Origin of the sequence: Stenotrophomonas sp. ZAC14A_NAIMI4_1 (assembly GCF_003086915.1) — a bacterium.
Taxonomy (GTDB): domain Bacteria; phylum Pseudomonadota; class Gammaproteobacteria; order Xanthomonadales; family Xanthomonadaceae; genus Stenotrophomonas.
The window spans coordinates 3,030,454-3,084,899 of the sequence record NZ_CP026002.1 but is presented as its reverse complement, the minus strand read 5'-3'; the positions used below and the strand labels follow the sequence as shown (position 1 = coordinate 3,084,899).

63 protein-coding genes and 5 tRNA genes (2 of these 68 only partly in view) are annotated in these 54,446 nt (G+C 64.3%); 48 read left to right on the top strand and 20 right to left on the bottom strand.

Annotated features, from left to right (window positions below; all coding sequences use genetic code 11):
* From msbA to C1926_RS14055, 8 genes are all read left to right on the top strand, one after another.
* Positions 1-1,476: the 3' portion of a lipid A export permease/ATP-binding protein MsbA gene (gene msbA, locus C1926_RS14090; protein WP_108759597.1), read on the top strand. 273 nt of this gene lie to the left of the window's left edge; only the last 1,476 of its 1,749 coding nucleotides appear in the window; the start codon falls outside the window, past its left edge; its stop codon occupies positions 1,474-1,476.
* Complete coding sequence (gene lpxK, locus C1926_RS14085) at positions 1,476-2,495, top strand: tetraacyldisaccharide 4'-kinase (RefSeq protein ID WP_108746356.1); 1,020 nt, start codon at positions 1,476-1,478, stop codon at positions 2,493-2,495. Before msbA ends, lpxK begins: the two co-directional genes overlap by 1 nt.
* Positions 2,496-2,570: 75 nt before the next feature.
* Positions 2,571-3,344: a 3-deoxy-manno-octulosonate cytidylyltransferase gene (kdsB, locus tag C1926_RS14080; protein WP_079221383.1), complete on the top strand. Its 774-nt coding sequence runs from the start codon at positions 2,571-2,573 to the stop codon at positions 3,342-3,344.
* Positions 3,341-3,829 carry a low molecular weight protein-tyrosine-phosphatase gene (locus C1926_RS14075; protein WP_108746357.1) on the top strand — a complete coding sequence of 163 codons (489 nt, stop codon included), beginning with the start codon at positions 3,341-3,343 and terminating at the stop codon, positions 3,827-3,829. The genes kdsB and C1926_RS14075 overlap by 4 nt, the downstream gene beginning before the upstream one ends.
* Complete coding sequence (locus C1926_RS14070) at positions 3,826-5,238, top strand: hypothetical protein (RefSeq protein ID WP_108759596.1); 1,413 nt, start codon at positions 3,826-3,828, stop codon at positions 5,236-5,238. Before C1926_RS14075 ends, C1926_RS14070 begins: the two co-directional genes overlap by 4 nt.
* A complete protein-coding gene (gene uvrC / locus C1926_RS14065; RefSeq protein ID WP_108759595.1) occupies positions 5,235-7,079 on the top strand; it encodes an excinuclease ABC subunit UvrC in 1,845 nt (614 codons plus the stop codon). Before C1926_RS14070 ends, uvrC begins: the two co-directional genes overlap by 4 nt.
* Before the next feature lie 17 nt (positions 7,080-7,096).
* Positions 7,097-7,723 (top strand): CDP-diacylglycerol--glycerol-3-phosphate 3-phosphatidyltransferase, encoded by a 627-nt coding sequence (gene pgsA / locus C1926_RS14060; protein WP_079221387.1) that lies wholly within the window; start codon positions 7,097-7,099, stop codon positions 7,721-7,723.
* Positions 7,724-7,938: 215 nt separating this feature from the next.
* Positions 7,939-8,014 (top strand) — tRNA-Gly (locus C1926_RS14055).
* 61 nt (positions 8,015-8,075) lie between these two features.
* Here the strand turns inward: C1926_RS14055 and C1926_RS14050 are convergent.
* A complete protein-coding gene (locus tag C1926_RS14050; protein WP_108759594.1) occupies positions 8,076-8,636 on the bottom strand; it encodes an Rrf2 family transcriptional regulator in 561 nt (186 codons plus the stop codon).
* A gap of 284 nt (positions 8,637-8,920) precedes the next feature.
* Here C1926_RS14050 and C1926_RS14045 point away from each other — a divergent pair, with 284 nt between their 5' ends.
* Entirely contained in the window at positions 8,921-10,132 is a 1,212-nt protein-coding gene (locus C1926_RS14045) for an NAD(P)/FAD-dependent oxidoreductase (RefSeq protein WP_108759593.1), read from the top strand.
* 144 nt (positions 10,133-10,276) lie between these two features.
* On the opposite strand, the gene C1926_RS14040 is transcribed toward C1926_RS14045, so the two are convergent.
* Complete coding sequence (locus C1926_RS14040) at positions 10,277-10,852, bottom strand: hypothetical protein (RefSeq protein WP_159095112.1); 576 nt, start codon at positions 10,850-10,852, stop codon at positions 10,277-10,279.
* A gap of 197 nt (positions 10,853-11,049) precedes the next feature.
* On the opposite strand from C1926_RS14040, the gene C1926_RS14035 reads away from it, so the two are divergent.
* Positions 11,050-12,159, top strand: a complete 1,110-nt coding sequence (locus C1926_RS14035; protein WP_108759591.1) for an NAD(P)/FAD-dependent oxidoreductase — start codon at positions 11,050-11,052, stop codon at positions 12,157-12,159.
* 15 nt (positions 12,160-12,174) lie between these two features.
* Here C1926_RS14035 and C1926_RS14030 read toward each other — a convergent pair whose 3' ends face one another.
* Complete coding sequence (locus C1926_RS14030; RefSeq protein ID WP_159095111.1) at positions 12,175-12,501, bottom strand: hypothetical protein; 327 nt, start codon at positions 12,499-12,501, stop codon at positions 12,175-12,177.
* A 20-nt stretch (positions 12,502-12,521) separates the two neighbouring features.
* Entirely contained in the window at positions 12,522-12,983 is a 462-nt protein-coding gene (locus tag C1926_RS14025; protein WP_108759589.1) for a tetratricopeptide repeat protein, read from the bottom strand.
* 201 nt (positions 12,984-13,184) lie between these two features.
* Here C1926_RS14025 and C1926_RS14020 point away from each other — a divergent pair.
* Positions 13,185-13,260: transfer RNA gene (locus C1926_RS14020), tRNA-Gly, on the top strand.
* A 140-nt stretch (positions 13,261-13,400) separates the two neighbouring features.
* Here C1926_RS14020 and C1926_RS14015 read toward each other — a convergent pair.
* From C1926_RS14015 to C1926_RS14000, 4 genes are all read right to left on the bottom strand, one after another.
* Positions 13,401-13,832 carry a hypothetical protein gene (locus C1926_RS14015; protein ID WP_108759588.1) on the bottom strand — a complete coding sequence of 144 codons (432 nt, stop codon included), beginning with the start codon at positions 13,830-13,832 and terminating at the stop codon, positions 13,401-13,403.
* Positions 13,833-15,533 carry a hypothetical protein gene (locus tag C1926_RS14010; RefSeq protein WP_108759587.1) on the bottom strand — a complete coding sequence of 567 codons (1,701 nt, stop codon included), beginning with the start codon at positions 15,531-15,533 and terminating at the stop codon, positions 13,833-13,835.
* A 182-nt stretch (positions 15,534-15,715) separates the two neighbouring features.
* The gene (locus C1926_RS14005; RefSeq protein ID WP_108759586.1) at positions 15,716-16,159 is read right to left on the bottom strand and encodes a hypothetical protein; all 444 of its coding nucleotides are present in this window, start codon (positions 16,157-16,159) and stop codon (positions 15,716-15,718) included.
* The gene (locus C1926_RS14000) at positions 16,152-16,556 is read right to left on the bottom strand and encodes a hypothetical protein (protein ID WP_108759585.1); all 405 of its coding nucleotides are present in this window, start codon (positions 16,554-16,556) and stop codon (positions 16,152-16,154) included. The genes C1926_RS14005 and C1926_RS14000 overlap by 8 nt, the downstream gene beginning before the upstream one ends.
* A gap of 130 nt (positions 16,557-16,686) precedes the next feature.
* Here C1926_RS14000 and C1926_RS13995 point away from each other — a divergent pair.
* The 7 genes from C1926_RS13995 to C1926_RS21530 all read left to right on the top strand — a co-directional run bounded on the left by C1926_RS13995 (position 16,687) and on the right by C1926_RS21530 (position 20,723).
* Positions 16,687-16,762, top strand: a tRNA-Gly gene (locus tag C1926_RS13995).
* A 142-nt stretch (positions 16,763-16,904) separates the two neighbouring features.
* Positions 16,905-16,980, top strand: a tRNA-Gly gene (locus C1926_RS13990).
* A 66-nt stretch (positions 16,981-17,046) separates the two neighbouring features.
* Positions 17,047-17,120: transfer RNA gene (locus tag C1926_RS13985), tRNA-Cys, on the top strand.
* Positions 17,121-17,281: 161 nt separating this feature from the next.
* A complete protein-coding gene (locus C1926_RS13980; RefSeq protein WP_108759584.1) occupies positions 17,282-18,397 on the top strand; it encodes a site-specific integrase in 1,116 nt (371 codons plus the stop codon).
* Positions 18,398-18,479: 82 nt separating this feature from the next.
* The gene (locus C1926_RS21535; protein ID WP_159095110.1) at positions 18,480-19,538 is read left to right on the top strand and encodes a hypothetical protein; all 1,059 of its coding nucleotides are present in this window, start codon (positions 18,480-18,482) and stop codon (positions 19,536-19,538) included.
* Positions 19,535-19,945, top strand: a complete 411-nt coding sequence (locus C1926_RS13975) for a hypothetical protein (protein WP_108759583.1) — start codon at positions 19,535-19,537, stop codon at positions 19,943-19,945. Before C1926_RS21535 ends, C1926_RS13975 begins: the two co-directional genes overlap by 4 nt.
* Entirely contained in the window at positions 19,938-20,723 is a 786-nt protein-coding gene (locus tag C1926_RS21530; protein WP_159095109.1) for a hypothetical protein, read from the top strand. Before C1926_RS13975 ends, C1926_RS21530 begins: the two co-directional genes overlap by 8 nt.
* Before the next feature lie 443 nt (positions 20,724-21,166).
* On the opposite strand, the gene C1926_RS13970 is transcribed toward C1926_RS21530, so the two are convergent.
* Positions 21,167-21,505 (bottom strand): hypothetical protein, encoded by a 339-nt coding sequence (locus C1926_RS13970; RefSeq protein ID WP_108759582.1) that lies wholly within the window; start codon positions 21,503-21,505, stop codon positions 21,167-21,169.
* Between the two features lie 65 nt (positions 21,506-21,570).
* Here C1926_RS13970 and C1926_RS21525 point away from each other — a divergent pair, with 65 nt between their 5' ends.
* Entirely contained in the window at positions 21,571-22,107 is a 537-nt protein-coding gene (locus C1926_RS21525) for a hypothetical protein (RefSeq protein ID WP_159095108.1), read from the top strand.
* Positions 22,108-22,148: 41 nt separating this feature from the next.
* Here the strand turns inward: C1926_RS21525 and C1926_RS13965 are convergent, their stop codons facing one another.
* From C1926_RS13965 to C1926_RS21675, 9 genes are read right to left on the bottom strand one after another with little or no spacing between them, the layout of a single operon-like run.
* Positions 22,149-22,445, bottom strand: a complete 297-nt coding sequence (locus C1926_RS13965) for a hypothetical protein (RefSeq protein ID WP_108759581.1) — start codon at positions 22,443-22,445, stop codon at positions 22,149-22,151.
* Entirely contained in the window at positions 22,442-23,149 is a 708-nt protein-coding gene (locus C1926_RS13960) for a hypothetical protein (RefSeq protein ID WP_108759580.1), read from the bottom strand. Before C1926_RS13960 ends, C1926_RS13965 begins: the two co-directional genes overlap by 4 nt.
* Before the next feature lie 11 nt (positions 23,150-23,160).
* Positions 23,161-23,538 (bottom strand): hypothetical protein, encoded by a 378-nt coding sequence (locus C1926_RS13955; protein WP_108759579.1) that lies wholly within the window; start codon positions 23,536-23,538, stop codon positions 23,161-23,163.
* A gap of 5 nt (positions 23,539-23,543) precedes the next feature.
* A complete protein-coding gene (locus C1926_RS13950; protein WP_108759578.1) occupies positions 23,544-24,047 on the bottom strand; it encodes a hypothetical protein in 504 nt (167 codons plus the stop codon).
* On the bottom strand, positions 24,044-24,283 hold the full coding sequence (locus C1926_RS13945) for a hypothetical protein (RefSeq protein WP_108759577.1): 240 nt from the start codon (positions 24,281-24,283) through the stop codon (positions 24,044-24,046). The genes C1926_RS13950 and C1926_RS13945 overlap by 4 nt, the downstream gene beginning before the upstream one ends.
* Positions 24,280-24,606: a hypothetical protein gene (locus C1926_RS13940; RefSeq protein ID WP_108759576.1), complete on the bottom strand. Its 327-nt coding sequence runs from the start codon at positions 24,604-24,606 to the stop codon at positions 24,280-24,282. Before C1926_RS13940 ends, C1926_RS13945 begins: the two co-directional genes overlap by 4 nt.
* A complete protein-coding gene (locus tag C1926_RS13935) occupies positions 24,603-24,875 on the bottom strand; it encodes a hypothetical protein (RefSeq protein ID WP_108760707.1) in 273 nt (90 codons plus the stop codon). Before C1926_RS13935 ends, C1926_RS13940 begins: the two co-directional genes overlap by 4 nt.
* 14 nt (positions 24,876-24,889) lie before the next feature.
* Entirely contained in the window at positions 24,890-25,210 is a 321-nt protein-coding gene (locus tag C1926_RS21520) for a hypothetical protein (RefSeq protein ID WP_159095107.1), read from the bottom strand.
* Positions 25,211-25,212: 2 nt separating this feature from the next.
* On the bottom strand, positions 25,213-25,362 hold the full coding sequence (locus C1926_RS21675; protein ID WP_174214098.1) for a hypothetical protein: 150 nt from the start codon (positions 25,360-25,362) through the stop codon (positions 25,213-25,215).
* Positions 25,363-25,468: 106 nt separating this feature from the next.
* Here C1926_RS21675 and C1926_RS13930 point away from each other — a divergent pair, with 106 nt between their 5' ends.
* The gene (locus C1926_RS13930; RefSeq protein WP_254057268.1) at positions 25,469-25,762 is read left to right on the top strand and encodes a hypothetical protein; all 294 of its coding nucleotides are present in this window, start codon (positions 25,469-25,471) and stop codon (positions 25,760-25,762) included.
* A gap of 96 nt (positions 25,763-25,858) precedes the next feature.
* Here the strand turns inward: C1926_RS13930 and C1926_RS13925 are convergent, their stop codons facing one another.
* Complete coding sequence (locus C1926_RS13925) at positions 25,859-26,083, bottom strand: hypothetical protein (RefSeq protein WP_108759575.1); 225 nt, start codon at positions 26,081-26,083, stop codon at positions 25,859-25,861.
* Between the two features lie 577 nt (positions 26,084-26,660).
* The gene (locus C1926_RS21830) at positions 26,661-27,359 is read right to left on the bottom strand and encodes a S24 family peptidase (RefSeq protein WP_254057267.1); all 699 of its coding nucleotides are present in this window, start codon (positions 27,357-27,359) and stop codon (positions 26,661-26,663) included.
* A 563-nt stretch (positions 27,360-27,922) separates the two neighbouring features.
* Between C1926_RS21830 and C1926_RS13910 the strand changes: the two genes are divergently transcribed.
* The 28 genes from C1926_RS13910 to C1926_RS13770 all read left to right on the top strand — a co-directional run.
* Positions 27,923-28,453 carry a hypothetical protein gene (locus C1926_RS13910; protein ID WP_108759573.1) on the top strand — a complete coding sequence of 177 codons (531 nt, stop codon included), beginning with the start codon at positions 27,923-27,925 and terminating at the stop codon, positions 28,451-28,453.
* 73 nt (positions 28,454-28,526) lie between these two features.
* Positions 28,527-28,685 carry a hypothetical protein gene (locus C1926_RS13905; protein WP_216821550.1) on the top strand — a complete coding sequence of 53 codons (159 nt, stop codon included), beginning with the start codon at positions 28,527-28,529 and terminating at the stop codon, positions 28,683-28,685.
* A gap of 175 nt (positions 28,686-28,860) precedes the next feature.
* A complete protein-coding gene (locus C1926_RS13900; protein WP_108759571.1) occupies positions 28,861-31,275 on the top strand; it encodes a DUF5906 domain-containing protein in 2,415 nt (804 codons plus the stop codon).
* 342 nt (positions 31,276-31,617) lie between these two features.
* Positions 31,618-32,262, top strand: a complete 645-nt coding sequence (locus C1926_RS13890; protein ID WP_108759570.1) for a hypothetical protein — start codon at positions 31,618-31,620, stop codon at positions 32,260-32,262.
* A complete protein-coding gene (locus C1926_RS13885) occupies positions 32,259-34,178 on the top strand; it encodes a phage terminase large subunit family protein (RefSeq protein WP_108759569.1) in 1,920 nt (639 codons plus the stop codon). Before C1926_RS13890 ends, C1926_RS13885 begins: the two co-directional genes overlap by 4 nt.
* Positions 34,178-34,510 (top strand): hypothetical protein, encoded by a 333-nt coding sequence (locus C1926_RS21720; RefSeq protein ID WP_108759568.1) that lies wholly within the window; start codon positions 34,178-34,180, stop codon positions 34,508-34,510. The genes C1926_RS13885 and C1926_RS21720 overlap by 1 nt, the downstream gene beginning before the upstream one ends.
* Before the next feature lie 92 nt (positions 34,511-34,602).
* Positions 34,603-34,821: a DUF6148 family protein gene (locus C1926_RS13875; protein WP_108759567.1), complete on the top strand. Its 219-nt coding sequence runs from the start codon at positions 34,603-34,605 to the stop codon at positions 34,819-34,821.
* The gene (locus C1926_RS13870) at positions 34,821-36,353 is read left to right on the top strand and encodes a phage portal protein (protein WP_108759566.1); all 1,533 of its coding nucleotides are present in this window, start codon (positions 34,821-34,823) and stop codon (positions 36,351-36,353) included. Before C1926_RS13875 ends, C1926_RS13870 begins: the two co-directional genes overlap by 1 nt.
* A gap of 1 nt (position 36,354) precedes the next feature.
* Complete coding sequence (locus tag C1926_RS13865; protein ID WP_108759565.1) at positions 36,355-38,595, top strand: ClpP-like prohead protease/major capsid protein fusion protein; 2,241 nt, start codon at positions 36,355-36,357, stop codon at positions 38,593-38,595.
* A gap of 69 nt (positions 38,596-38,664) precedes the next feature.
* On the top strand, positions 38,665-39,018 hold the full coding sequence (locus C1926_RS13860) for a capsid cement protein (RefSeq protein WP_108759564.1): 354 nt from the start codon (positions 38,665-38,667) through the stop codon (positions 39,016-39,018).
* A gap of 80 nt (positions 39,019-39,098) precedes the next feature.
* Complete coding sequence (locus C1926_RS13855; RefSeq protein WP_108759563.1) at positions 39,099-39,530, top strand: structural protein P5; 432 nt, start codon at positions 39,099-39,101, stop codon at positions 39,528-39,530.
* The gene (locus C1926_RS13850; RefSeq protein ID WP_108759562.1) at positions 39,530-39,871 is read left to right on the top strand and encodes a hypothetical protein; all 342 of its coding nucleotides are present in this window, start codon (positions 39,530-39,532) and stop codon (positions 39,869-39,871) included. Before C1926_RS13855 ends, C1926_RS13850 begins: the two co-directional genes overlap by 1 nt.
* Entirely contained in the window at positions 39,868-40,359 is a 492-nt protein-coding gene (locus C1926_RS13845) for an endopeptidase (RefSeq protein ID WP_108759561.1), read from the top strand. Before C1926_RS13850 ends, C1926_RS13845 begins: the two co-directional genes overlap by 4 nt.
* Positions 40,359-41,126, top strand: coding sequence for a hypothetical protein (locus C1926_RS13840; RefSeq protein WP_108760704.1), 768 nt, complete (start codon positions 40,359-40,361; stop codon positions 41,124-41,126). Before C1926_RS13845 ends, C1926_RS13840 begins: the two co-directional genes overlap by 1 nt.
* Positions 41,123-41,449 (top strand): hypothetical protein, encoded by a 327-nt coding sequence (locus tag C1926_RS21515; RefSeq protein WP_159095106.1) that lies wholly within the window; start codon positions 41,123-41,125, stop codon positions 41,447-41,449. Before C1926_RS13840 ends, C1926_RS21515 begins: the two co-directional genes overlap by 4 nt.
* Positions 41,450-41,504: 55 nt before the next feature.
* Positions 41,505-41,882 carry a hypothetical protein gene (locus tag C1926_RS13830; protein ID WP_108759559.1) on the top strand — a complete coding sequence of 126 codons (378 nt, stop codon included), beginning with the start codon at positions 41,505-41,507 and terminating at the stop codon, positions 41,880-41,882.
* A gap of 40 nt (positions 41,883-41,922) precedes the next feature.
* Complete coding sequence (locus tag C1926_RS13825) at positions 41,923-42,672, top strand: hypothetical protein (RefSeq protein WP_254057266.1); 750 nt, start codon at positions 41,923-41,925, stop codon at positions 42,670-42,672.
* Positions 42,669-43,100: a hypothetical protein gene (locus C1926_RS13820; protein WP_108759557.1), complete on the top strand. Its 432-nt coding sequence runs from the start codon at positions 42,669-42,671 to the stop codon at positions 43,098-43,100. The genes C1926_RS13825 and C1926_RS13820 overlap by 4 nt, the downstream gene beginning before the upstream one ends.
* 180 nt (positions 43,101-43,280) lie before the next feature.
* Positions 43,281-46,262: a phage tail length tape measure family protein gene (locus tag C1926_RS13815; RefSeq protein WP_108759556.1), complete on the top strand. Its 2,982-nt coding sequence runs from the start codon at positions 43,281-43,283 to the stop codon at positions 46,260-46,262.
* 7 nt (positions 46,263-46,269) lie between these two features.
* Positions 46,270-46,671, top strand: coding sequence for a hypothetical protein (locus C1926_RS13810; RefSeq protein WP_108759555.1), 402 nt, complete (start codon positions 46,270-46,272; stop codon positions 46,669-46,671).
* A complete protein-coding gene (locus tag C1926_RS13805) occupies positions 46,671-47,150 on the top strand; it encodes a DUF1833 family protein (protein ID WP_108759554.1) in 480 nt (159 codons plus the stop codon). Before C1926_RS13810 ends, C1926_RS13805 begins: the two co-directional genes overlap by 1 nt.
* Positions 47,147-47,476 (top strand): NlpC/P60 family protein, encoded by a 330-nt coding sequence (locus tag C1926_RS13800; RefSeq protein ID WP_108759553.1) that lies wholly within the window; start codon positions 47,147-47,149, stop codon positions 47,474-47,476. The genes C1926_RS13805 and C1926_RS13800 overlap by 4 nt, the downstream gene beginning before the upstream one ends.
* Entirely contained in the window at positions 47,469-49,991 is a 2,523-nt protein-coding gene (locus C1926_RS13795) for a phage tail protein (protein WP_108759552.1), read from the top strand. Before C1926_RS13800 ends, C1926_RS13795 begins: the two co-directional genes overlap by 8 nt.
* A complete protein-coding gene (locus C1926_RS13790) occupies positions 49,991-50,641 on the top strand; it encodes a hypothetical protein (RefSeq protein WP_108759551.1) in 651 nt (216 codons plus the stop codon). The genes C1926_RS13795 and C1926_RS13790 overlap by 1 nt, the downstream gene beginning before the upstream one ends.
* Complete coding sequence (locus tag C1926_RS13785) at positions 50,638-51,024, top strand: hypothetical protein (RefSeq protein WP_108759550.1); 387 nt, start codon at positions 50,638-50,640, stop codon at positions 51,022-51,024. Before C1926_RS13790 ends, C1926_RS13785 begins: the two co-directional genes overlap by 4 nt.
* Positions 51,025-51,033: 9 nt before the next feature.
* Entirely contained in the window at positions 51,034-53,196 is a 2,163-nt protein-coding gene (locus tag C1926_RS13780) for a hypothetical protein (RefSeq protein ID WP_159095105.1), read from the top strand.
* A gap of 3 nt (positions 53,197-53,199) precedes the next feature.
* The gene (locus tag C1926_RS13775) at positions 53,200-53,973 is read left to right on the top strand and encodes a hypothetical protein (protein WP_108759548.1); all 774 of its coding nucleotides are present in this window, start codon (positions 53,200-53,202) and stop codon (positions 53,971-53,973) included.
* A gap of 202 nt (positions 53,974-54,175) precedes the next feature.
* Positions 54,176-54,446: the 5' end (the start) of a DNA adenine methylase gene (locus C1926_RS13770; protein ID WP_108759547.1), read on the top strand. 521 nt of this gene lie beyond the right edge of the window; 271 of the gene's 792 nt are visible here — the first part of the coding sequence; its start codon is at positions 54,176-54,178; its stop codon lies beyond the right edge, outside the window.

The window sequence follows — 54,446 nt, the reverse complement described above, 5'->3', positions numbered from 1 at the left end:
GGCCGCAGCGTGGTGCGTGACCTGCGCGAGCAGGTCCTGGACAAGTACCTGCACCTGCCGTCCTCGCACTTCGACAGCGAAGCGACGCCGGTGATGGTCAGCCGCCTGAACTTCGATACCGAGCAGGTCACCCAGGCCAGTGCGGATGCACTGAAGACCATGGTGGCCGACACCCTGACCATCATCGCCATGCTGGTGGTGATGCTGCAGATGAGCGTCAAGGTGACCCTGGCCATGCTGCTGGTGGTGCCGCTGATCGGCGCCATCGTGTCCTACGTGGGCAAGCGCTACCGGCGCATCAGCCGCGGCATCCAGGATGGCATGGGCACCATGGCGCAGACCGCCGAGCAGTCGCTGGCCGCGCAGCAGGAAGTGAAGGTGCACGGCACCCAGCAGCACGAGATCAGCCGCTATTCGCGCCTGGCCAACCGCATGCTGGCGCTGAACATGAAGGTCGAAGTGACGCGCGCGGCCGCCTCCAGCGTGGTCCAGTTCCTGGCTGCGCTGGCGCTGGCGGTCATCGTCTGGGTGTCCACCCGCGAAGCGCTGGCCGGCAAGCTCAACGCCGGCCAGTTCATGGGCCTGATGACCTCGATGATGGCCATCATTCCCTCGCTGCGCCGCCTGACCAGCGTGCAGACCTCGATCTCGCGTGGCGTGGCCGCCGCCGAGCGCCTGTTCGGCATCATCGACATGCCGGTCGAGCGCGACGCCGGCCGCACGCCGCTGCAGCGCGCCCGCGGTGAGCTGGCCTTCGAGCACGTCATGCTGCGCTACCGCGCCGACAGTGGCATTGCCCTGGATGACATCAGCTTCGTCGCGAAACCCGGCACCGTCACCGCCATCGTCGGTCGTTCCGGCAGCGGCAAGACCAGCCTGATCCGCCTGGTGCCGCGCTTCTACGAGCCCAGCGGCGGCCTCATCACCCTGGATGGCGTGGCCCTGGACGACTACGCCCTGGCTGACCTGCGCCGCCAGGTGGCCATGGTCGGGCAGAAGGTCATGCTGTTCGACGACACCATCGCCGCCAACATCGCCTATGGCATGGAAGCGACCGAGGAGCAGATCCGTGCGGCGGCCGAGGCGGCCAATGCCTGGGAGTTCATCGCACGCATGCCGCAGCAGCTGCAGACCCCGGTGGGCGAGAACGGTGCGCTGCTGTCCGGTGGCCAGCGCCAGCGCCTGGCGATCGCCCGCGCGATCCTGCGCGATGCGCCGATCCTGATCCTGGATGAGGCCACCGCGGCGCTGGACAACGAATCCGAACGCCTGGTGCAGGACGCCCTGCAGCGCCTGATGCCCGAGCGAACCACGCTGGTGATCGCGCACCGCCTGTCCACCATCGAACACGCCGACCAGGTGCTGGTGATGGACCATGGCCGCATCGTCGAGCGTGGCACCCACAAGGAGCTGCTGGAGATGGGTGGCCTGTACCAGCACCTGCACAGCATGCAGTTCCGCGAAAGGCAGGACTGATGGCAGGCAAGGGTACCCAGACCCCGCCGTACTGGTATGACGGCAGCCCGGTTCCATTGCCGATGCGGCTGCTGGCGCCGGTCTACGCCGGCGTGGCCGCCCTGCGCCGGCGCCTGTACCGCCGGGGCTGGTTCAAGCGCCATGCGCTGCCGGTGCCGGTCATCGTGGTCGGCAACATCACTGCCGGTGGCACCGGCAAGACGCCGCTGACCATCGCCCTGGTCGAGCGCCTGCGCGCGGCCGGCTGGAAGCCGGGCGTGGCCAGCCGCGGCTACGGCCGCGAAGAGGCGGACAAGGCGCGCTGGGTCGAGGCCGATACGCCGACCGCGCTGGGCGGCGACGAGCCGGTGCTGATCGCGTGGAAGACCGGCGTGCCGGTGCGCGTGGACAGCGACCGCGTGGCTGCCGGCAAGGCACTGATCGCGGCTGGCTGCGATGTCATCGTCTGCGATGATGGCCTGCAGCACTACCGCCTGCAGCGCGACATCGAGATCGAAGTCATCGATGCGCAGCGTCGCTACGGCAATGGCCGGATGATCCCCGCAGGGCCGCTGCGCGAGCCGGTCAGCCGCGCCGACGAATGTGATTTCCGCGTGGTCAACCTCGGCCAGGCCGATGAAGCCACCGCCGCCCAGGCCTGCGGCTTCGGCCAGTGGCCGATGGCCCTGCACATCGACAGCGCGCAGCCGCTGCCCGGTGGCCGGCCGCGACCGCTGGCGTACTTCGCCGGCCAGCGCGTGCATGCCGTGGCCGGCATCGCCAACCCGCAGCGCTTCTTCGACATGCTGCGCGCGCGCGGCATCGGGGTGGTGCCGCATGCCTTCGCCGACCACCAGGTCTACCAGCCGCAGGACCTGTCCTTCGGCAGCCAGTTGCCGGTACTGATGACCGAAAAGGATGCGGTGAAGTGCCGCGCCTTCGGCAATGACTGGCACTACGCGGTGCCGCTGCGCGCCGAGTTGCCGGCTGCCTTCTGGGTGGCGCTGACCGACCGCCTGGACAAGCTGCGCCCGAACTGAGCGGCCGCGCGGCGCTTGCAATCGCCTGCCGCCGGCCGCATTCCTGCTGTATCGCGCCTGCCGAGTACCGCCCGCATGACTGAATTCGTCGTTGCCATCCCGGCCCGCTACGCTGCCTCGCGGCTGCCGGGCAAACCGCTCCGCCTGCTGGGCGGCGAGCCGCTGGTGCTGCACGTGGCGCGCCGCGCGCTGCTGGCCGGTGCTCGCGAAGTCTGGGTGGCCACCGATGACACGCGCATCGCCGATGCGCTGGATGGTCTGGCCGAGGTGAACGTGGCGATGACCGCGGTCAGCCACGCGTCCGGTACAGACCGCCTGGCCGAGTGCGCGCGCATCGCCGGCTGGTGCGACGAAACGGTGGTGGTCAACCTCCAGGGCGATGAGCCGTTCGCCCCGGCGGCTGGCATCCGGGCGGTGGCCGAGGCGCTGGTCGAAGGTGATGCGCCGATGTCGACCTTGGCCACGACCGTCGAGGATGCCCACACCCTGTTCGACCCGAACGTGGTCAAGCTGGTGCGCAACGTGCGCAACGAGGCGATGTATTTCAGCCGCGCGCCGATCGCCTGGCATCGCGATGGCTTCGCGCGCAGCCGCGAGGCGCTGCCGGAAGGGCATCGTTGGCTGCGCCACATCGGCATCTACGGCTATCGCGCCGGCTTCCTGCAGCAGTTCGCGGCGATGCCGCCGGGCCAGCTCGAGCAGGTCGAGGCGCTGGAACAGCTGCGCGTGCTGGAAGCCGGTTTCCCGATCAGCGTGGCGATCTCGCCCGAAGCCTTCCCGCCGGGCATCGACACGCCCGAAGACCTCGCTCGTGCCGAGGCCCTGCTGCAGTCCATGGCTGCGCGATGAACCTGCTGGTCGTCTGCCTGGGCAACATCTGCCGCTCGCCGATGGCCGAGGGCGCGCTGCGTGCCCGCCTGCAGGCCTCGCCGCTGGCCGGCCGGGTGCAGGTCGATTCGGCTGGCACCGGCGACTGGCATGTGGGTGAGCCGCCTGACCGGCGCGCCATCGCCTGCGCGGCCGGCCATGGCGTGGACATCGCCGGCCTGCGGGCCCGCCAGCTGCAGCCCGGGGATTTTGAGCGCTTCGACTGGATCCTGTGTGCGGACGAAACCAACCTGCGCGACGCCGCGCGGCTGGCCACGGCCGCCCAGCGCGGGCGCCTGTCGCTGTACCTGCCATGGTCGGGCGGGCAGGGCGCGCAGGCGATCCCTGATCCGTATACCGGTGGCAAGGACCATTTCGAGCAGGTCTGGGCGATGGTCGACCAGGCGGCGCAGCGTGCCGTGGCACGACTGTTGCATGACGCCGACTCCGGCATAATCAGGCCATGAACGCACAGCCTGTCCAGGACCTGCCCGAGTTTGCCACCTGGCTCAATGCCGCCCCCTGCACCCTGACCGAACTGCGCGGCCGGCCGGTCGCGCTGCTGTTCGTCAATGCCGCATCGGCCTGGAGCATGCAGCGGCTGGCCGAGTTCGGCCAATGGCTGTCACGCAACCCCGGGCGCCTGCAGCCACTGGTCCTGCACGTGCCGCGCTTTGATTTCGAGCGTGACGCCGGCGCGGCCTTGAAGCTGCTGCGCAGGCAGGGCCTGTCGATGCCGGCACTGCTGGATGCCGACTGGGATGGCTGGCGCCGTTTCGGCGTGACGTCCTGGCCGACCGTCATCCTGCTTGACGCGCAGGGCCGCGAGCAGCAGCGCCTGGTCGGCCTGGGCGCGCCGGGTGAGCTGGAGCGTGCCTTGAACGATCTCTGCGAAGGCGCACCGCCGGCGCCGTCGCGGGGCGGCAGCGAACTGCATCCCGAACTGCCTCATCCGTTGCGTTTTCCGGCGGGCCTGGCGGTCAACCGTGATCGCCTGTACATCGCCGACAGTGGCCGCCATCGCATCCTGGAATGCAGCCACGGCGGGCGCGTGCTGCGCCAGTTCGGGCTGGGCACCGCCGATTTCATGGACGGCAACCTGGCCGAAGCCGCGTTCCACCGCCCGCAGGGGCTGGTGCTCGAGCGCGAGTCGCTGTACGTGGCCGACACCGGCAACCACGCGGTCCGGCGCATCAACCTGGCGACCGGCCAGGTCGATACGCTGTGCGGCAATGGCCGCCCCGGCACGCCCGTCGAGGGCCCGGTGGCGCAGCCGCGGCAGGTGGCGCTGGACCATCCGGTGGGCCTGGCCATCGCCGACAACCAGCTGCATATCGCCATGGCCGGCGACAACCGGCTGTGGAGCTTCCACCTGGGCCTGCGCAGCCTCCAATGGCGTGCCGGCAGCGGCGCCATCGACGAGCGCGACGGCAGCGGGCACATGGCCGCCTTCGCCCAGCCGACCGGCCTGGCGGTGGTGCAGCAGGTGCTGTACGTGGCCGATGCGCTGGGATCCTCGATCCGCGCGGTGCAGCTGCGTGGCGATCTCGTGCAGACCCTGGTCGGGCAGGGCACCTGGCGCTACGGTGCCGAGGACGGCCCGCGCGGGCAGGCCAGCCTGCAGTACCCGCAGGCCATCGCGTTGAGCCCGGACGCACCCGTGCTGTGGATCGCCGACACCGGCAACGGCCGCCTGCGCACCCTGCGCCTCGGCGGCGGCGATCTGGTCACCCAGCCCCTGCCGCGCCGCCTGCATGGCCCGGCGGGCCTGGCGGTGGGCGCCGGTGCGGTGTGGATTGCCGAGACCGACGCGCACGCCGTGCTGCGTTTCGACCCGGACAGCGGCGTGCTCAGCGAAGTGCCGATCAGCGAATGACCGACGTCACCGCCCCGGCCTTCGACGGCAAGGCCTTCGCGGCCCAGTTGAGCACCGCACCCGGCGTCTACCGCATGTATGCGGCTGATGACACCCTGCTGTACGTGGGCAAGGCGCGCGCGCTGCGCAACCGCGTCGGCAGCTACTTCAACGGCAGCCCGAAGAACGCGCGCATCATGTCGATGCTCTCGCAGATCGCGCGCATGGACGTGACCGTCACGCGCTCGGAAGGCGAAGCGCTGCTGCTGGAAAACCAGCTGATCAAATCGCTGTCGCCGCGCTACAACGTGTCCCTGCGCGACGACAAGACCTACCCGCATGTGCTGCTGACCCGCGAGGATTGGCCGCGCATCGCCCTGCACCGCGGCCCGCGCGCCATTCCCGGCCGCTACTTCGGGCCGTACCCGGGTGTTACCGCGGTGCGCGAGACGCTGAACCTGATGCACAAGCTGTTCAAGCTGCGCAGCTGCGAGGACAGCGTTTTCCGCAACCGCTCGCGGCCCTGCCTGCAGTACCAGATCGGCCGCTGCAGCGCGCCCTGCGTGGACCTGGTGCCGGCGCAGGAGTACGCCGAATCGGTGCGCCGCGCCACGCTGTTCCTGGAAGGCAAGAGCGATGAGCTGACCCGCGAGCTGGGCGAGCAGATGCAGGGTGCCAGCGAGGCGCTGGAGTTCGAGAAGGCCGCGCGCCTGCGTGACCTCATCGCTTCGCTGCGCAGCATGCAGACCCGCCAGTACGTGGATGGCCGCGCCGCCGACCTGGACGTGCTGGCCGTGGCCATGCAGGGCACGCAGGCCTGCGTGCTGCTGCTGGCCTTCCGCGATGGACGCAACCTCGGCACCCGCCCGTTCTTCCCGCGCACCAATGGCGAGGACAGCCCGGAAGAGGTGCTGGCCGCGTTCGTGTCGCAGTACTACATCGAATTCGAGCCGCCGCGCGAGATCCTGCTGGACCGGCAGATTCCCGACGCCGACCTGCTGGTGGCCGCACTCTCTGCCTCGGCCGAGCGCAAGGTGCAGCTGAAGTGGAACGTGCGTGGCGAGCGCGCCGGCTACCTGGAGCTGGCCAGCCGCAACGCGCAGCTGACCCTGGCCACCGAACTGAACAGCCGCAACGCGCAGCACGCGCGCAGCGAGGCCCTGCGCGAGATGCTGGGCCTGGCCGAGCCGGTCAAGCGCGTGGAGTGCTTCGATATCAGCCACACCATGGGCGAAGCCACCGTGGCCTCGTGCGTGGTGTTCGATGCCGCCGGCCCGGTGCGTGCGCAGTACCGCCGCTTCAACATCAGCGGCATCGAGCCCGGCGATGATTACGCCGCCATGCACCAGGCCATCGACCGCCGTTTCCGCCGCGCGGTGGAAGAGCAGGGCGTGCTGCCCGACGTGCTGCTGATCGACGGTGGCGCCGGCCAGCTGGCCCAGGCGCAGGCCGCCTTGGCTGACCTGGGCGTGGAGGGGGTGCTGCTGGTGGGCGTGGCCAAGGGCGTGGAGCGCCGTGCCGGCCACGAAGCACTGGTGATGCCCGATGGCCGCGAGCTGCGGCCGGGCGCGGCCAACCCTGCGCTGCAGTTCATCCAGCAGGTGCGCGACGAAGCGCACCGCTTTGCCATCACCGGCCACCGCGGCCGCCGGCAGAAGGCCCGCATGACCAGCAAGCTGGAAGACATCCCCGGCATCGGCCCGCGCCGGCGTGCCAGCCTGCTCAAGCATTTCGGCGGTCTGGTCGGCCTGAAAGCCGCCGGTGAAGCGGAAATCGCCAAGGTCGAAGGCATCAATGATGCCCTCGCCGCACGCATCTACGCTAACCTGCACGGGTTGGCCACGCCTGACCCGGCCGAGTAGAGAGAGAAGCAAGCCGCATGAAGTTGACCCTGCCCACCTGGCTGACGTTGTTGCGGATCGTGATGATCCCGGTGCTGGTGCTGGTGTTCTACCTGCCCTACACCTGGACCAATTTCGCATCCGCGGCGATCTTCGGCCTGGCCGCCATCACCGACTGGCTCGATGGCTGGATCGCGCGGCGGTACAAGCTGGAATCGGCGTTCGGCGCCTTCCTCGACCCGGTGGCGGACAAGCTGATGGTGGCCGTGGCGCTGTTCCTGATCGTGCAGGGCCACCCGACGCCGTGGATGGCGTTCTGGGCGGCGGTGATCGTCGGCCGTGAGATCGCGGTGTCGGCGCTGCGCGAGTGGATGGCCGAGCTGGGCCAGCGCGCCAAGGTGCGCGTGGCGATGATCGGCAAGGTGAAGACCACCGCGCAGATGGTCGCGCTGCTGTGCCTGCTGTATTCGGTGGCACCGAACGTGCCGGTCAACGACATCTGGATGGGCCCGCCGGTGTTCCATATCGGCGACTGGACCCTGGCCATCGCCGCGGTGCTGACCCTGTGGTCGGGCCTGCAGTACCTGCATGCCGCCTGGCCGAGCCTGCGCGAAGACGAGCGTGCCGCGCGCGAGCGTTCGCGGCAGAAGAAGCTGGGCAACTGATGAGCCCGGGGTCAGATCCCTTTCCGCAGGAAAGGGCTCTGACCCGGCGGTCGCCCCATCCACGCATGGCGTGGATCTACCGGTGATGCACCGACACATCGCGCGCCGTAGTAGATCCACGCCATGCGTGGATACGCCATGCCGAAGCGCTGCGAAAGTCCCTGAAAAATAGTGCTTGACGCCCTTCCCAGAACAGGTAGAATTTCGCCTCCCAAGCGGGAATAGCTCAGTTGGTAGAGCGCAACCTTGCCAAGGTTGAGGTCGCGAGTTCGAGTCTCGTTTCCCGCTCCAGATTCAAGAAAAACGCTCCCGCAAGGGAGCGTTTTTCGTTGTGCGGTCATCCCACCGGCAATCAGTCTTCGTCCTGCGCCGATGCACGCGAACGCATGCCGGTGATACGCGCTTCCTCGCGTGCCACCTGGCGGTCGGCAAACCACTCCTGCACGTCGCCCGCAAAGCTCGCCGGGCGCCCTTTACCCTGCACGCCTTCGGCAATCGAGGCCAGGCTTGACCGTGCCAGTTCCTCGCGCATGGCCTTCTGCGCATTGATCATCACCGCATGGATGCCGCACACCCCGCGGTTGGCCCAGCGCGGCGGACTGCCATCAAACAGCGCGCAGCGCCCACGGATTTCCTGGCAGTCGAAGAGCGCTTTCTGGCCTTCCACGGCATCAACCACATCCAGCACGCTGATGTCCTCGGGCGCGCGGGCCAGCTGGTAGCCACCGCGGATACCTCCGGTGGATTCGACGATCCCCGCCTTTTCAAGCTTGGGAAAGATCTTGGCCATGAAGGCTGCCGGCACGCCCTGCAGTTCGGCGAGGTCGCGGCTGCTGGGCCGCTGCTCCAGCGGTGGAAGCAGCCAGAGCAGGCAGTGCAGGGCGTACTCGACGCCTGTTCCGATGTGGGCCATGGGACCGGTCCAGAAAAATATAACGCGGACTATAGGGGCCTGAGTTACCCGCGGCAAGCGCACGAAGCGCCGTCCAGTGCATTGATTTCATTGGCGTTATGCCTGCGGGAGAGGCGTGTGGCGTTGCCCGCTGTCCTGAACGGCGGCCGCCACCGCGCTTGCGTGGCATAACGCGGACTCATATGATCCGCGTTATGTGGTGCGCCGGCGCAGCACATCCCCGTGCCCCTGCCGCCTGCGCATCGGGCTGCATGACCCGTCGTTTCCCAGAAGGATTTCTTTCCGTGTCCCAACGCATTCTTGTCATCGGCGCTGGCTTTGCCGGCATGTGGAGCGCGCTCTCCGCCGCCCGTCTTCTCGACCAGGCCGCGCGCCGTGATGTTGAGATCGTGCTGGTTGCACCGTCCCCTGAACTGCATGTGCGCCCGCGCCTGTACGAGAAGGGGCCCGAGCGCATGAAGGCGCCGCTGCAGGCGATCTTCGATGCGGTGGGCGTGCGCTACCTTGCCGGCCGCGTCGAGCACATCGACGTGGCCCGCCAGCAGGTGCAGGTGGTGGGCGCGGCGGCCGATGCGGCAGCGCAGACGCTGCACTACGACCGCCTGGTGCTTGCCGCCGGCAGCCGCCTGAACTGCCCGCCGATTCCCGGCCTGCAGCAGCACGCGTTCAACGTCGACCAGATCGCCGATGCAGCGCGCCTGCAGGCGCACCTGCAGGGCCTCGGCGAGCGCGCGCAGAGCGCAGCGCGCAACACGGTGGTGATTGCAGGCGCAGGCTTCACCGGCATCGAGACCGCCGCAGAAATGCCGGCGCGCCTGCGTGACGTGCTGGGTGCCGATGCTGCAGTGGACGTCATCATGGTCGAGCGTGCCGATGCGCTGGGTCCTGACCTGGGTGAAGGCCCGCGGCCGGTCATCACCCAGGCCCTGACTGAACTGGGCGTGTCCTGGCGGCTGGGTTCGGGCGTGGCCAGCGTGGATGCGGATGGCGTGACGCTGGAAGACGGTGAGCGCATCGACGCCGCGACCGTCATCTGGACCGCCGGTGCACGTGCCAGCGCGCTGACCGCGCAGATCCCCGGCCAGCACGACGCTGTGGGTCGCCTGCACGTGGACCGCACCCTGAAGGCGAAGGGCGTCGACGCGGTGTTCGCCACCGGCGACTGCGCGCATGCTGCCACCGACGACGACGGCAACGTCGCGATGATGTCCTGCCAGCACGCGATGAACCTGGGTCGCTCCGCCGGCCACAACGCCGCCGCTGACCTGCTCGGAGAGGCGATGATTGACTATGCGCAGCCCAAGTACGTGACCTGCCTGGACCTGGGCCCGTGGGGTGCCGTCTACACCGAAGGTTGGGACCGCCAAGTGGTGCTGTCCGGTGCTGAAGCCAAGGCGCTCAAGACGCGCATCAACACCGAATGGATCTATCCGCCCGTGGGCGAGCGTGCGGAGATCCTGGCGTCGGCCGACCCGCTGCGGATCGTGGTTGCCTGACGGTTGGTAATTTCGAGAATGGTGTCCGCGAAACGGGCGCCATTCTTCTGGATCACTCTGAGCAGCGGCGGCTAATTCATGGGCAAGCAGCATCCACTGCTGGTCGGAATCCCTGGCTTGCGGACAATGTTTTGCCGGCTCACTTCACGGAGTCCGACTGATCTCGTCGGTCGATCCTACCTTCGATGACTCGATGGCTGCACGATTGAGAGGAATGCTTTGGGCCTTCTCTTGGTCGGTTTCCAGTTGCTTGCGGAAATTCACGCTGACTGGAAGCGAGTGCGCCTTATCGGCCAATTCTTTCGTGATCAGAATTGTGCTCTTGCCTGATCCACTTGCCGCCTCATCAATTGCCAATCCATCAATATGAGTGGCTTCAACGCCACTCCAGATGTACTCGAGATAGTGCTGCTCTCGCTTCTTGAGGAAGGAAAGCAGAAGGTGAAGTGAGAGGATGAACTGCTGTCCAAGATGATCCGCATCGATGCATTCGGCTTCACTCGGAACCCTGTCTGAATTGAGATAGCTTCTGAGCGACTTCTTCACAGCGAAAGGTGGGGGTGAGCCGGTTTCGACGGTGACCCAGAGCGCATCGAGAAATGCGCGTGACGGATCTTCAGAATAGTAGGTGGTGCGTCTGAAGAGATGGGCGAGACGTTCTGTGGAGTAGAGGGCCTTCAGCAGCTCCCTTCGATGTTCTTCCAACAACTTCGGTTTCATTTTTCCTCGGCATCCCGGTGACGTGAATGGATTGCTTGGCACTATCGGTACGTATATCCAAGCCGTCCATGCAACTTGTATGAAACTCGCTTGACGCCAGGGACGATAGTGCGCTTCATCCCCACTTCACCGCCGCTCCATAGCCCCGCCACGCGCGCAGGCCACGCTGCATCTTCTTCCCCTATGTCGATGCTGCGATGCCCCACATGTCCTCCGCCTACGACCATGATGTGGGCATCGTCGGCGCAAGCTTTGCCGGTGCGGCCTGTGCATTGGCCGCAGCGCAGTACGGTCTTCGCGTCTGCGTGCTTGAACGCAAGGCAGACCCCGGCGAGCGCCTGCACACCACCGGCATCGTGGTGAAGGAGGCGATGGAACAGACCTGGCTGGGCCACATTCCCGAGCACCTGGTGCAGCGCGTCGCGCGCGTGCGCCTGTATGCGCCCAACCTGCGCAGCGTGCAGCTGCAGGCACCGGGCTACTACTTCCTCACCACTGACACCCCGAACCTGATGCGCTGGCTCGCCGCCGAGCTGCGTGCCAGTGGTGTCGATCTGCGCCTGCAGCAGTCCTTCCGCCATGCCGAAATCGATGGCGATGGCTGGCAGGTGGAGGGGGCAGGGCGGTGTGCCTATCTGGTCGGTGCCGATGGCGCCCGTTCGCGCGTGGCCCGGCGCACCGGCCTGGGCCAGGTGCGCGACCACCTCCATGGCGTCGAGCGTGAATTCGACGGGCTGCAGCTGGCGCAGGGCGATGCGCTGCATTGTTTCGTCAGCAGGCGCTATGCACCGGGCTACATCGGTTGGGTCGCACAGAACCCTGCCGGCGTACAGGTCGGTCTCGCCCTGCGCCATCAGCCGATGCAGGCGCGGGTGCCGGAGATCGATGGCTTCATCGAACACGTGCGCGACGCCGTCGGCATCGCGCCTTCATTGAAGCCATCGTCCACCCGTGCCGGACTGGTGCCCTGTGGCCTGCCTGACGGCCCGATCACCGGCCATCGGCTGATCCTCACCGGCGATGCGGCCGGTATCGTCTCGCCGCTGTCGGCCGGCGGCATCCACTCATCGTGGCGGCACGGCTGGGCGGTCGGTGATGCCATCGGCCGGCACCTGCGTGGCAAAGGACCGCCCGCCGAACAGGTGGCACGCCGGGTGGCACCCACCTTCCGCCGCAAGCGCCTGCTGCGCTGGGCGATGGACCACCTGCAGCAGGACTGGCCGGTCAACGCGCTGCTGCGCACGGCGACGATGCGGCGCGTCGCCGAGCAGATCTACTTCCACCAGCGCGGGGTACGGGCTGACTGACGTGCAGGGCGACGCTCAGGCGCTGGGCGGTGTTGCCCTGATCTTTGCCAGGCCCTTGACCAGCGACTTGATATTCTCGGGGTCACCGCCGCGATCAAGGCGGTCGGACCAGCGATCGAAGTACTCGCGGAACAGCCGGTTGCCATCATCGGTGAGGTTGTCTTTCGTGACCTGGAAGGTCTCGTTCAACGATCCATCGGCGTTGTAGGGGGATTCCAGCAGGAGCTCGTTGTCCACCAGGAAGCGCATCAGGACTTCGGTGATGTGGGTGATTTGGCGGCGGTAGCTCACGCGCTTGCTGGACTCAAGCATGGCGGGGTAGGAATATCTGATGATGGTCATGATCGATATCGTCCGGACGCTCAGCCTGCAGGCCTGCTGCGCCGCGCTTTTTCTTCCTTGTAGAAGGTCACATATCGGCGTTCCATCTCCTTGAACGTCCGGTTCCCGCCCTGTGCTTCCGCGCGCGCGAACCATTCGAAGGCCTGTTCAAGGTCGCCTATCTCATAGTGCGCCTCGCCAACATCGCTGAGCATCGTGTGTGACTTCGGCGAGCCGACCTTGAGCACCTGCTCGCTCCAGGCCAGCGCCAGTGGGTAGTCGCCCTGCTGGAACGTGATGGCGCGCAGGCGATCGGTGACGAACAGCCCAGGCATCTGCCATTGCTGCCAGTTCTCAGGAAACTGTTCCCACACCGCCAGGAATCCAGTGCGCGCCTCGTCGAGGCGGTCACGGAAAAAGTGGGCTTCGGCGGCTTCCATCAGAGCCTTCAATGCGGCACCGCCGTCGGGCAGTGTCTGGTACATCTCGAAATCGGGTTGCATGACCGAGGCCTTCTTGGCAGGGGTCAATAAAACAGGGGGCGGGCATCACCGCGCCCCGCTCTCCGGGGCGATACCGTAACACCTGGCAGGGGCTGGCCCGCCCGTGATGGACCCATGTTCAGGTTTGGCGAAGAAAGAGGTTGACGGTCCCGTCCAATCTCGGCAGAATGGCGCTCCTTCGACGCAGGTCGAACGGAATCTGCGGGAATAGCTCAGTTGGTAGAGCGCAACCTTGCCAAGGTTGAGGTCGCGAGTTCGAGTCTCGTTTCCCGCTCCAGATCAGGAAAAACGCTCCCGCAAGGGGGCGTTTTTCGTTTGCGTCGCACTCAGGCGTCGCCCCGCCACCATGTCCCGCGCGCCGGCCCTTCCGACTGTGCGTGGTGAACTGCGGAAGCAGGGGGGGGCGGGGCCGGTAGGTCATCGGCGACAGGCGCGACGGATTGAGGCTGGAATGACGACCAGCAGCGTCAGTACCTGGAGGATCGCAGCGACAACCAGCCAGTTCAGATGCACATCGCGTATGGGTGACTGGTGCATGGCTACTGCACCCCACAGGCCTGTCCATGCCAGCCATGGAACGACGCAGATCAGCAGCCGCAACCACAGGCGTCTCATGCGCCATGGTTGAGTGATCAGGCCAAATGCAATGAGTTCCGCAAGGACGATCAGGGAGAAGATGACGACTGAGCCAGCCGGGTAGGGGCTTGTCTCAGACTCGTTGTGGAGCATCTGCCAATGATCTGGCTGGAAGCCGGCCCGTATGAGGGCGAAGACCAGCAGGACCCAGACTGACGATGCGGTCAGCCAGAAGCCCTGCAGTTTTGTCGGTTTATGAAAGGAGTTTGGCATCTACTTGGACAGGTAGCCCTGCTGCTTCCAGAAATCCACTGCGAACACGTGATCTTTCGCGAAGTAGGGTCTTCTTCCTTTCAGCAGCCCCGTGTTTGTTCCGCGCATTTCCCTCGCGCCGCGCTTGAACAGTCGTAGTGCCTCGGTCAGCTCATCCCCTCCAGCAGGGTCTATCTGGGCCGGGGAGTCTTCAGTGCGCTGATCTGCCTTGTAACGGATGCGGACGCGCTCCCGTCCATCCATACAGGTTTCAATACAGTAGTAGTAGCTTTCGATGACGGTGCTACCGTCGGTCTGTTGCAGCTCCCGTGAAAGCCGAAGTAGGGGCTCATCGCGACCCGATCCATGCTTCTCCTGGCGAAACGCTGCATGGCAGTGGCCGACCCAGAATCCGCAACGGTCACCATCGCTGTAGTCGTCGTATGGCTTGCAGATCGGCAGCGCTAGAAGATCCCGTATCTCGCTCGTTGAAATTACTTCCGTCGCCCTATGGCGGTTCGATGCGCCTTCCTGGAGTAGCCGCCAAGCGTCGAGGATGAGTGCGACGAAGGGAGGCTGGATGTCATGCGATTCCACTTCATCCCATTCACGCTGATCCTGGCCGGTATCGCTGCAGATGTACTTCAACAGGATCCAGCCAGATTCAGCTCCTCCTGCGAGATGATGCGGGGTACCGGCGGCTGCGTGAGTGCGCGCCATGACGAGGCGTGCCGCGATGTTCTTCGATGGATCTTCCATCTGCACGGTGTATGCGCGCATGCCAGTCTCCGCGATGTCCGCTCTTGCTAGAAGTGAGAGGCCGCCGTGGTGGAATTCATAGGCCCGGGTATCCATCGGAAGCATGTCTTCTCCACAGACGCGCAGCATGCTCTCTGGACTGATTGCGGCGTCGCCAAACAGGTTCACCGTGCTTGACGGCGGGTCTGGCGCCGACAGGCTCTCTGCACGGATGACGCGCTTTCCGGCAGTCAGCCTCTCCAGCATGGCTCCCGCGTCCAATGACCAGACGCTGTCCGGGTCCTCGGATTCACGTGACAGGCAATCGAGTTCGATGATCTGCTCAATTCCATCGTCAGTCATGGCTTCGTCGTCCATCCGGCGCATGCACTGGACCGAGCCATCGAACTGCATGGAGTAGTCGGTCTGAATGAGAAGCGCTGCCTCTGTGTTCCCGACTACGTGTAGTTCCCCGTGGTTGTAGTCGCCCCAGAACAATTCGCGGACCAGCAGGTTGCCGCCCACGCGGATTTCCTGTCCGCCGACGATGGCATTGGTCGTCGTCAGGTCGCCCGACACAAGTAGTCCGCATGCGCCGTCGGTTTCAAGGCAGTGAACATAGCCGGCGATCTCTGCACTGCCACGGACGAGGATGAAGCGGATGTACGCACCCAGGTCTTCTTTCCGCCACGGGGCCAGCGGATCGACCAGGTCCAGTGTGTCCAGTTTGAGATCACCATCAACCAGGAGAACCAGCTCATCGGGGTCCCCCCAGACGTAGTGCCCTGGTGCGTATGATGAGTCCTGCGGTACTTCTTCCTTGATGTCGCCGTATCGGACAACCTGGAAGGGGCACTCCGGGGAAAGTTGCGTGGCAAGTTCCAAGGGCGTGATCAGTTGGAATCCAGGCATTGTTGCTAATGCCGCGTCAAGCGGATCCATGTCGCCGAGGGGCTGTGATGCGTGCTGGCTCGACTGCTGCATGAAATGTCCCCATTTGGCAGAGGCATTTGCAGAGCAGTGTCAGCGAAAATACTGCCGGCGTTGCGGGCCTCGGATCAGGCACTTTCTTCCATTGGTACGGTACGGGTCCATGCAATTATTCTGAAATGAGTGGCCGTCCCTGCGCGTATCCTTCTTCCCAGTCAGTCATTCATTGGACTGATTCAGTTCCTCGCGGTGGCCATGCGGCGAGCTTGGGACACCTGCCAGAAGGTGATCGAAGACACCACGCACAGGGCCAGGAACAGGCTCAGATCCAGCAGCAGCAACCACAGCAGGTGCGTGCCGTAGACCGGGGACTGATGCATCGCGCCCATCGCGAACGGGACCGACCAGGCCAGCAGCAGCGCAAAGGCGATTAGCAGGCGCAGCCAGAGCCGACGCCATCGCCATGGGCGCACGATCAGCGTGACAACAGCTATTTCAACCGTGCTCATCACGGCAAAGATCGCAACTGCGCGGATGGGGTAGGGCTGCACTTCGCCGGGTTCCAGCCAGCGCTGCATCCAGTAGTCGGTCTGCGTGCCGGCGTGAATCAGCGCGGCCATCACAACCAGCCAGATCGTGGCCGCCGCCAGGTAGTACCACCGGGTGTTGCGATCAATCATGCATGGACTCCTTGCTCGTGCTGCAGGCCGTGGCGCGCGCGGCGAAGCGTGCGCTGGCGGTGATCGCGGCCAGTGCGAGCACGCCCGGGCCGACGGTGAAGTACAGCATGCGCAGCGGATTGTTGTGCATCAGCGTCCAGCCTGCGAATGCGAGCGGGATGGCCAGTACCACCAGCTTGGCTGCAAGCGGCCGCAGTATGGCGACCAGCGGCTGTGCGCCGAGGAACAGCACGAACGCGTAGTACTGCGCGAGGCCCAGGCCGATGTTGCCGTGCGAGCTGAAACCGACATGGTTGCCATACCAGGTCATGCCCAGTGGCATCAGCGTCCAATAGAGCGTGCCCACCAGCAGGTGCAGCAGCAGGGAGATCAGCAAAGGCTTGCCGTGCAGGAACATGGGCGCAGGCGTCCGGGCGGGGCAGGGTACCCCACCACGCCAGGCCCGGATCAGCGTGTGTGAAGACTGTTGACGGCGTGAAGGAATTTGGACACAATAGCGCTCCTTCGACGCAGGTCGAACGGAATCTGCGGGAATAGCTCAGTTGGTAGAGCGCAACCTTGCCAAGGTTGAGGTCGCGAGTTCGAGTCTCGTTTCCCGCTCCAGATTCTACAGGGCCCCGGTAGGGGCCTTGTTTTTCTCCCGCCATGGCAAGGCGGGGCACGTTGGGCCACAAGGCTTTGCGCGCAGTCAGAAAGGTGAAATCGCTGGTGTGTGTTCCGGATTTCCGGTACCATGGCGGCTTACGCGGGAATAGCTCAGTTGGTAGAGCGCAACCTTGCCAAGGTTGAGGTCGCGAGTTCGAGTCTCGTTTCCCGCTCCATGTTTCGACAGGCCCCATCGCGGGGTTTTGTCATGTCAGGGGCGTCGTTCCTGGCCGCGGTACGTTGGCCTCATGGCAGAGTGGCTATGCACCGGATTGCAAATCCGTTTACAGCGGTTCGATTCCGCTTGAGGCCTCCAAATAAACCCCTGATTTATCAGGGGTTTTTCTTTGCGTGGTGTTTGGCTGCAGCCCGCAGAATCCCCTGATTCGGCCATGAAATCATCGGTCTGCCACCCGTTTTCGGGTGGCAAACTCGCGTTAACATGTGCCGAGTGCGTTTACGTGAGTTTGAGCAGGAATGGCAACCAAGCGACGCCGGGGCGACTCCTGGCAGTACACGATCAAGCGGGCGGGGTTGCTGCCTCAGCCTGTGTACCTGAGCTTCGCCTCGGAGGCTGAGGGCGACGAATACGTCAGAAGGCTGGAGGCGATTCTTGACCGCGGCATCGTGCCGGAAGAGTTGGCCAACACCAAGGCGGCGGCGAAGGATCTGCGTAGCCAGGTGAGTGAATATCGGGGGGCGCAGCACATCTCTGTGGATGATGAGCAGCTGCTGCCGGTGCTCCTGTCGCGACTGCCCATCGGCATCACGCTGCCCCAGCTCACCTTTACCTGGGCGACCGAGTGGGTCACCACGATGAAGCGCGAGCAAAACCTCGCTCCTTCCACAATCCGGCATTACGTGGGGGCGTTGTCGCGGGCTCTCGACTGGTTGGCCGCTCACGGTGCGCTGCCCATGAATCCGTTGCGTCTTCTGCCGCGCGGCTATTCGACTTACACGCCTGACGACAAAGTGGCCGTGGCGAGAATCGAAGGGCGCGCGAAGATCGACCAGGAGCGCGATCGCCGGCTGGAAGATGGCGAGGAAGTTCGCATTCGCGAGATCATGGCTGGGGCGAAGCCCGAAGGCCGCCAACGGCCGCTGGATCTTCCGCAGCGGGAAGCGCTGGTGCTGATGTTCGATATCGCGCTTGAGACGGCCATGCGTATGCGGGAGATTTACACGCTAGAGCACAGCCAAGTAGATGTTGCGCGCCGCACGATCTTCCTTGACAAGACGAAGAACGGCAGCAAGCGACAGGTGCCGATTACGTCGGTGCTGCTGGGCAAGCTGGCCGCGTATCAAGGGGACTTTGGAGGGCGGCTGTTGCCCTTCTGGGCGGGCGAGCATAGTCCGTTGGCGTTGCGTCGGGTGTCGAGCAAGCTCTCGCGGCAGTACGAGCGAATCTTCACCGCAGCAGGCTGCCTCGATCTCGGATTCCACGACCTGAGGCACGAGGCAACTAGCCGTCTTTACGAACGTACGAAACTCACAGATATTCAGATCTCGAGCATCACAGGGCATCGAGATCCGAGGCAGTTGAAGCGCTACGCGAACCTTCGCGCATCCGATCTCTCTCATCAGTTGTGGTGAGTGCCTATGTAGGATTTTCCCTACGGCGCCGAGCCGGAAGCTGAATTACTATTCAGCTCACAATGAGCCCTGAGGGGGGGGAATGAGTATCAAGCCGATGCTAGATGGCCTTGCGCGTGCTCCATGGAGAGACGTCGCAAGAGTAATGCTGATTCGTGCCGGCTACGCCGTCACTCGAGGCTACTCAGCTACAGTCGAAGATCTTGCAAAGCAAAAGCCAGACGCCAAGAAGATAGCTGCTCTTGAGAGCGGCTTGATTGAGCACTTGGTTGCTGGAGAGAAGTACGTCCAAGTAATCAAGCTTTTGCCAGGTGAACGCTCCAAAGTCGAACAATGGATCAAGTCTAAGCGTACCTACGCAAACGACTTGACTGCCGTTTTTCCTGGAGTGGCACCGGAATCAAAGATCACCCCGCTACGCCACCTGGAGCCGACAGCGGCTGGTTTCGTTCAGACCGAAGTGGGCATCGCAGCTCTGTTCACGGCTGCGCGTTCATTTGTAAAGACGGTTCCTGTGCCTGCATCTGACCTTAAGCCAGCAGCAGCAGCAGGATTCGAGAAGATTGTCGGTTACAAGAACGTGTTTGTGCAGACGTACGAGGCCATCTGGCTACCACCGAAGCTCGATGTGGTCGTCTTGTGCGTTGACTATCCGCCGGAGGGGGCGACCCAGAGCTTCCCACTTCCGAACGCCGCCTTCCTAACAGCAACCGTGCGTAAGATGCTTGGTCGAGCGATACAGAAAGCCAATTTCTGGCAAGCGATCGATGGACTGTACCAAGGGCCGGACGGAAAGCTGGTTGACTATGGATTCTCCGCCGGCGGCCAGTCTGTCAATCACCATCGGGCCCGCCGTAAGACATCTGTGTGCCTGAGAAAAGCGGTCTATGACGCTGCCGGTGCAGCAGCGATTGCTGCGTCTGGCAAATCCCTGGAGCTGTTTAAGGCTGCTATGCAATGGCAGCTAAAGCACGCTGATGGTGTGTTGGTGGACCCCGAAGTGATGATCTCTGGTGTCGCAAGGGATCTCAACAAGGCAAGTCCCGTGGTCGATCACTGCGTGGTCCGCGACTGTCTCACGACGGGAGACTTGGCTTTCGTACTATCAAAGGTGCTTCCTCACATAAAAAATTGGGTATGAGCACCTTAGATCAAGTCCTGCAGCTTGCGAGCAAAATACCAGACGACTCGTTACGCGAGTCGCTGGTTCAATTGACTCGCGCGCTTGGCCCACACCTTTTAGACTTTGAAGAGATGTGGACCTTTGCCGGGCTGGCAAAGATCTCCGGAATTGCTCAGGACGATCCCGCCTTACTCGACGCAATTAGGATTCTATCTTCTCCCAGCCCCGTGCGTGTGCTTGATATGCATTTTCTATATTTCTCGCCTGAGGGTGACGGAGAGGGCGAGGCTATGGAGGATCGCGAAATAGCTGACGCTTATCGCTTGGGCTATCTCGTCGACCCGCAGACCGGAGCTGAGCTACACGACTTCGAGGATCACCTGGTTCCCTACTTCCAAGTTCGTAGGGAGGCCTCTCGTGGCTGATCCCACCATCGCTCAGCTCAAACAAAGGGCAGCGACCTGTCCTGTCCGAGCTCTCAGTCTTCAGATTCTGCTATGGGACTTTGACCCACCTGGTTATGATGCTTGGGTCGAGCACATCGAGCGGGCGCTACTGCATCAAGTCAATTTGATCGCGGAGAAGAAGCACTATTTGAACAGCTTGAGCGAGGATGCGCTGAGCACTGTTGTGCAGATCGCACTGGACAACCTTGTCTTGGATTGCAGTGCAGCTGTAGTGAATGGCAATGTAGACGTTGTAATTGCCTTTGGCGGATACAAGTGGCTGGGTGAAGCAAAGATCGCCAGCGACAACACAAAGATTTTCCACGGCTATCAGCAACTGACAACCCGATACGCAACTGGTCAGCCCGGACAGACCGCTGGCGGTATGTTGCTTTACTGCAAGGACGAGAGGGCCGACGGGATTCTGAATAGCTGGAGAGCTGCTTTGGACGTGGCGATCCCGGGATCCCAGATCGTTGATGGGCCTGTCCCACTATCATTTAGGTCTATTGACACCAGAAATGGTGCCGGCCAGGTTTTAAAAATTGTTCACTTGGCGTTTCCTCTTTTCCACCTGCCGGAAGAGGACACGTGGGTGCTGCCCAAAGAGGCTACTGAGGCCGGAAGGCTCGCAAAGAAGGCAACTAAGCAAGTTGCGAAAAAGCGGCAGCGAGAACGCAGCGATGCTTTAGGCAATGCAGTTGATGGCGTTGCAGGGACAGATGCAGCGAATGACGCAAATGCTGGCGATTCCTGACTTCGTTCTGTTCCCTGTCACGTGAGTCCGAAGCTGCCCGATCTCGTGCTATTGAGCCGATCATCTCGTGTGATCGGCTCTTTCATATGCGCGTAAGTCCGGTGGGTTGATGCGGCGCGGCCTAGCGGCCTTTCTCGTGACGCTAGAGTTGTTCTTGGTCTGAGCAGCCTCTTTGCAATTTGCCGACTTCCGTCGCTCTGCGGCCTGTTTTCGCCCTTCTGAGCGTAGGAAGTCGATCAAATCCTCGCGGAGCATGACGGTGTGCTTCTGATTCAGGCGTACGGCTGGCACTTCACCTCTGTCTACAAGTTCCTTCATGGCTTCGAGCCCCAGGCGCATCATCCGCGCTGCACCCTCGAGGCCTAGTGTCTCGTCCAACCTTTCGGCCTGAGCTTGATTGCTCTGCTTCATGCTGAGAGGCCCGCGTTGCAGGTATTGATGATTCATCGGAGTCCCCTATGGCGCACGGCAGGGTCGAGGCCGTAGGTGTCAGCCAGGGCGCTGGTGAGACGGTAGGCCGTCGCTCGGCTAACACGAAACCTGGCAATCACCTCACACACGGTTGGGAACTTCTCCTGCTCGTGTGCCCACTTCATGAAGAGCATGATCGAGCGCATGTAGCCGTAGCCCGCGAGGTCGTGCTTGCCTCTGTGGACCTTCACCACCGGCGGCATCGAGGCGATCGCGGAGAATTCGAGCGCGCCGAGTCCCATGGTCGGCGACAGAGTCTCGCGGCGCCCCTTGCCGCCGGAAACGCTTTCTAGGTGTTGGATCGGACGCATGCGGTCGCCTCCATGTGTGAGTACGCCATGCCAAAATGCCGGCAACACCACGAAAGGAGTTCGGGATGGGCATCATTGACGGAATAAGCGAGTGCTGGTGGATCAGCCAATCCTGTGTTGTCGACTGGGATGCATGGGCAGCCATCGCCACAGCTGCGGCAACCATGCTTGCCCTCACTCTTGCTTTGAAAGAGACGAGAGCTCGTCGTCGCAAAGCGAGGCACGACGCCCTGCGATCGAAGATCGCACTTTATCCGCATGTCCACGAAGCTCAGGCTGCTGTGACGGCTTTGGGGGCGGTAATTGGTCCTGATATCCAAGTGATCCTGCCGAACATCGAGTACGAGATCCGGAGGGTTCAAGCAGCTATGGATGCCATAAGAAGTACCGGTCCTCAGCTGGAAGAGAATGACGCCCTGTTGCTCGCGAGAGCTACATCGCTTGCTGAGTACGTTGTTCGTCAATCCAGAAGGCTGGTGAACGGTGACGCAGCCGCATTTGAAAATCCGTCTCTTCGTGATGCTTGGTCGAAGGAAGCGCGTAGCGCAACTCAGCTCTTTCTTGATCTCGCCTCCGAATATAAAAGAGTTGCAAACCTCTAGAGCCAGGTCCCTAAAGCAGCAAGGCGGCAACTGTGAGACGGTCATTTGACGCCCTCGAGGCTGCAGGCCAGTACGCCCGGTAAGGCGTAGAGCGGGATCGGCCGTTCTTCATCCTCGCAGTACGCTTGCGCCTCGGCGGCTGTCATAAACACCATCGGCTTATCATGATGGGTCATCCACGCTGCTGGCTTCCGGTCAGGTTGTTCGACGGAAGGCTGTGAGAACCCGCGCACCTTCTCCGCAAGCTCCATAAGGGTCAGGCCGGACTGGCTGAACAGAGCTTCGCCGATCTGCTCGACCAGGCGCTGCGCAGCGCCCTCTGCCATCGTGGTGTTCATGCGCGAGCCTCCATCGTTTCGAGAGCGGCGATAGCCAAGGGCCGCACGAACCACGCGGCGTGGCCATCCTCCGTTCCGCCCAGCCAAACCAGGCGCCAGTCAGCGCCAGGGCCTTCCGGGTTCCAGTCGATCATCTGCTGGGTGTTGGCGTACACGCCGGTACCGATGGATTCCTCCTCGAACTCTGCCTCCACCACGACCAGGTCGAAGCCTTGGGCGTAGAACAGCGGCGGGAGGGAGGATTCGCGGCCATCAGCCCACGCAGGCACATCCGGATGGCGCATGACTTCGCCATGGCCGTCCCGCGCCGGCAGCCGCGCAGGGTCATACAGCCCGCGCCACGGATCTGCCGGATCGACGCCGGTACCAGTCTGGCCGCGCACCAGCTGCAGCAGCTGCGAGGCCTGCGCCAGCCGGGCCTTGGTGATATTGCAGAGCGGCGCGTCGCCATCTTGGAAGCTGCTGCGGAGCGCGTTGTACCAAGCCGCCACCGGTGCCTCGAACACGCGCAGATCCTGCACGCGGGGCAGGCGGGCGTACAGGTCGAGCAGCGCGGTCGATGCCTGAGCCAGAGGAACTACCTTTGCAGCGTTAGGAATCCACGCCGCCTCAACGGCGATTGCCTCAAGGGTGCGGACGGCCTCGCGCAGCTCAGGGCACGCGTAGGCGATGGGGAACTCTTTCGTCTGTTGGGTCGCGGTCATTGGGGTTCCTGCTAGAAGTCGACGTCGGTGTTGACGAATGCGCCGCCCAGCGGCGCGGGGTTGGGCTCCGCTGCAGCGCCAGCCGGGCGAGGGGAGATCGGCCCTGCGCGGCGATACCGGCGGTGGGGATCGGCCGCGTATCGGCCATCGTTCAGGCGGATCACCTGGTACTGCGGGAACGCGTCCGCCGGCAGGTAGGCTCTGGCCTCCGCAATGAGGTCGATGTAGCGCTCCTGCCACTCCGCGGGCATCGACTGCAGGGTCCGCCGGGTAATCACGTGGTACGCGGCGCGGGACTGTCCGAATGCCTGGTGAGCAGGACCGGTTGCATAAAGCACTTTGCGGGCCGTGGCAGCATCGGCGGAGCGATCTGTGGAAGGGGCGCTCATCAGGCTCAGTCCGCGCTTTGGGTCGGCAGGCGATCCATGTAGCCGCCGTGGTTGGCCGCATGGCGGCTCAACGTGGGGCGCAGCGGCGTGGTGCCCAGCTGCTCGATACGCCCACCGTTGGCGCGGAACGCAGCCAGATCCTCGGCCAGCTGGTCGCGCTCGTAATCCTTGTGCCGCACGGTGGTTGACGCATCACTCGCGCGGCCGTTCTCGGGCAGCGCAGTGACCAGGGCGCGAAACGTCCGGCGTTCGCGGGGCTCGGCCGCGCGCAGCGGGGCAATGGCGTGCTGTACGTGACCCGCGAGGCGCCAGATGCCGATGCGGCCGGAGCGCGCGCAGGTGGCCTGGCCGCTGCGTGCCAGCCCGGTCAGCGTGTGGCTGATGACGTGGCTCGACTCATTGATGCGCCCGACAGTCCTCAGCTGTTCAATGGTTGCACCCTGCGGGAACTGCGCAAGAGCCTTGCGCACCTGGTCGGCGCGGCCGGCGTGCTGGGGGCGAGTACTCATGCGCGCGCTCCTGCAACCATCTGGCGCATGGCGTTGCCCAGGTGCAGTACGTGCGACGACTGATGCGCGACGGCATCGGCGTTGTTGGTCAGCACCAGGGTGTCGTCCAACGGGTAGGCGGTGTGCCCATCCCAGTCGTCCAGCACGTCCTTCATGCCGAAGTGTTCACGCAGCTCCTGCGCGTTGGCTGTTTTGCCGCAGCGTTGCGGCCCATAGATCACGACAGAGCGGCTCATGCGTGGATTCCTTTCGTGCTGCGCGTAGCGCGGTGGTTGGGGGAGATCGACCGGACGCGCACGCCCTGCCGGTCAAGCCAGCGGTGTGCGGCCTGAGCGGCCAGACGGTTGAGGGGAAAGGTCGTGCCGCCCAGGCGCAGCGAGTTATGCGATACCCCCACGCTCCGGCTGGCGCTGGCGGCGAGCTGCAGGAGCGATTCGCGGGGCGCGGCGGTGTAGAGCCCGGCCCAGATCCAGCCCTGGCACACCATCAGCACCAGCGATTCGCCCTGGTGCCCGGTGGCGAACTGCTGCTCGACTGGAAGGGTTGCTGCAGCGCTCATGCGGACAGCGCCAGATCGCGGGCCTTGGCAATCTCGGCCTCAGCAGCGGCAAGGCCGGCGGCGGTCAAGGTCGCTGTGCGCGGTAGCTGCGGGTCGTCGTAGCGCACCAGGACTCGCTCATCCAGCCAGTTCATGACGCGACGGGTGAAGACTTTCTCCGGTCGGTTCTTGGGCGCGAAGCCCGCGCGGGTGCGGTGAAGGGCGTGGTCCGAAGCGGCATGCGCTGCCAGCAGCGCTGCGCGTTCTTTCGGCTTGAGTGCGGCGGCCATGGCGTGTCTCCTGGTCAGGCTGCGATGGAGGTGGAAGGGGCGGCTGAAGCGAGCTCGGCCAGCACTTCGCCGCGGTGGCGGGCGAGGTGGGAGATCTGAATGCGGTAGTGCGCCAAGGTGCTGTCGGTCCAGCGCAGCTCGGCCAACGCGGCGCGGTCGTAAGGCACGGGCCGGGTAGCGATGCCGCAGCGGTGGCACTCGATGTGGACCAGGTCGGGGCAGGCCGTGCCCAGGCGATGCCCTGTGGGCGCGCCGCTGGTGGTGACGATCTGGGGCCGGTGGCCGTGGCCACAGGTGGGGACCGATGCAGGCACTGGGCGGGAGGTCTGGCGCATGGTCAGCCCCTCACCGAACTGCTGGCTGCCCAGCGGGGCTTCGCGGCATCGCGGTCGGCGTGAGCGTCATGGATCTCGGCGACGCGCAGCGGCACGACTACGGCGGCCAGAAGCCCAACGGCCAGCCAGGTGATGCGGAGACGGCGGCTCACGGCGCGCCCCCTTCTGGTTCGTTGATTTGCCCGGGCGGCGGGGTAGGTGCCGCCCCCCTTGCGGTAGGCTGGATGTGCCAACAACACAGCCCGCAAGGAGGGCGACATGAGCACGAAGGATCCGCAGCAGGAACAGATCCGGAATCAGCGCAATGAGGCGCGGAAGAAGATGTATGAGGTGCAGGGCAGCCTGAGCTACTTCCTGGAGGTGTTTGGGGATGAGCTTGGAGCGCGCCAGGGCTGGAAAAACGATCTTGATGGGATCGAGGCTGTGCACTACTTTCTGATCCAGAAGCACAACTGGACGCCCGCGCAGGTGCGGTCGATGACGCACGAAGACCTGCGATTTGCACTGAGCGAAGAGATGCAAGGGTGGACTGTGCCGAAAGGCACGCCCTGACGTATGGGTTATCGCTGCGTGCTGCACGTAGCGTCAGCAGGTGGCTGCGCAGTTCATAGGACTGCGCAGTCAGTGCCTGAAGTTCAGATCGTGCGCTCATGCCCGCACCTCAGCCGACATATCCCGCGAGCAGGTTTCCAGGCGGAGGCTTGCCACGCCCATGCGGCGCGAGCGGCGCAGCTGGTTGCGGCTGTGCTCGCCCTTGCTGCGGGTCCACAGGGTCCGGGCGGTGCTGTGATCGCGGGCCGCCAGCGCCAGCAGGGCCTTGATGGCCAGCAGTGGCAGCAGGGTGGGGCTCGGATCGGCGTGGCGATGAGACATGGCGCGCTCCTGGTCAAGGGAGGGCGCCGGCGGGTCATCTGCCTAGGGCGGCTGCTGCCGCGAGAGGGGGAGCGGCAGGGTGACGACCCGCCGGTCGCCCGTCAGCAAGACTGCTGACGAGCGAAGTAAACCACAGCTTTATTTCGTATGTAAAGCGTAGGTTTATGAATTGGCGCCTAGCTCAGCGCCATCCACAGTACTGGAGCCCCTGTTCTTTGAAATTTCCCTGCAGGTAGCTGCTGTCCTCTATCAAAGGGCCAGGTGTGGATGCAGGCGAGGCATGTCCAACTACTACGAAGCGCTTCCATCCAACGTAGGCGCCGAGCAAGTTCTTAGCGTTCACCTCGCCGCAGAGCGCGAGCCGATTCTTCTCAGTGCTTGACCAGACGATCCGTTCTTTGCGGAAACGAGCGCTTTCTGCATCCGATAGAACATCGTCGAACGACGCTCGCGCAGCAGACCTGAACTGGTACTCCTGCACCTGCGAGCACGCAGTGAACGCGCACGCAGTAGCAGCCAGTGCCAAAATTTTGAACTTGAGGGCAGAGTTCGGTCGCATGAGCCTTCGCCGCTCCGGTTAGTTCAACCGGTCGATTCGGTTTCGCAGGTACACCTTCCCGCCGATAAGTGCGCCTGTCGGTAGGGGAAACGCCGGGTACAGGCCCGCGTTTGCACTCACCACATAGACGGCTTCTCCGCGATCCTGTAGTGCTTTGATTTGTTGGCCGTTGCCGGTGTTGATCAGGTAGATGCCGTCGCCATCGAAGGACGTGATTCCGGTGTCGACAATCAACGACTCGCCAGGCTGAACTACCGGAATCATAGAGTCACCTCGACCGGTCACCAGGACGAGTCGTCCAGGCGCCGGCACAAAGCCGACAACCGATCGAATGTATGCAGGTGTGAAGTCCATCGATTTGATGATCTCCGGGTAGTCATCATTGACCCGTCCGTCCCCCATGTCGGCTTCCCCATCCAGTTGCATGACACGCACATGCTCGCCTGCATGTCTCTCACCTGGTGAGATTGCTTCGCGCACGTCGTCGCCCTGGCTCTCTTTGTCGTCCACTCCAGCATCGAGGAAGTACTCCACGCGGCGGCCGGTATAGCGAGCGAGCGCGGGAATGTAGGCTTTGTCGATCGCGCCCTTCCGCTCCCAGCCTGTAATGGCTTGTGGATTGATTCCGCACTCTTTGGCTACCCGCGCTTTCGTGCCGCGCGGGGAGTGTTCGAAGGCGAAGCGAATGCGCCTGGCTAGTTCGTTATTGTCAAGCATTGCTTGATGATCGGCGGATGGCGACAACTTTCCAATAAACCGGGGCTTTACAGTAAAGATAAAGCTGTGCTTTACTGCTGGTATGAGCGCAATTCTGACCGCGGTTGAGAAGACACAGGGGGGGCAAGTGGCACTGGCCCGAATCCTTGGCGTATCGCCCCAGCAACTGAATCAATGGGTCAAGGCATCGCGGCCGGTGCCGGCGAAGCATGCGCTGGCTATTGAGAGGGTCACGGGAGTGTCGAGGCATCTGCTTCGCCCAGACGTTTTCGGGGTGCTCGATCAAACCGGAGTGCCTAGCTGATGGCTGGGACGGGGGCAACCTGCGTCCGAAGTCGTGGGGCTGAGCGACTGGACTATGCGCAGCGCGGGGCTCGACGGGGCCGCGTCAAATCCAAAGAAGATTGCGGCAATGTCCGTCACTCCATGATTGACATCGAAAAGGCGCATTGCGATGAAGCGCACGTGCCGTGGATGTTCAGCGGTCTTCGTCATGCGGATCATGTTGCTTCAGTCTGGGGGCTGTCTCCCACGATGAAATGCGCTGAAATTCAGGGGGAAGCATGACCTGCCTCCGCTCTGACCTGTACTGGCGGGATGCGCTGCACAACGCAGTGGCGCGCGCCCCAGGTGGCCTGCAGGATGCTGCCGCGCATATCAGTAAGCGCCGAGGTAAGTCGATATCGGCCGAGACGCTCCGTAAGAAGCTGCGGGGCATCGATGGTGAGTCGGTCTCCATGGAGATGGCCGAGATCCTGACGGACTACCTGCAGCAGTTCGTGGCCACTCAGGAGGCTGCTACCGATTGGGTGTGCTCCCTCGCAGGCCAGTACAACCTGATGGTGGACTACGTACCGCCGCCGCCCGAGGGCGGTTGGCCCGACGAGCTGGCCGCGATCCAGGCAAAGCTGCTGGAGCTGCACAAGCTGACAGGCGCGCTGGCCGGTGCCGGTATCGACGCACTGGCAGACAGGCGCCTTACCGTCCCCGAGGCGGATCGAATCCAGGACCTGTCGCGGGATGTGCGCAAGCTCTGCTACCGCCTGGAGCGCAATGCCTGCCGTGCTGCTGGTCAGCAGGGGATGGAGGACTGACGTGACCACACACCACGCCCATCGATCCCGGTATCGACGGCGTGGCATAGCCAGCGCGTCTGCACGGCAGGCGATGGAACTGGCGGCTCTGGCGCTGACTGATGCGGTGCCCGGATTGATTGGTGAAGAAGCATTGGCAGAGCGCGAGCGCATCCGCCAGCGGCAAGAGCAGCAAGACAACCGGCAGCGTAGCCTGCCTTTGGGGAATCCTGATGTACCACGCAAGCATTGATTCGGCCCCATCCCCCCGGGTGGCTCGTGAAAGGCCGCGTGTCGGCCGCGCTACTGAATCGGCCTCGGCATTGAGAGCGATTCTCGATTCCAGCGATGGGTCCTCCCTGGACATGCCCGTCGCGGGTAATTCGGACCCCGTTCTTTGGGTAGACAGCAGGGCTGGAAACTACTGAATGTCTGAGAACTATGGGGATGTGCTGCAGCAGCTGCAGTCAGCCGGCCTGCTGGTCACCGAGCTGGACACCACCGGACGCATGATTCGCTGCCGTGTTGAGGGCTCACGCGAGCGCCGCGGCTGGTACGCGCTCCACGAACTGAATACGTCAGCCGGCGAAGTGCTGGTTGTCGGAACCTACGGCGTTTGGCACGGCAACGAAAACGGCGCAACGAAGGTCGATCTGCGCAAGCGCGATAAGACCTTCTCCGATGAGCAGCGCGAAGCGCTGCGCAACAGGCTGGCCGAGGACCGCCGCCGTGCAGAATCTGCCCGCCAGACTCAGGCAAAGCGGGCGGCAGAGCGTGCGTCGTCTGCCTGGGCAAAGGCCAACGCCGTTGGCGAAGCCGACTACCTGGTCAGCAAGGGCGTGCAGGGCTTCGGCCTTCGCTATGGCACTACCGGCGCGGCACTTGTCCCGCTGCTGGACGTCAACGGCCAAGTGCACGGCCTGCAGGTGCTGCGCAGCGCCAGGCTGGCTACGGCAGGGCGCAAGCCAGCGAAGGAGTACTGGCCGGCCGGTATGGTCAAGAAGGGCCACTTCCACCTGATCGGCGGAAGCCCGCAGTGGATCCTACTAGTGGCCGAGGGCTATGCCACGGCGGCCACGCTGCACATGGCGACGGGCTACCCGGTGGCCGTGGCGTTCGATGCTGGCAACATGCTGGCCGTCGCCTCGGCCCTGGCGAAGCGCTATCGCGGCATCAAGATGCTGCTGTGCGCCGACGACGACGTGTTGCAGAAGTGCCGGCACTGCAAGAGCCGCCTGGTGCTGGCCGACTATCCGCAGTTCTGCCCATCGTGCGCGCAGCCGCATGGCGCGTCGAATGCCGGCCTGCTGGGTGCCGAGGCTGCAGCGCTGGACGTGGGCGGAGCAGTGCTGCACCCGGTCTTTTCCGATGAGCCGAGCAGGCGTGAGCGCTTCATCGACAGCGGCCGCAAGGTCAGCGACTTCAACGATCTGCACGCGCAGGAGGGCCTGCATGTCGTGCGGGCGCAGGTCGAGGCCCGTCTTACGGAGCTTTCATGGCGGGTGCCTGCAGAAAAACGCGCGCCTTCCATCACCAACGACGGGGGCGAGGGGAATGATCGCTTGGCTCCCATCCATTCGCTGACCGAGCTGCTCGAGCGCTTCGCGCTGGTCTATGGGCAGGGCGGCACGGTGTTCGATCACAAGGAACACATGCTGGTGGCGCTGGGTGACATGCGCGATGCCTGCGTGCGCAAGGAACTGCACCGGGCATGGATGGAGCACTCGGATCGTTCGATCGTACGTGTGCGCGAAGTCGACTTTGACCCGTCGTGCGAGAAGCCTGGGGTGACCTGCAATCTCTTTGCTGGTTGGCCGACAGTGCCGCAGGAAGGCAACTGCGACCGGCTGCTGCAGCTGCTCTGGCACATGTGCGGCAACGAGGCCAACCAGAAGGCGCTGTACGACTGGGTGGTCAAGTGGCTGGCCTACCCGCTGCAGCACCCTGGCGCCAAGATGAAATCGACCATCGTCATCCATGGTCCGCAGGGGACCGGCAAGAACATGTTCTTCGATGAGTACATGAAGCTCTACGGAGAGTATGGGCGGGTGCTTGACCAGGCGGCGCTGGAAGACAAGTTCAACGACTGGGCGAGCCGCAAGCTGTTCCTGCTGGCCGACGAAGTGGTTGCACGCACCGAGGTGTACCACCTGAAGAACAAGCTCAAGGCGCTGATCACGGGCGATCGCATTCGCATCAACCCGAAGAACATCCAGGCCTACGAGGAAGACAACCACGCCAACCTGGTCTTCCTCTCGAACGAGGCGATGCCGGTCGTGCTAGAAGAGGATGACCGGCGCCACGCGGTGATTTGGACCCCGGAGAAGCTGAGCCTGGAGTTCTACACCGAGGTGCTGGCCGATATCCGCAATGGCGCGACCGCAGCGCTGCACCACTATCTGCTGCAGGTTGACCTGACCGGGTTCACCAACGGCACGCATCCGCCGATGACGCATGCGAAGGAAGAGCTGATTGGCCTGAGCCAAGACAGCCCACAGCGCTTCCTGGACGAGCTCTACGGCGATGACATCCCGGGGCTGAAACCCATGCCGGCGCTGTCGAAGGAGTGGTACGAGGTCTACAAGGCCTGGTGCGCGCGCGAGGGTCTGCCGCGCCCGGCGCCGTCACCAAAGTTCATCAACGCGCTGGTCCGCAAGCGGCAGATCACCCATCCCGACAGGGCACGCAAGCGGTATCAGATCGAGCAGTCCGTGAATGGGCCTCATGGCTTCCTGATGCTCGGCGATTGCACGGTGCCTGACGGGAAGACAGAGGCGGCGTGGCTGGGCGACCAGGTCGTGTCATTCCGACGCATGTATTCCGACTACAAGGGGCGTGCGTGATCACTACGGCTATCAATGTGCGGTGTGTGCGGGATGTGCGGGCAGATGTGCGGGCATCGAATTGCCGTGAATCGCTTGCGGCAGTAGCAGTGTGCGGGACGTGCGGGCATCGGCCTACATGGGCGGGCGCGGGCGCGAACGGTTGTCCCGCCCCCACGCCGCAATGCGCCTCGCGTGCGTATGTAGGTGGCCGCACATCCCGCACACCCCGCACACGCCTTGTGCTGCAGCGATCTGGCGGCTATCGCATCCCGCACACGCCGCCGCACAGCCCGCACATGCTCGCGCGCGCGAGTTTTTCCGCTTTAACGATCTTCGAAGGAAATGGAGTAGGGGGAATCAATGGCTGAGGAAGACGTGACGATCACTGGCAAAGAGCTGGCCTCGCTGATCGGCTGCAAGCCGTCCTACGTGGTAGAGCTGAGGAAGAAGGGCAGGGTGGTGGTGGGTGAGGGCAGCAAGGGATTCCTGAAGGCCGCCTCCCTGGAGCTCTACGCTCGCACCGCAGACCCGGTCTATGCCGGTGTCGCCCAGCGCCATGCGGATGAGCGTGGCAGCTCGCTGGTGGGGAGTGGGGAGGGAGCCCGTGCCGTCGAGGCGGACATCGATTATGAGGAAGAGGACGGCGACGACGACGATGCCAGGGCTGCACGGCCGGGCCGCCCCCAGACGCCGGATTCCGCGCGCAAGGCCAAGGCGCTGGCCGACAAGGCAGAGACCGACGCGCACATGGCGCACATCGCGCTGCAGAAGGAGCTGGGGCTGCTGCTGCCGCGCGCGGACGTGGAGGCATTCCTCGCTGAGCATGCAACGACGTTCCGGGGTGCGATGGAGCGCCTGGCCGACACGCTGGCGCCGCAGCTCGCCGCAACGCTGGACGAGGCCGGCTGCCGGCGGCTGGTCTGGGATGAGGTGAGCCACGCCCTGGAAGAACTCAGCCAGGGCTTCCGCACGTTGGCGGCCAAGGCAGCGGAGGCTGCGGAATGATGGAGGCACAGAGCTGCCTGGCGTCGGTGCTGGCGCGCTCGCTGCAGCCGCGGCGGCCCATGAGCGTTTCGCAGTGGTGCGACGAACACATGCGTCTGTCCACCAAGAGCGGCAGCAAGCCCGGGCGCTGGGTGACGGACCGCAACCCGCCACTGCGTGAGCCGATGGACAACATGTCCGCCCGTAGCCCGGTGCATGACCAGGTCTGCATGTTCCCGATCCAGTTCGGCAAGAGTCAGCTGGCGACCAATGCCATGGCCTACTGGATGGACTATGCGCCGGGCCCGATGATGTATGCGCTGCCGGGTGAGGTATCCATGAACAAGTGGATCGCCCAGAAGCTCAACCCGATGATCGAGGTGTGCGCAGCGGTCAAGAAGGCGCTGACCAGCACCGCCAGCCGTGACAGCGCGAACCAGCGCACGTTCAAGGACTTCGCTGGCGGCCAGCTATTCGTGGAGCACATGGGTAGCCCGCAGCGCCTGAAGTCCTCGACGGTGAAGTACCTGCAGGTGGATGAGATCGATGAGGCTCCGCAGCAGCTCTCCACCGGCGACGATCCGGTGAAGATGCTGGACGGCCGCACGTCCTCCTTCCCGACCACCTACAAGCGCCAGTACATCAGCACGCCGGGCATCGCCGGACTTAGCCGGATAGCGAAGCTGTACGAAAAGAGCGACCAGCGCCGCTATCACGTGCCGTGCCCCCACTGCGGCCATTACCAGGCGCTGCAGTGGAGTGGCCTGGTGTGGTCGCCCGACAAGAGCCATGCGTGGTACGCCTGTTGCGAGTGCGGTGTCGCCATCGAGGAACATTTCAAGACCGACATGATCGTCAAGGGGCGATGGGTCGCGGCCAATCCCAACTCGCCGATTCGTGGCTACACCATCAATTGCCTTTACTACCAGTTCGGCCTGGGGCCACGCTGGCTGGATCTGGCGAAAGAGTGGCTGGACGCGCAGGGCGACCCTGCCTCCCTCAAAACCTTCGTGAATGACCGGCTCGCCGAGACGTGGGAAGACCCGTCGATGCGCGCGGTCAAGCACAACGTGATCAAGGATCGTGCCGAGCCGTATGCCCTGCGCCTGGCGCCGCTCGGCGTGCTGGCTGTCACAGTGGGTGTGGATACCCAAGACGGACGCCTCGCAGTGCACACCATCGGCTGGGGGCGTGGCATGACCGCCTGGACCTTGGACTACGTGGAACTGCAGGGTGACCCCGCAGAGGATGCCGTGTGGGTTGCGCTGACGGACCTCCTGAATCGCGCTATCGAGCGTGCGGACGGCGCTCTTCTGCGCCCGATGGCGGTCGCTATTGACGCCGGCGGTCACCGCACGGAGGCGGTTAAGAACTACGTCCGCCAGCGGCGTGTCACCAGACCCATGTGTATCTTCGGCGCCGTGCCGAACAATGCCCCGGTGCTATCGAAGGGCAAGCTGGCTGACGTGACCTGGAACGGCAAGACGGACAAGCGCGGCATCACCATTCACCACGTCGGCACCGTGGCTGCGAAGCACTATCTGTATAGCCGCCTCTCTGCCGATGCGGAGCGCGCCGTTGAGTCGCGCTTGGTGCATTTCAGCGATGAGTTGCCGGATGAGTACTTCCCCGGTTTGGTGTCGGAGGTCTACAACCCGGTGAAGAACCGATTCGAGAAGAGGGTTACACGTAACGAGCCGCTGGATACCTGGGTGTATGCCTATGCTGCCGCGCACCACCCGGAGGTCCGCCTGCATCGCTATACGCGTGCGGACTGGGATGTTCTGGAGGCCCGCCTGCTGCTGACCGTGAGCAGCGCGGATTCCCGTGAAACAGAGGCAGCGCCTGCGGAGGTCGAGGCGAAGAGTGTTTCGCGTGGAACGCAACAGGTCCGGCCGCGCAGCAGCGGGCTGGCGCGCGATGGGTGGGCGCTGTAATGGCAAAACGTACAGAGTCAGCCGAGGAGCTGAGGGAGCGGATACTGGCCGCCATGCGGGCCGACATTGGTATCAGTGAGCGCATGGCGCTGCCGTTTGTTGAATCGGTGATGCAGTGCTTTGCCGGCGAGCAGCCCTACTTCCCTGCAGCAGTTCGAACCTACCCCCTGACGGAGATTCGTCGTTCCCTGGAGGCTGGGATTCCCGTGAAACAGGTGATGCGAGACTTTGACGTGTCCAGATCAAAGCTTCATGAGCTATTCCCTGGGGGGCTTCCGAGAAAGGGAAAACAGGGGGCGTCCACGGTTTCAATGAAAGTGGAGACAAATTAGTTTTCTGCTTCTTTGTAATCAGTTAGTTAGGCAGGCCACTGTCCACGATTTTATTGAGTTCGTGGACAGCGCTATCCGTAGCCTATGTAGTCATGAAGACTGCTCAGGAAATGCTGGATTTCTACATCGACGCGGAGGTCGCCGTGCTTGGCGGCCAGACCGTCCGTCTCGGTGATCGCCAGTTGACCCGTGCAGATCTCGCAGAAATCCGCTCCGGTCGCAAAGAGTGGCAGGCTGCTGTTCTCCGGGTCAGCGCAGCTGCTTCCCGTCGAGCGCGCTGGGGCAACGCCGACTTCGGTGGTGTGACCTGATGTCTTCCGCGCAGATCGCCAAGGCTCGATTGAGCGCCGCTCTCGGCGCCGACCGCGCCATCCAGTCGGCGCTGGCCCAGATGGCTCCGGTAGTCAGCCGAGCGCACGAGGTCACGCGCCCGTCGCGAAACCGAAAGCTGGCGAGGGACTGGGGCAGCGGCAACACCATCGCCGGCATGGATGCGCGCCAGCTCCGCGATCAGGCCCGCCATCTGGAACGTGACCTAGATCTGGCGGACAACGCGCTGAACGTCCTGGTCCAAAATACAGTTGGCGCAGGCATCGACGTGCTCTCTGCGCCTCGGCTCCCCGGGCAGCCGATCAACCGCGAACTGGCATTGCAGCTGGACGACCTCTGGGACGATTGGTGGGACGCACCTGAGGCCACCCGGACGCACGACTATGGAATGTGCCAGCAGCTGCTGGCACGCAGCTGGTTCCGCGACGGTGATGCGTTCTACCAGGACCTGATTGGCACAGTCCCATACTTCGAGCACGGCACCGCGGTGCCGTACAGCTTCGAGATGTTGGAAGCCGACCTGGTTCCGCTGGAGTTCAACGATCCGGCGCGCAACATCCTGCAAGGCGTCGAGCGCAACGCATGGGGCCGGCCTATCGCGTTCCACGTCTACAAGAGTCATCCAGGTGATCCGATGGGCACTCGGCTGGAGACCAAGCGTGTTTCGGCCGAGTTCATGCACTGCATCGCGCTGATGAAGCGTCTGCACCAGGTGCGGGGGCTCAGCGTGTTTGCAAGCGCAATGTCCCGCTTCGAGGACGTGAAGGACTATGAAGAGTCCGAACGCATTGCTGCCAAGGTGGCGGCGTCGATGACGTTCCAGATCAAGAAGGGCGGCGGCGAGCAGTATGGTGCGGATCTAGGCGGGCAGGCGATCCTCCAGGACGGTGTTCCGATCCGTGAGCTGCGCCTCGCCCCCGGTGCGATCTTCGACGATCTGCTGCCTGGCGAGTCGATTGAGAGCCTGGGCACCGACCGGCCGAATCCCAACGCCGCGACCTGGCGCAAGGAGCAGTTGCGCGCCGCTGCCGGCGGAATCGGCGTGAGTTATTCCAGCTTGTCGCTGGACTACAACGGCACCTATTCGGCACAGCGTCAGGAGTTGGTCGAGAAGTGGGGTAGCTACCTGATGCTGGCCGAACGCTTCATTGCCCTGTGCGTTCGACCGCAGCGCGTGCGATTCGTCCAAGCGTGTGTGCTCGCGGGCCGCGTTCGCCTGCCGCGTGGCTGGACGCTGCGGAACCTGGCCGCCTCTACGTACGTCCGCCCGGTGATGCCGTGGATTGACCCGTTGAAGGAGGCTTACGCGCGCGGCGAGGCAGAGGACCGCGGCTGGGTGTCGCCGCAGCAGAACACGCTTCAGTACGGCAATAACCCCGCTGAGGTCCTGCGTCAGCGTCAGGACTGGCAGGAACAGACCCAGACCCTTGCGCCCCCGGCGCCCAACACCAGTGCAGAAGCGCGTGCCCAGGTTCTGGGCCAGCTGACGCGCGATCTCTCCAGGAGCGAATGACATGCGTGCACGCCTGTTGGCCAGCGCGATCCAGAACACCATCCGCGCGGACGCGGCAACCGAAGGCGGGCTTGGCCCGGCCCTGTATCAGGTCCGGGCAGAGGCCGATGTCGCCGACGTGATGATCTATGGCGCCATCGGTGGCTATCTGTTCGAAGAGTCGGTGTCCGCTGCCGACCTGGTCGAGCGCATCGGCCAGATCACTGCGGGCACCATCCACGTGCGCCTAAACAGTGTTGGTGGTGTCGTCGCTGACGGCATGGCAATCCACAACGCGCTGGAGGCCCACCCGGCGCACAAGATCGTCACCGTTGAAGGGCAGGCCGCTTCCATTGCCTCGCTGATTTTGCAGGCCGGCGATGAGCGGCGGGTGTATGCCAGCTCGCTGGTCATGGTTCATGCGCCACGTACCGTCGCTGCCGGCAGCGCTACCGCATTCCGCCAGAACGCAGAGGCGTTGGACGCGCACGCGTCGGCAATGTTGGAGGCCTACGCGGCGCGCTCTGGCCGACGTGAAGAGATGGAGCGACTGCTTACCGACGACGCCGACCATTGGTTCTCCGGTCCGCAGGCCGTCGATGCCGGTCTGGCCGACCTGGTGGTGGACGCCGACCCCGGTGCCACGGCCATGTGGTCGTCGGCATCGACCGTCGCCATCAGCGGCTATCTGCAGTCCATCGAGGGTGCTGGCGCGCCCGTTCTGTCCCAGCTGCGTCGAAGCATCGTCGCCAGCCTCTCTCCGCAAATATTCGCCTCGCTTCCCGAGGTCAGCCAGTCGGCCGTGATCGGCCATATCGAGGATCCAACCATGAAGAAGCAGTACAGCGCCATCCTCGCGAACGCCGGTCGACAGAGCCCGGCAGTCGCAACCACCGCTGCCACGCCCGTTACCCCGGTTGTCGCCGCAGCTCCCGTTCCAGCGCCGGCTTCAGGCGATCCGGTCCAGGCTGCTCTGGGCGCCCTGCGGGAGCGCAACACCCAGATCCAGGCCATCGCGCAGCCGCACATGGGCAACGCGCAGGTGCGTGAATACGTGGATGGCGTGATGGCGCAGGCAGACTCCAACATCACCGCCGATGCGGTGGGCCGCCACATTCTGGCACTGCTGGGCAGCAACGCTGCTCCGCTCAATGGTGGCGCGGCTGTTACCGCTGGCACCGACCAGCGGGATCTGACCCGCTCGGCCATGTCCAATGCAATCCAGGCGCGTGCCGGCCTGGTCCAGGCGACGGACGGTAACGCCTTCCGTGGCATGTCCCTGACGGAGATCGCTCGCGCTTGTGTCCAGCAGGCCGGTGTCGACACCCGTGGGATGGAGCGCCTGGAAGTGGTGGGCATGGCGTTCACCCATAGCAGCTCGGATTTCCCGCAGCTGCTGGGCGACGCCTCGCGCCGGGCGCTGCTGCAGGGCTACCAGGAGGTTGAGGAAACCTTCGACCAGTACACCCGTCCGGTGAACGTGAGCGACTTCAAGCCGACCAACCTGGTGGGGCTGGGTGCCTTCTCGGATCTGGATGTCGTCCCGGAGGGCGGCGAGTACAAGCAGGGCTCGTTCTCCGAGCAGTCGCAGGCCATGAAGATCGTGACCTACGGCAAGCTGTTCACCATCACCCGCCAGGCGATCATCAACGATGAACTGGGCGTGTTCGGCGACGTGCCGCGAAAGATGGGCCAGGCTGCACGCCGTACGCTCGCCAAGGCGGTGTTCGACCTGATCAACAGCAACCCCAAGCTGGCTGATGGGAAGACCCTTTTTCATGCTGACCACAACAACCTGCTGCCGGCTGCGTTGATCAGCACCGCCAGCGTCGGCGCGATGCAGGCCGCCATGCGCCTGCAGAAGGATGCTGATGGCAATCTCATCCAGGTGCCGATGCGTGGCCTGCTGACGCCGGTGGCCCTCAGCGGCTTGGCGAAGACCGTACGCACCGCCCAGTTCGCCGTGGGCGCGGGCGTTGGCAGCAACGACCCTAACATCGTGCGTGAAACCTTCGAAGTCTGGGACGACGGTCGTCTGGACGCCAAGAGCGCCCAGGCCTGGTACGGCATCTCCAACCCGGCCTACGTCGACGGCATCGTGGTGGGCTATCTCGACGGTAACCAGACTCCGTATCTGGAACAGCACCAGGGTTTCACCGTCGACGGCGTGGCCTGGAAGGTGCGCCTGGATGCGGCACCGGCCATTGCCGACTACCGCGGCATCTACAAGAACCCCGGCAACCCGGCACCCGCCCAGGTCTGATCGCCCGGCATGGAGATCGCCGCAATAGCGGCGGCTTCCTGAACCCCTTCACGCATCCGGAGAGTATTTATGAAGAACGCACATCAGGACGGTCGCGTCCTCGACGTGACCCTGACCGCTGACACCAAGAGTGGCGAGCTGGTGGTACAGGGCAAGCTGGTTGCCGTCGCCGTTACCGATGGCAAGGCCGGCGAGATCATCGCCACGCATGTCGAGGGCGTGTTCGAGCTTCCCAAGCTGCCGGCCGCCGTGTTCGGTGTCGGTGCCGCCGTCAACTGGGACACCGCCGCCGATCACGCGATCGCTGCTGCAGCCGGTGCCGACCAGGTCGCCGACATCGGCTTCGCTGTCTACCCGGCCGAGGCCGGTGCCCTGACCGTTTTCGTCCGGCTGACGCCGGGCTCCGCCGCAGCAGGCGCGTAACCAAACAGGCCGGCACCGCTCACATACGCCCGGGTGGCGTGAGCGGTGCCGGTCCTTCCACAGCGACAACGGGGGATCGCATGGGCACCACCAGCACGCCGCGCGGCGTACGCAACAACAATCCTGGCAACATCGACCGCACCGGCACGCCGTGGCAGGGTGAGGACCGGTCCGCTGCGGCTATCGCCCGTGAGCAGCGCTTCTGCGTTTTCCTGACCCCGCAGGCTGGGTTCCGCGCCCTGGCGAAGACGTTGCTCACCTACCAGCGCAAGCATGGCCTGCGCACGGTTAAGGAGATTATCGGGCGCTGGGCCCCGCCGGTGGAGAACAATACCGGTGCCTATGTACAGCAGGTTGCCACTGCCGTGGGCGTCGCGCCCTCGGAAGTCATCCGCCTGGACAACGCGGTCACCCTGAGCCGTCTGGCTACTGCTATTGCCAGGCACGAGAACGGGGGCATGTACTGGCGCCAGGATGTGATCGATGCCGGTGTTGCAGAGGCGCTGCGCTGATGGTCGGCGGCGGTGTCACTGCCACGGCACCCTGGTGGGCTGCGGGCAGCGTGGTAGCGCTGTGGGTGCTACGCGAGACGTGGACGGCTTTCCTCGCGCACAGGAAGGAGCGCACAGAAACCGACGCTAACGTCGATCTCATCAAGGGCCTTTCCGAGCGCATCGGGTTTCTGGAGCAGCGTGTCACTGCTCAGGACGAGCGGCTGCAGGCCGAGATGCAGATGCGCCTCAAGGCGCAGGAGGACGCAAGCGCGCTGCGTATTCGCGTTCGCCAGCTTGAATCCACGCTGCGCGGCCTTGGTGCAGTCATCCCGCCCGAAGACCCGGTGGTGTCCGCATGATCCGCGCCCTCATCGTCGCCATCCTCCTGCTGCTGGGCGTCGTCGTCTGGCAGCGCGGCTCGGTGTCCATCGCACACCGTGCGGCCGACCAGGCCGCGTCGAGCCGTGACGCTATGGAAGCTGAGCGTGACGCTGCCCGCGCCGAAGCCAATGCCGCGGCGGAAACCCTGAAGGCAGAGCGCAGCAGCGCAGCCGCCGCGAATGCCCTGGCCTCCAAGTACGAAAAGGAAAAGAACGATGCACAGACGGCATCTGATCGCCTTGTCGCTGATCTTCTCGCTGGCAACCAGCGCCTGCACCAGCGTTGGCAAGCTTCCGTCGCCACCGCAGAGCTGTCCGCGGCCGCCGCTGCCGCCAGCCAGCCTGATGGTCGAGCCGACGACCGAATCGAAAGTGCGGGCCGAGCTGTTGGCGCCGCCGCCCAGTGCGACGCCCAGGTGAGGGCCCTGCAGGCCTATGCACGACTGTGTAGCGCCGGGGTCGAATGATGAGCCAGATCAGGATCGCCGTAGACGCAGACAACATGCTGGGGCGCCAGTTCAGCGAGCTTGAGCGGCAGAATCTGGCGTTTGCTGTGATGCAAGCCTGCAACGCTACGGCATTCGACATCCGGCAGCAGTGGGAGGCGACGGCTGGGCGGGTGTTTGATCGGCCTACGCGCATGACGCAACGTGCCGCGCAGTACCGCAAGGCCACGAAGTCCAAGCTCTTCGCTGAGGTCTATCTGCGAGATGAGGCCAGCAACGGGACGCCACCTGCCAAGTACCTGCTGCCGCAGGTGGATGGCGGTACGCGCCGAAAGAAGGGGTTCGAGGTTCTGCTGCAGCAGCGCGGCGCCATGCCCCCGGGCATGTTCGCTGTGGCCGGCGACGGCGCGGATCTGGACCAGTTTGGCAACGTGCGCCCACGCCAGGTGAGTCAGATTCTCTCCCAGCTGGGCGCTCGCCAGGACGCGCTGCAGAACCAGACAGATACCAGCAAGGCTCGGCGCAGATCCAAGCGCAAGCGGGGCGGCGAGTACTTCGCGCTGCAGGCGCAGCGTGGGAAGCTCCGTCCCGGCATCTACGAGCGCATTGCGACCGCGTGGGGTTCAGCGGTCCGTAGCGTGTTCATCTTCACGCGAGCTGCCAACTACACGCCCCGCTACAACATCTTCGGCTTGGCGCAGCGGGCGTGGGACAAGCTGATGCCGTTCCACTTCAATCGCGAACTGTCCAAGGCCTTGGAAACCTCGAAGTACAGGGGGCGCTCATGAGCCAGAAAGCATTCCTGGCTGACTTTGATCGGCAGGCGGTGGCAGCGTTCGCTGCCGCTGGGATCGCCGACGTTGATGCTGTCTACATGCCCCGTGGGGGCGGCGCTGGCGTCCCTTGTTCCGTGATGGTCGACCGTGGCACGCAGGCCTTCGGCGATGACCTGATGCCGGTGGCAGCCAGTGACGTTGTGATCAGCCTGTTCCGTGCGGAAGTGGTTGGTGAGCGCGATGGCTTGGTCGAGGTGGATGGTGATCGCTACAGGCTGAAGGACAAGCTCTCTGATGACGGATCGCGGGTCCGCTGGGCGGTGTCCAATGCCTAGCCCAACGCCGCGCCGCAGGCTTCTCGAAGCGTTCGCCGCGAATCTGGAACAGGCATTGAAGGCCGCCGACTACTGGACCGATGTGGGCTTGGTCGTGACGCTCGAACCAGGCCAGCTTGATCCGGAGTATGTGGACGATGGCTTGGCCGTCTACATCGAGCGTCAGGAGCGCTCGCCGGAGCCGGCCACGGCCAGAACGCACCGTCTGACCACCATCGGTGTCCTGGTGAAGCGGGTCGCCCATAGCGCCGCAGAGGCCCGGCTGGATGAGGTGGTGGATGACATCGAGCGGAGCCTCGATGGCCGGCCCAGCACGTGGCCGGCTGGCTTTACCGCTCCGCAATACCAGTCGATGGAGCCCATGAGGGCGCCGGCTGGCGCCGACTGGGTCGGCGCACTGCTCCGCTACACCTCGACCATCCCTATTCGTTGACGGCCGCCCCGCGGCATTACCCGGAGAAATACCTATGACCATGAAAGACCAGAGCTACCTGGGCAGCGGCAAGGTGCTGGCACGCGAGTACGGCGTGCCGGGCCCGTTCATTGACGTCGGGAACTGCTCGGCACTGAACTTCAGTCCCCAGACCAACGCCATCACCCTCGCCGATCACACCCAGCCCGGTGGTGGTGAGCGCAATCGCGTGGACCGGCTGACCGGTGTCGAGCTGTCCTACACCTTCCACGACTTCGCACCTGAGAACCTGGCACGTGCAATGCGCGGCACCGTCACCAACGTGATCGCCGGTAATGCCGTGGATGAGGCCGTGGTCGGCTACAAAGGTGGCCTGGTGCCGCTGCTGCGGATCGCGAAGACCATCACGGCGGTCAAGCCGGCAAGCGGTTCCACCAGCTATGAAGCCGGCAAGGACTATGTCCTTCAGGACGGCGCGCTGTTCATCCCCGCCGACAGCACCATCGCGGATCCGGTTGAAGGCGGCGCGAACCTGAAGGTCACATACGCGTTCGGCGCGCAGTCGGTCCTCCAGCCCATCGTCACTGCGGCAAAGCAGTACCAGCTGCTCTTCCTGGGCCTCAACGAGGCGCAGAGCGGTAAGGCGGTTCGCATCCTGGCGCACCGCGTGTCGGGTGGTGTGATGGCGCAGTTCTCGGCCATCGGCGATGAACACGGCGCTGGCGAGGTGACCGGTGCCCTGATGACTGACTCGACCAAGGGCGCCGGCCTGTCGCGGTACTTCGAAGTGGTGCAGGAGGTGATCGCGTGAGCGACGGCCGCGCCGACGAGATGGAGGTGCTGGCAGCCGCCAGCACCTCGGTTCAGTACCAGGGCGAAGTGCTGGTGATCACCCCGCTTGCCGTTGGCCTCATCCCTTCGGTGGTCCGCGAGCTGCGTCCGGTGGTGGCGGCTCTTCGCTCAGCCGGGTCGGCAGATATCGCTTTGGAGATCGAAATCAGCCCCGAGCTGGTGATGGATCTCATCGCTGACCACGCCGGGCCGATTTTCGCCGCGACTGCAATCTGCGCGGGTCGAGATGTGAAGTTCGTGGAGAAGGGCGATGCGGCCGAGTTCATCGGCCTCGTCCTGAAGGTGGTGGAGGTGAACCGGGATTTTTTTACTCGGCAGATCAGCCCGCTCCTGGCCGGCCTGCGCACGCGGATTCGTGGGGCTGGGCCGACGCCATCCAGCTCCTGATCCAAAGCGGTCACGCCCTGGGCTGCATCAAGGGGTACACCCTGGCGCAGTTCAGGGCGTTCACCGAGGCGGCTGCCCAAGCGAGGCGCCGCTGGCTGGCCGAGGAGCTGATGAACCTCCGTGCCGCGCAGTTCGATGCAACCGAATACACGGCATACCTGAACAAGCTGACGGACTGAAATGTCAACGACTGCCCCGAATCTCCGCGTACGCATTTCTGCCGACATCAACGACATCAAGCAGGGCTTGGCGTTGGTGCGTTCGGAGGTGGCTGCCTTCAAGAAGGAGGCGGCTAAGTCCATCGACCTCAAGGGCATCACGGATGGCTTTGGGCAGCTGCGCAACCTGGTCGGTGGGCTCTTTGCTGGTGTGACGGTCGGCAGTGTCTTCAGTGCGCTGATCACCGAAACCCGTGACGCTTCGAACGAAGTCGCCCAGCTGAGGGCGGTTCTGGCGTCGACAGGGCAACAGGCAGGATTCACCGAGCAGCAGCTGCTGAAGATGGCCAACGGCATGGCCGATGCCACCACGCATTCGGCTGGTGAGATCGTCAAGGCCCAGACCCGGCTGCTCTCCTATACCGGGATTGTTGGCAAGCAGTTTCCCCAAGCTCTGCAGATGGCCATCGATCAATCCGCTCGCCTGGGCGAAAACATCGAGCAGTCCGCTGAAACGATCGGTAAGGCGTTGGACAAGCCGTCGCAGGGCGTCACAGCGCTGACGAAACAGGGCTTCAAATTCACCGAGCAGCAAAAGCAGCAGATGAAGGTAATGGAGGCCACCGGTCGGACTGCGGAGGCTCAGCAGATCGTCCTGGACGCGATGGCCGAGAGCTATGCCGGTGCCGCTGCGGCGGCCAGGAACACCTTTGGTGGCGCCCTGACCGCTGTTGGAAACTCGCTGCGTGACCTCCTGGACGGTTCTGGAAGCGCCAACCTCAGTGGGGTAACCCAAGCGCTCAACGAGCTTGCCCAGGCGCTGGCAGGGCCGGAGATCAAGGCGGCGTTTTCGCAGATCGCGACTGGCGTGCTTGGCGCGGTCGCGGCGTTCGCCAAGTTCATGGCGCAGGATGGTGTTGGCTACCTGCGTCGAATCATCAGTACGTTTGTCGAGGTGGTAAGGCACGCTGATTTGCTTGCCGTGGCGGTAGGCACCACGCTCGCCGGGCGCGCGGTGCCCGCGCTCATTGCGGGGGTCCGAATCGCTATCGGCTGGCTGGTGAGCCTGCGGGCCGGTCTGTTCGCATCGACTACGGCCGCACAAGGTCTCAAGGCGGCACTGGCTACGGTTGGTGGTCCAGTTACGCTTGCGATCACTGCACTGACGACCGCGCTCTACTACCTGTATCAGCGCACCCAGGACGCGAAGGAGGCAGCGGAGGAGCACGCGCGTGTCCTCAAGCAGGTTAAGGATCTGAGCAAGCAGTCGCGCGACGCGGCTTTCGAGCTCGCTGCAGCAAAGCGGAACGAGGCCATTGAGACCCTGCGCGCTGCGAAGGCCCACTTGGAGGCCGCGCGGTACGAATCGCAAGCTACCGGGTTCGCTGCGGGTGGCGGCGGACCGCTTGGTGGAGCGCGGGTATCGCTCGGTGAGAACGATCCCCGTGTGACGCGTGCGAAGGCCATGGCCGATGTGGCGCAGAAGAGCCTCGATGAGATCGATGCGGCTCTGTTCGACATCATGACCACCGGCATTGACCAGATCCTCAAGCCGGTGGTGGAGGGGGCGGAGGGCGGTGCTACCGCCATTGCCAAGTCCAACGCAACCATGCTTGACGCGGTACGCCGTTCGCTGGCGGAGCTTGATCGCCTGTACGAGGCGAATGGCGTGTCCATCGCGGACTACTTCTCCAAGCGCCTTGCCCTGCAGCAGCGGGCTATCGATCTGGAGCTCGAGCAAGCAAAAAGCGAGCAAGCCCTTGCGACAGATGCGGCTGCGCGGAGGCGTAGCGAGGAGCAGATTGTCAAGCTGCAGCGCGACCGGGCCGAGCTTGCTGTGCAGGCGGCGCAGGATCAGCAGAAGGCCGAGGAAGGGCTTGCGAAATCGCTGGGCGAGGTGAAGGGCCGGCTGCTTGAGCTGGACGGCGAAACGGGCGCGGCCGAGAGGCGGCAGCTGGAGGCGCAGTACAAAGGCCTGCTGGAGCGGCTTCGCGCAGAGGGCGATAAGACCGGCGAGGCGTTGGTGCGCAGCCTGATCGATCGCCTGGTGGCAAAGTCCAAGACCGATGAACTGCGCGAGGCGATGGGGCGTATCACCTCCCAGCTGCAAGGGCGTGAGACGGCTATCGGAGCTCAGGTCGGCGGCCGGATGTTGGGCTATGGCGAGGGTGAGGAACAGCTCGCCCAAGCCCGTGCCAAGGCCCTGGCAGATCTCCAGGCGCTTCGGGTTGCTGCCGTCGATGCCATGGCCGGCTACGCGCAAGGCTCGCCAGAGCACACCGCCGCTCTAGCCGGGCTGCAGGAGATCGATACGCAGATCGGCACCATTGCCGCGTCCCAGCAGATCTGGCGCCAGAAGATCGAGGACACCGCGGGCAGCGCGTTTGGGGACTTCCTGGCGGACCTGACCACCGGCACGAAGTCTTTCAATGAGTCGTTCAGCGACATGGTCAAGAGCTTCGTGGCTGGTGTCGCCCGGATGGTCGCGCAGGAAGCAGCGTTGAGGGGCATTTCCGCCTTGTTCGGTTCGTGGGGGCAGGGTGCGTCCGGCAGCGCACAAGGCACATCAACCGTAGTTGCCGGAAAGAGGCACACGGGCGGTCGAGTGGGTACCGGTGGCCCGCGCGTCAGCTTGCCGATCAGCCCGATCGCATTGGGCGCCGCCCCACGCTTCCATACCGGCGGCCAGCATGGTCTGCGTGCCGATGAGCGCCTCACCGTCCTGCAGACCGGCGAGCGGGTTCTGTCCCGGCGCCAGACGGCCGCCTACGACGCCTCCATGCGCGGCGGCAGCGGGACTGCGGCCCGAGGGGATGTGAGCGTCTACATCGATGGCGTCAAGAATGACTCCGGTGCTGTCCAGGCGGAGTTCGATGGCTCCGGCGGCGTGGACATCAAGGTATCTCTGCGCGAGCTGATGCGTGGCGAAATCCGCGGCGGATCCTTCGACAACGATTTCCGCAGCCGATACGGGCTCACCTACCGGGGGAACAGAGGTGGTTGATCTCTACATGCCGTCGAGCATCCCTGACCCGTCCAACGACAGCCTGGAATTCGCGCCCTACGGCGAGGACGTGTTGCGTTCCACGATGGGGGCAGGGACAAAGACGCGCCCGGCCCGAACCAATTCCCTCGAAACCTTCCGCTGCCAGCTGTATCTCGAGCCGGCGCAGCTCAAGACGCTGATGGATTTCTACAACATCAGCGCCCGGCGGGTGCTTCCCTTCTACTGGTGGGATTGGCGGTGGTCTGGTGATGGTCAGCACTACGCCACCTACAAGTTCATGGCTCGCCCGAGCTACGCCAAGTGGGAGGACATGTGGCGAGTGGAGGTCAATTTCCTGATTGTTGCCAGCTATGAAGGGCAGTTCCTGCTCGACTTCTACGACTCCAACAACTGGCCGACGACCTGATGCCCCGAGTCCTCTCAGCTGCTGCCGCCAGATCAATCCTGGCAGAAGACACGGCCGAAACCTGGCTGTGCCTGCTGACCATCACCCACCCGGACCTGCAGACGATCCGGATCGTCAACAACACCGAGCCCGTGGCACGGGGAAGTACCGTCTGGCAGCCGTACCCGTTCGAGGCATCGTTTCCCGACGACACGGACGATGCGACCCCGAACGTGTCGCTGCGCATCGACAACGTCGACCGTGACATCACCCGGCAGATCAAGGCGCTGCAGGGACCGCGCCCGCAGGTCCGTCTGGAGGCCGTGCTGGCGAGCCAGCCCAGCACAGTGGAGATGGGGCCGTTCAACTTCACCGTGCTGCAGGTGGACTTCGACATCATGGAGCTGAGCGTGCAGATCGGCTACCAGGAAGACTTCCTCAACCAAGGCGTGCCCGCTCAGACCTACACGCCATCCAATTCGCCCGGGCTGTTCGTATGAGGAAGTGGATCGGCATCCCGTACAAGGGCGACAAGTTCTGCCGCGAATTCGCCCGCATGGTTCTGGCCGAGCAGGGAATCCCCATGCCTGATGTGTCGGCACCGACCGATGCAACTGGCTGGGCCGAGGTCGAGATGCCGGAGCGCTTCGACGTGGTGGTGTTCAACAGCGCGGGCAGGCCGTGGCACGTCGGCGTGTGCATGGGCAGCGGCGATTTCCTGCACGTCGAGCTGGGCCGCACCAGCCGCATCGAGCGGCTGGGCTCTCCCATGTGGGAGGCGCGCATCGCCGGCTTCTATCGCTACATGGGGAAGAAAGATGAATGAAGTTCCGCTGCACCTGCGGGGGCACGAGTTCGATGCGCGAGGCGTGGTCTATGCCCAGCCCGGGCAGACGCTGCTGCAGATGCTCAGGGATGCCGCCGGCGGCGCGGAGATCTCCGCCGACATCGTGGTGCGCGTGGGTGGTTACCAGGTGCCCCGCGACGCCTGGGCGCGGCTGAGGCCAAAGGCCGGTGTCCGTGTGGATGTTCTGCGGCAGGGTCTGGCCAAGGGCGGTGCGCGGCAGATCCTGGCCGCGGTGGCGATGATCGTGGTGGCGTACTTCGCACCCGGCTGGGGTGCCGCGCTGGCAAAGGGCGCGGGCTGGAGCGCGGCAGCCGGCAACGCGATCGCCTCGGGCATCACCCTTGCCGCTTCGCTGGCGGTGAACTCGCTCGTGTCCGTCCCGACCGCCGCCGGCGGCGGATCGGAGACGCAGAAGGCGTGGAACGCACTGACCGGCAACTCCAACCAGATCAATCCGTACGGGGTCATTCCGCTGGTGCTGGGCGAGCACCGCCTGTTCCCGCCGCATGCGGCCATGCCCTACACCGACGTGGTCGGCTACACCGCCTACCAGTGCTGCATGTTCGACCTGGGCTTCGGCGTCATCACCGTGTCCGACATGCGCATCGGTGACACCCCGGTGGAGAGCTTCAACGCGTTCTGGTGGGAGCTGAACTGGCCGGGCTCCGCTGCGGCCACGCTCTACACCAATGACATCGATGAGCAGGCCGTCAACGCGACGATGAACAGCGAGGGCGACCAGGTGACGCGCACGACTGCTCCCGGCGTGGATGCCATCAGCCTGGACCTGCTGTTCTCCAATGGTCTGAAGGTGTTCGGCGACTCGTTGGACAAGGGCTGGCCCATGTGGGTGCTGTGGCGGGTGGAGTACCGCGCTGTGGGCACGACGGCCTGGCTGCCTCCGCCGACACCGCGGCTGTCGAAGCTGGTCAGCAGCTGGACGCCCGGTGCGAGCGAGTACCCGACCACGGCGCCGGCCCCAGGCCTCTTCCTGACCTGGGACCAGGTCCGTGATCCATTCGCCTCGGGCATCGCCTGGGATGTGGCCAATGGCCAGTACGAAGTGCGGGTCACGCGGGTGGCGCGGAAGAACCAGACCAACCGGACGTGGGCCGACGGGGCGATCTGGACCTCGTTCCGCAGCATTCGCTACACCAACCCCAGCACGACCGGCACCCTGAAGCTCAACGTTCGGGTGAAGGGCACCGATCAGCTGTCCGGGACGCTGCAGTCGTTCAGCGTGCTGGCCCAGCCGCACATCCCGGTTTACCGGCGCAGCTCGAACAGCTGGGCGAACCAGATGTCGCGCAACCCGGCGTGGGTGGCCTACTGGCTGATGACCCAGAGCCCGGCACTGGCCGAGCACGTGCCGGCGTCGCGCATCGACCTCAACTCCTTCGCCGACTTCGCAGCCTTCTGCGATGCCAACGAGCTGGAGTGCCGAATGGTGGTGGATGCCCAGCTGACCGCGAGGGATCTGCTGAGCAAGGTGCTGGGCACCGCTCTGGGCGACATCGGCAACCGGGACGGCCGCTACTGCGTGGTGTTCGACCGGAACGTCAGCGAGGCAACCGCGGAGCTGTCGCCTCTGGACATCAAGGAATTCAGCGCCAGCCGGCAGTTCATCAAGGTGCCCCATGCGCTGCGGGTGCAGTTCAAGAACCCGCAGGCGGATTGGCAGGACGACGAGATCATCGTGGTGCAGGACGGCTACAGCTACCGCGGGCGCGATGCACGTGGCCAGGCCTCGACCGATCCGGCTGCCACGCTGTTCGAGACGTTCCAGCTGGAGCAGGCCATGCTGCCCCAGCAGGCATGGCGCCTAGCGCGCTACCACCTCGCTCAGGGCCTCTACCGCAGCACCGTCTACAGCTTCACCACCGACATCTCTGGGCTGGGAATCGTCCGTGGGGACGTGGTGGACGTCGCGCATGACGTGGCCGAGTGGGGCACAGGGTGGGGGCGAGTGGTCAGCTTGACCACCGGAACCCCCGTCGGGGCCGAGGGCGCCACCCTGAAGCTCGACACGGAGATCTACAGCGACCCCGCCAAGCTCTACGGCATCCAGACCCGCACGGCCAGCGGCGGCAAGCGCAAGGTGAACTGCAGGCCGCACAGCGCGTTCACCGATACGTTCTACCTGGAGAGCAGGCCGGCCGGTACGGCTGCCGGTGATCGGGTGGTGCTGGGCGAGCGCGGGATCGAGATGACCACCCTGATCATCACCGGGGTGAGGTACTCCGAAGACCTGTCGTCCTCGTTCACCGCCGTGGCCTACGACGCCCGCGTCGATCCCTACTGGAAGAACCCGCCGGCGGAGATCATCAGCGAGGTCAGCGGGCGCAACTACGGCCTGCCGGCGGCGCCACAGGTGACCGTCGCTGTGTCGTCGCCCCTCAACGACGAGGTGGACGACGCGGGTATTCCTACCGCTGTCGTGCGCATCGGCACGGCGCCGCGGCACGGCTACGCGACAGTGACGGAGGCGTTGTAATGTCGGTTCCAATCGCCTCGTACGAACTGCGATTCCGCGCAGTCGGCGCCCCCGACGCCGCCTGGCAGTACCGCAGCCAGGTTGCGGGCACTGTTTTTGTGGTGCGCGAGTTGCAGCGTGGCACGCCCTACGAAATGCAGATGCGCTCGGTTGGCACCAACGGCCGCGCATCGGCCTGGGTGGATGTTGCTGTTGACGTCCCGGACACCAACCGCATCGGCGCCGCTGCGCTGCCCAACATCGGCAATCAGCAATCGATGTGGGACATGACCACCTCGGTGACCTTCGCCGCCTCCAGCGACGCCACGGGAGCCTCAGTGGCCACCGTCAGCGTGACCGCAGGAACGCTGATCATCGGCTCGGTGCAGGTGTCCTATGCCGCCAGCAGCGCCACCATGACCGGCACCGCCGGGCAGAAGGTCACCGTCTACCTCTACTACGTCGATCCGCAGCTGGTGGGCGGCAGCCGTCAGCTGATGCTGACCACCAACATCGTGGAAACCGCGAACGCCAACGGCAACGTGGCGATCAGCTCGCTCCAGATCACCTTCCCGGCTGCAGGTGCCTCTGGCAGTGGTGGGGGCGGAATCGGCGGTGGTGGCGGCAGTGGTGGATCCAGAAATCCTGCATTTGAGGAGGTCCCGAGATGAGCTATGTGAAGAGAGAGGGCGTGCCGGTTGCCGAGGGCGAGACGGCGGTCGAGTTGGACACCGGAGAGCTGGTGGCCGTTGTGTGCACGCGGATGCTGCTCGGCGGGCAGATCCTGTTCCGCGGCAAGGCACGCGCCGTGACCACCGGCGGCGAGCCGGTTGTCGGTGCCGATGGGCTGCCGATCGCGCGTGAGTTCCAGCACACCGACCCGAGGCCGGATAAGGCCAGCGAGGTGGCCAGGGATGTCCTGCTGGCCCTGCTGGGCGAGCCGCCGGAGCTGGTTGCCTGGTCTGGCCAGGTGCTGCTGGACGTAAGCATTCGCCAGGCGCTGCAGCTGGCCAACATCAATACCGGGGCGGTGGACGCCTCGACTGTTCTGTAAGGGGGAGAGATGACGACGATTGATGGGCGGCAGGTCATTCCTGCATCTGATCTGCCACAGCGATATGCGGGCGTGGATGATGGACTGGTCGGCGTGGTTCGCGCCGGCGACGTGTTGGCGACCTTCCGGCTTAGCGAGCTGCCGACACCCAAGCAGGCCCAGGCGCAGATCGATGCGCTGACCGCGGGACAGCAGTCTAACGCGATCTACGCGGACACGCTGCCCCAGCTCCAGGCCATCGCGGGCACCTATGTAGGTCAGGGAGCTTTTGTAAACAACGGCTCGGGCGCTGGGCAGTACATCTGGAATGGCTCGTCCTGGGTATTCTCCCGTGCCGACCTGCTGAGCCAGAAGGCCGATCGCTCGGAGCTGCTGCTCAAGGCCTCCAACTCGCTGGTGGCCACCAAGATTGATGCCGTCATGGTCCCGTTCGAACAGTTCAGTTTCTATGCTGCGAGCGATGACCTAGTGCCTATCGGCGCGATTGACCCGGTGACCGGGGTGCCGCTGGCTGCGTTCCGCGTGTCCACTGGCGAATTGCTCGCCTGGTTCGCCCCGGACAATCCCAGCATCAACAGCATCGCGCTGACCAATCTGGCCAAAGCCGTTCCAGAAACGGCGCGCCTGTTCACTGTCGATGGGGACATTGTTCCGCTGCTGGCCACCCGTGATCCGACTGATGGCAAGGTCTACCCACTGGTCTACTACAGCATCAGCGAGGATCGGCTCTACCCGGGTGGTGGGAGCCAGGGTGCGGTCCCTGAGGATGACAACGTCGCCTACATCGAAAACGGCACGTTGCGCAGCGTGGGCGGACTGGGTGATCGAATCGTGGATGCCGATGCGTCGCGTTTCTGGCTGCAGGTGCAGACCGAGGGCGGCACCGGCAAGGGAGTGTTCCGGGATCCGCAGGGCGCGGCGCACGCCGTGCGCATTGGGTTCGGATCGGCGAATCGATACCCGGTCGATGTGGTGCGCGGCATCTCCGGCGCGGGACAGTCCAATGCCGCTGGCCAGGCCGGATCATCCAACAGGTCCATCGTCTACGGTGAGCTCTACGAGTTCCCCAGCAAGCTGCTGATGCCGGCCACTGCTGCGAACAACGTCTGGATGGGAACACCCACCCAGGGCGGGCTTTCCACTGAACTGCTGCCCTCCTCAATCACTGGCCTTGCCCGCCTGCGTAGTGCCATCGCCTCGACCAACCAGCACGGTACCGTGGCCGAAGAGGCTGCGGGACGTAGCTACGTGCGTCGGGCGGCGGCGGAGTTGAACGGCTGGGCTCCTTCTGTGGTTGTCTGGACGAACGGTGAAGGAGGGCAGTCGATCCAGAACATGATGCCTGGCGCGCCGGCCGGCTACTTCTACTTCGCCAACGTCATCGCCACCGTTACCCGCATCACCCAGATCCTTGCCGCGCAGGGCAAGCGCTTCGCACACGCATGGCTGAACATGGCGCAGATGGAGAGCAACTCGAGCGACGCTCTGATCGGCGACAAGCACTACAGTCTGCTTCAGGCCCACCAGGCTGCCATCTATCCGATCACCGGGCAGACCATTCCGCTGCGCATGATGACCAGCCAGATGAGCAGTTTCATCGGAGGTTCTCAGTCGCCCCGGTCGGTGCTGGATAAGGCGCTGACCATCGAACAGAAGTGGGGCGACTTCTGGTGCCTCGGCCCCACCTACTGCTATCCCTTCCACAGCGATTTCCTCCACAACACCAGCATCGGCCATGCCATGCGCGGTGAGTTCTTCGACAGGGCCGTGGAGGTGATGGAGCGCACTGGGTACTGGCGCCCGCTGCACATGGTCTCCGCCACCAGGCTTAGCGCGACCCAGATCCAGATCCAGCTGAGTGAGCCTGCAGTGAGGGACGCATCGTGGGCGGTGCCTGACATTGCGAACGCCGGCATCTCCGTCGATGTGGGCACGGTCGAATCAGTCACGGTCAGCGGCAGCCAGGTCACCATCACGGTGCCGGATGCAGCCGCAGTTTCACAGGTCGGCGCCGCGGTCGTTGGGCACACCAGCGGCGTACCGCGAGAGGCTGCAACCGTCCCCCGTTCAACCATCCGGAGCGTCGCATCCATCGGGCAGTGGAGCCCAGAGTGCGGCGGTCTGCGGATGCACAAGGCGCTGTGTCACCAGCTCATTTCTATCGGAGGTTGATTCATGCTTCAGGTACTTCTTCCCACCCTCGAAGGCATTCCCCGCCGGCCGGGTGTTCCGCCTCTCAACCCGTCCAGCCTGAAACCCGTCTACCCCATTCGTGGTGAGGATGGTGCGCTGGATCACTTCCTGTTCGGCGGCAGCAACGACTCGCTGTACGGCCTGAAGGGAGTTGCGGCGTTTGCTCCAGCTGCTGCTGCTCCTGTCTTCCATGAGAACTACCTCACGACGGTGGACGGCGTGCTGAATGGGCTGGCCAGCAACATCGCAGAGTCGCCGGCATTTACCGTGTGCATGGTCACCCGCTACGACGTGCAGAACGGAAAGGCCGTGATCTACGCCGGGACGACCCAGGCGGCAAACGGAGACGCCAAGGGCTGGGGCCTGCTGCGAGGGCCGACCTCGGACACCATCCAGCACCTGCTGCGTCCGAATGGGTCCGGCACGGCGATGCCGGCAAGTAACATTCCCAGCGCGTTGGGTAAGTGGATCTTCCTCTGCATGCAGGTGGACGGCCCCGCAAAGACCTGGCGTTGTTCCGTCGGTGGCGCAACCGCAGTCAGCGGGACGATGGCGTCCGCCTATGCTGCTTCCGCCCGGGGCCTGGGTATCGGCAACGCGTACTACGCGCCGCCCACTGGCACGCCATACGATCGCGGCGTGTCAGTAGCCGAGGTCATTGCGTACGACCACATCGTCTCCCCGGAGGACTTGGCTGCCATCTACGCCAGGTCGAAGAACGTTCGTATGGCGGATCGAGGGATCGAGGTTTTCTAACCCAAGGCGCGCCTTCGGTCAGCTATCGCAGAGTCCGGAAGTTGAAATAGCGTCAATGAAACAGGGCACTGCCCGGGCGCCGGCAAGCACCCGGGCAGTGCCGCAACACAGGTGGTCTCAGCACCTGGCATTGGCCGCGTCCCTGTCGCTCTCGAGAGCGGCTGGGATTGTCGGCCTTACCCATCGCAGAACCTGAGATCCAATGACCAAGCCCATCATTTCCTGGCCGGGCGGCAAGCGCCGCCTCCTGAAGCACCTGTATCCCCATTTCCCTGAGCACGACTGCTACGTGGAGGCATTCGCCGGCGGCGCCGCCTCCCTCCTCATGCGCCCATACCCGGCGTCGACGGAAGTACTCAACGACATCAACGGCGAGCTGGTCGGGCTGTACCGCTGCGTCCGGCATCACCTGGACGAGTTCGTGCGCATGTTCCGCTGGTCGTTGGTGTCGCGGCAGATGTTCGAGTGGGCGC

Coding starts and splice junctions, on each gene's coding strand:
- C1926_RS14015 (WP_108759588.1), bottom strand. CDS start 13,832: ATGCCAAACTCCTTTCATAAACCGACAAAACTGCAGGGCTTCTGGCTG.
- C1926_RS13905 (WP_216821550.1), top strand. CDS start 28,527: ATGGAACTGGCGGCTCTGGCGCTGACTGATGCGGTGCCCGGATTGATT.
- C1926_RS13945 (WP_108759577.1), bottom strand. CDS start 24,283: ATGAGCCGCTCTGTCGTGATCTATGGGCCGCAACGCTGCGGCAAAACA.
- lpxK (WP_108746356.1), top strand. CDS start 1,476: ATGGCAGGCAAGGGTACCCAGACCCCGCCGTACTGGTATGACGGCAGC.
- C1926_RS13960 (WP_108759580.1), bottom strand. CDS start 23,149: ATGACCGCGACCCAACAGACGAAAGAGTTCCCCATCGCCTACGCGTGC.
- C1926_RS21720 (WP_108759568.1), top strand. CDS start 34,178: ATGGCAAAACGTACAGAGTCAGCCGAGGAGCTGAGGGAGCGGATACTG.
- C1926_RS13975 (WP_108759583.1), top strand. CDS start 19,535: ATGAGCACCTTAGATCAAGTCCTGCAGCTTGCGAGCAAAATACCAGAC.
- C1926_RS13965 (WP_108759581.1), bottom strand. CDS start 22,445: ATGAACACCACGATGGCAGAGGGCGCTGCGCAGCGCCTGGTCGAGCAG.
- C1926_RS13850 (WP_108759562.1), top strand. CDS start 39,530: ATGGTCGGCGGCGGTGTCACTGCCACGGCACCCTGGTGGGCTGCGGGC.
- kdsB (WP_079221383.1), top strand. CDS start 2,571: ATGACTGAATTCGTCGTTGCCATCCCGGCCCGCTACGCTGCCTCGCGG.
- C1926_RS13910 (WP_108759573.1), top strand. CDS start 27,923: ATGACCTGCCTCCGCTCTGACCTGTACTGGCGGGATGCGCTGCACAAC.
- C1926_RS13785 (WP_108759550.1), top strand. CDS start 50,638: ATGAGCTATGTGAAGAGAGAGGGCGTGCCGGTTGCCGAGGGCGAGACG.
- C1926_RS14025 (WP_108759589.1), bottom strand. CDS start 12,983: ATGCAACCCGATTTCGAGATGTACCAGACACTGCCCGACGGCGGTGCC.
- C1926_RS14000 (WP_108759585.1), bottom strand. CDS start 16,556: ATGTTCCTGCACGGCAAGCCTTTGCTGATCTCCCTGCTGCTGCACCTG.
- C1926_RS13885 (WP_108759569.1), top strand. CDS start 32,259: ATGATGGAGGCACAGAGCTGCCTGGCGTCGGTGCTGGCGCGCTCGCTG.
- C1926_RS13800 (WP_108759553.1), top strand. CDS start 47,147: ATGAGGAAGTGGATCGGCATCCCGTACAAGGGCGACAAGTTCTGCCGC.
- C1926_RS13845 (WP_108759561.1), top strand. CDS start 39,868: ATGATCCGCGCCCTCATCGTCGCCATCCTCCTGCTGCTGGGCGTCGTC.
- C1926_RS21515 (WP_159095106.1), top strand. CDS start 41,123: ATGAGCCAGAAAGCATTCCTGGCTGACTTTGATCGGCAGGCGGTGGCA.
- C1926_RS13980 (WP_108759584.1), top strand. CDS start 17,282: ATGGCAACCAAGCGACGCCGGGGCGACTCCTGGCAGTACACGATCAAG.
- pgsA (WP_079221387.1), top strand. CDS start 7,097: ATGAAGTTGACCCTGCCCACCTGGCTGACGTTGTTGCGGATCGTGATG.
- C1926_RS14070 (WP_108759596.1), top strand. CDS start 3,826: ATGAACGCACAGCCTGTCCAGGACCTGCCCGAGTTTGCCACCTGGCTC.
- C1926_RS14030 (WP_159095111.1), bottom strand. CDS start 12,501: ATGACCATCATCAGATATTCCTACCCCGCCATGCTTGAGTCCAGCAAG.
- C1926_RS13900 (WP_108759571.1), top strand. CDS start 28,861: ATGTCTGAGAACTATGGGGATGTGCTGCAGCAGCTGCAGTCAGCCGGC.
- C1926_RS13890 (WP_108759570.1), top strand. CDS start 31,618: ATGGCTGAGGAAGACGTGACGATCACTGGCAAAGAGCTGGCCTCGCTG.
- C1926_RS13935 (WP_108760707.1), bottom strand. CDS start 24,875: ATGGCCGCCGCACTCAAGCCGAAAGAACGCGCAGCGCTGCTGGCAGCG.
- C1926_RS13795 (WP_108759552.1), top strand. CDS start 47,469: ATGAATGAAGTTCCGCTGCACCTGCGGGGGCACGAGTTCGATGCGCGA.
- C1926_RS13805 (WP_108759554.1), top strand. CDS start 46,671: ATGCCCCGAGTCCTCTCAGCTGCTGCCGCCAGATCAATCCTGGCAGAA.
- C1926_RS14040 (WP_159095112.1), bottom strand. CDS start 10,852: ATGAAACCGAAGTTGTTGGAAGAACATCGAAGGGAGCTGCTGAAGGCC.
- C1926_RS14010 (WP_108759587.1), bottom strand. CDS start 15,533: ATGCAGCAGTCGAGCCAGCACGCATCACAGCCCCTCGGCGACATGGAT.
- C1926_RS13925 (WP_108759575.1), bottom strand. CDS start 26,083: ATGTCTCATCGCCACGCCGATCCGAGCCCCACCCTGCTGCCACTGCTG.
- C1926_RS14075 (WP_108746357.1), top strand. CDS start 3,341: ATGAACCTGCTGGTCGTCTGCCTGGGCAACATCTGCCGCTCGCCGATG.
- C1926_RS21525 (WP_159095108.1), top strand. CDS start 21,571: ATGGGCATCATTGACGGAATAAGCGAGTGCTGGTGGATCAGCCAATCC.
- C1926_RS13855 (WP_108759563.1), top strand. CDS start 39,099: ATGGGCACCACCAGCACGCCGCGCGGCGTACGCAACAACAATCCTGGC.
- C1926_RS13930 (WP_254057268.1), top strand. CDS start 25,469: ATGAGCACGAAGGATCCGCAGCAGGAACAGATCCGGAATCAGCGCAAT.
- C1926_RS13780 (WP_159095105.1), top strand. CDS start 51,034: ATGACGACGATTGATGGGCGGCAGGTCATTCCTGCATCTGATCTGCCA.
- C1926_RS21520 (WP_159095107.1), bottom strand. CDS start 25,210: ATGCGCCAGACCTCCCGCCCAGTGCCTGCATCGGTCCCCACCTGTGGC.
- C1926_RS13870 (WP_108759566.1), top strand. CDS start 34,821: ATGTCTTCCGCGCAGATCGCCAAGGCTCGATTGAGCGCCGCTCTCGGC.
- C1926_RS13955 (WP_108759579.1), bottom strand. CDS start 23,538: ATGAGCGCCCCTTCCACAGATCGCTCCGCCGATGCTGCCACGGCCCGC.
- C1926_RS21535 (WP_159095110.1), top strand. CDS start 18,480: ATGAGTATCAAGCCGATGCTAGATGGCCTTGCGCGTGCTCCATGGAGA.
- C1926_RS14050 (WP_108759594.1), bottom strand. CDS start 8,636: ATGGCCCACATCGGAACAGGCGTCGAGTACGCCCTGCACTGCCTGCTC.
- C1926_RS13875 (WP_108759567.1), top strand. CDS start 34,603: ATGAAGACTGCTCAGGAAATGCTGGATTTCTACATCGACGCGGAGGTC.
- C1926_RS13970 (WP_108759582.1), bottom strand. CDS start 21,505: ATGCGTCCGATCCAACACCTAGAAAGCGTTTCCGGCGGCAAGGGGCGC.
- C1926_RS13810 (WP_108759555.1), top strand. CDS start 46,270: ATGCCGTCGAGCATCCCTGACCCGTCCAACGACAGCCTGGAATTCGCG.
- uvrC (WP_108759595.1), top strand. CDS start 5,235: ATGACCGACGTCACCGCCCCGGCCTTCGACGGCAAGGCCTTCGCGGCC.
- C1926_RS13775 (WP_108759548.1), top strand. CDS start 53,200: ATGCTTCAGGTACTTCTTCCCACCCTCGAAGGCATTCCCCGCCGGCCG.
- C1926_RS13815 (WP_108759556.1), top strand. CDS start 43,281: ATGTCAACGACTGCCCCGAATCTCCGCGTACGCATTTCTGCCGACATC.
- C1926_RS14035 (WP_108759591.1), top strand. CDS start 11,050: ATGCCCCACATGTCCTCCGCCTACGACCATGATGTGGGCATCGTCGGC.
- C1926_RS13825 (WP_254057266.1), top strand. CDS start 41,923: ATGAAAGACCAGAGCTACCTGGGCAGCGGCAAGGTGCTGGCACGCGAG.
- C1926_RS13865 (WP_108759565.1), top strand. CDS start 36,355: ATGCGTGCACGCCTGTTGGCCAGCGCGATCCAGAACACCATCCGCGCG.
- C1926_RS13940 (WP_108759576.1), bottom strand. CDS start 24,606: ATGAGCGCTGCAGCAACCCTTCCAGTCGAGCAGCAGTTCGCCACCGGG.
- C1926_RS14005 (WP_108759586.1), bottom strand. CDS start 16,159: ATGATTGATCGCAACACCCGGTGGTACTACCTGGCGGCGGCCACGATC.
- C1926_RS13950 (WP_108759578.1), bottom strand. CDS start 24,047: ATGAGTACTCGCCCCCAGCACGCCGGCCGCGCCGACCAGGTGCGCAAG.
- C1926_RS13860 (WP_108759564.1), top strand. CDS start 38,665: ATGAAGAACGCACATCAGGACGGTCGCGTCCTCGACGTGACCCTGACC.
- C1926_RS13840 (WP_108760704.1), top strand. CDS start 40,359: ATGAGCCAGATCAGGATCGCCGTAGACGCAGACAACATGCTGGGGCGC.
- C1926_RS21830 (WP_254057267.1), bottom strand. CDS start 27,359: ATGCTTGACAATAACGAACTAGCCAGGCGCATTCGCTTCGCCTTCGAA.
- C1926_RS13790 (WP_108759551.1), top strand. CDS start 49,991: ATGTCGGTTCCAATCGCCTCGTACGAACTGCGATTCCGCGCAGTCGGC.